This is a genomic window from Phycisphaerae bacterium (assembly GCA_018003015.1).
Classification (GTDB): domain Bacteria; phylum Planctomycetota; class Phycisphaerae; order UBA1845; family PWPN01; genus JAGNEZ01.
In genome coordinates, this window is the sequence record JAGNEZ010000039.1 from 1 (window position 1) to 57,671 (window position 57,671).

48 protein-coding genes (1 of these 48 running past the window's edge) are annotated in these 57,671 nt (G+C 63.4%); 14 read left to right on the forward strand and 34 right to left on the reverse strand.

All coding sequences use genetic code 11. The features are described from left to right. Positions 1–857 precede the first annotated feature (857 nt). From KA354_16265 to KA354_16275, 3 genes are all read right to left on the reverse strand, one after another. Positions 858–1,490 (reverse strand): corrinoid protein, encoded by a 633-nt coding sequence (locus tag KA354_16265; GenBank protein MBP7936197.1) that lies wholly within the window; start codon positions 1,488–1,490, stop codon positions 858–860. A gap of 164 nt (positions 1,491–1,654) precedes the next feature. Then, on the reverse strand, positions 1,655–3,295 hold the full coding sequence (locus KA354_16270; GenBank protein MBP7936198.1) for a GDP-mannose dehydrogenase: 1,641 nt from the start codon (positions 3,293–3,295) through the stop codon (positions 1,655–1,657). 182 nt (positions 3,296–3,477) lie between these two features. Next, positions 3,478–3,753: a hypothetical protein gene (locus tag KA354_16275; protein ID MBP7936199.1), complete on the reverse strand. Its 276-nt coding sequence runs from the start codon at positions 3,751–3,753 to the stop codon at positions 3,478–3,480. Positions 3,754–4,089: 336 nt separating this feature from the next. Between KA354_16275 and KA354_16280 the strand changes: the two genes are divergently transcribed. Then, positions 4,090–5,022, forward strand: a complete 933-nt coding sequence (locus KA354_16280) for an HDOD domain-containing protein (GenBank protein MBP7936200.1) — start codon at positions 4,090–4,092, stop codon at positions 5,020–5,022. Between the two features lie 171 nt (positions 5,023–5,193). Here the strand turns inward: KA354_16280 and KA354_16285 are convergent, their stop codons facing one another. Both KA354_16285 and KA354_16290 read right to left on the reverse strand, forming a co-directional pair. Then, complete coding sequence (locus tag KA354_16285) at positions 5,194–7,644, reverse strand: HEAT repeat domain-containing protein (GenBank protein MBP7936201.1); 2,451 nt, start codon at positions 7,642–7,644, stop codon at positions 5,194–5,196. 136 nt (positions 7,645–7,780) lie between these two features. Continuing rightward, positions 7,781–8,536 (reverse strand): PIG-L family deacetylase, encoded by a 756-nt coding sequence (locus tag KA354_16290; GenBank protein MBP7936202.1) that lies wholly within the window; start codon positions 8,534–8,536, stop codon positions 7,781–7,783. Positions 8,537–8,768: 232 nt separating this feature from the next. On the opposite strand from KA354_16290, the gene KA354_16295 reads away from it, so the two are divergent. The 7 genes from KA354_16295 to KA354_16325 all read left to right on the forward strand — a co-directional run bounded on the left by KA354_16295 (position 8,769) and on the right by KA354_16325 (position 15,570). After that, positions 8,769–9,050, forward strand: coding sequence for a hypothetical protein (locus KA354_16295; protein MBP7936203.1), 282 nt, complete (start codon positions 8,769–8,771; stop codon positions 9,048–9,050). A 34-nt stretch (positions 9,051–9,084) separates the two neighbouring features. Further along, a complete protein-coding gene (locus tag KA354_16300) occupies positions 9,085–9,450 on the forward strand; it encodes a hypothetical protein (GenBank protein MBP7936204.1) in 366 nt (121 codons plus the stop codon). 849 nt (positions 9,451–10,299) lie between these two features. Further along, the gene (locus KA354_16305; protein MBP7936205.1) at positions 10,300–11,211 is read left to right on the forward strand and encodes a GNAT family N-acetyltransferase; all 912 of its coding nucleotides are present in this window, start codon (positions 10,300–10,302) and stop codon (positions 11,209–11,211) included. Positions 11,212–11,623: 412 nt separating this feature from the next. Then, the gene (gene dnaA, locus KA354_16310) at positions 11,624–13,189 is read left to right on the forward strand and encodes a chromosomal replication initiator protein DnaA (protein MBP7936206.1); all 1,566 of its coding nucleotides are present in this window, start codon (positions 11,624–11,626) and stop codon (positions 13,187–13,189) included. Positions 13,190–13,492: 303 nt separating this feature from the next. Then, on the forward strand, positions 13,493–13,663 hold the full coding sequence (locus tag KA354_16315; GenBank protein ID MBP7936207.1) for a hypothetical protein: 171 nt from the start codon (positions 13,493–13,495) through the stop codon (positions 13,661–13,663). A gap of 38 nt (positions 13,664–13,701) precedes the next feature. Next, complete coding sequence (locus tag KA354_16320) at positions 13,702–14,781, forward strand: hypothetical protein (GenBank protein MBP7936208.1); 1,080 nt, start codon at positions 13,702–13,704, stop codon at positions 14,779–14,781. 114 nt (positions 14,782–14,895) lie between these two features. Beyond that, positions 14,896–15,570, forward strand: coding sequence for an HAD family hydrolase (locus tag KA354_16325; GenBank protein MBP7936209.1), 675 nt, complete (start codon positions 14,896–14,898; stop codon positions 15,568–15,570). Positions 15,571–15,632: 62 nt separating this feature from the next. On the opposite strand, the gene KA354_16330 is transcribed toward KA354_16325, so the two are convergent. Then, positions 15,633–16,562 (reverse strand): dihydroorotate dehydrogenase, encoded by a 930-nt coding sequence (locus KA354_16330; protein MBP7936210.1) that lies wholly within the window; start codon positions 16,560–16,562, stop codon positions 15,633–15,635. Between the two features lie 131 nt (positions 16,563–16,693). On the opposite strand from KA354_16330, the gene KA354_16335 reads away from it, so the two are divergent. Continuing rightward, entirely contained in the window at positions 16,694–17,890 is a 1,197-nt protein-coding gene (locus tag KA354_16335; protein ID MBP7936211.1) for an AI-2E family transporter, read from the forward strand. Between the two features lie 406 nt (positions 17,891–18,296). On the opposite strand, the gene KA354_16340 is transcribed toward KA354_16335, so the two are convergent. The 8 genes from KA354_16340 to KA354_16375 all read right to left on the reverse strand — a co-directional run bounded on the left by KA354_16340 (position 18,297) and on the right by KA354_16375 (position 30,062). After that, positions 18,297–19,028: an MgtC/SapB family protein gene (locus KA354_16340; GenBank protein ID MBP7936212.1), complete on the reverse strand. Its 732-nt coding sequence runs from the start codon at positions 19,026–19,028 to the stop codon at positions 18,297–18,299. 12 nt (positions 19,029–19,040) lie between these two features. Continuing rightward, entirely contained in the window at positions 19,041–21,281 is a 2,241-nt protein-coding gene (locus KA354_16345; protein MBP7936213.1) for a hypothetical protein, read from the reverse strand. An 8-nt stretch (positions 21,282–21,289) separates the two neighbouring features. Then, positions 21,290–23,725 carry a VWA domain-containing protein gene (locus tag KA354_16350; protein MBP7936214.1) on the reverse strand — a complete coding sequence of 812 codons (2,436 nt, stop codon included), beginning with the start codon at positions 23,723–23,725 and terminating at the stop codon, positions 21,290–21,292. Next, complete coding sequence (locus KA354_16355; GenBank protein MBP7936215.1) at positions 23,722–26,103, reverse strand: BatA domain-containing protein; 2,382 nt, start codon at positions 26,101–26,103, stop codon at positions 23,722–23,724. Before KA354_16355 ends, KA354_16350 begins: the two co-directional genes overlap by 4 nt. A 112-nt stretch (positions 26,104–26,215) precedes the next feature. Beyond that, positions 26,216–27,136 carry a DUF58 domain-containing protein gene (locus KA354_16360; protein MBP7936216.1) on the reverse strand — a complete coding sequence of 307 codons (921 nt, stop codon included), beginning with the start codon at positions 27,134–27,136 and terminating at the stop codon, positions 26,216–26,218. Next, positions 27,105–28,169: a MoxR family ATPase gene (locus tag KA354_16365; GenBank protein MBP7936217.1), complete on the reverse strand. Its 1,065-nt coding sequence runs from the start codon at positions 28,167–28,169 to the stop codon at positions 27,105–27,107. Before KA354_16365 ends, KA354_16360 begins: the two co-directional genes overlap by 32 nt. A 142-nt stretch (positions 28,170–28,311) precedes the next feature. Next, positions 28,312–29,325, reverse strand: coding sequence for a terpene cyclase/mutase family protein (locus KA354_16370; GenBank protein ID MBP7936218.1), 1,014 nt, complete (start codon positions 29,323–29,325; stop codon positions 28,312–28,314). A gap of 98 nt (positions 29,326–29,423) precedes the next feature. After that, positions 29,424–30,062, reverse strand: coding sequence for a hypothetical protein (locus KA354_16375; protein ID MBP7936219.1), 639 nt, complete (start codon positions 30,060–30,062; stop codon positions 29,424–29,426). Between the two features lie 188 nt (positions 30,063–30,250). Here KA354_16375 and KA354_16380 point away from each other — a divergent pair, with 188 nt between their 5' ends. After that, positions 30,251–32,275 carry a hypothetical protein gene (locus KA354_16380; GenBank protein MBP7936220.1) on the forward strand — a complete coding sequence of 675 codons (2,025 nt, stop codon included), beginning with the start codon at positions 30,251–30,253 and terminating at the stop codon, positions 32,273–32,275. A gap of 137 nt (positions 32,276–32,412) precedes the next feature. Here KA354_16380 and KA354_16385 read toward each other — a convergent pair whose 3' ends face one another. The 16 genes from KA354_16385 to murD form a co-directional block, all read right to left on the reverse strand. Then, on the reverse strand, positions 32,413–33,822 hold the full coding sequence (locus tag KA354_16385) for a flagellin (GenBank protein ID MBP7936221.1): 1,410 nt from the start codon (positions 33,820–33,822) through the stop codon (positions 32,413–32,415). Between the two features lie 482 nt (positions 33,823–34,304). Continuing rightward, positions 34,305–35,735 (reverse strand): flagellin, encoded by a 1,431-nt coding sequence (locus KA354_16390; GenBank protein MBP7936222.1) that lies wholly within the window; start codon positions 35,733–35,735, stop codon positions 34,305–34,307. A 1,051-nt stretch (positions 35,736–36,786) separates the two neighbouring features. Beyond that, positions 36,787–38,229 carry a flagellin gene (locus KA354_16395; GenBank protein MBP7936223.1) on the reverse strand — a complete coding sequence of 481 codons (1,443 nt, stop codon included), beginning with the start codon at positions 38,227–38,229 and terminating at the stop codon, positions 36,787–36,789. A gap of 90 nt (positions 38,230–38,319) precedes the next feature. Then, positions 38,320–38,571, reverse strand: coding sequence for a carbon storage regulator CsrA (gene csrA / locus KA354_16400; GenBank protein ID MBP7936224.1), 252 nt, complete (start codon positions 38,569–38,571; stop codon positions 38,320–38,322). A gap of 234 nt (positions 38,572–38,805) precedes the next feature. After that, on the reverse strand, positions 38,806–39,258 hold the full coding sequence (locus tag KA354_16405) for a flagellar assembly protein FliW (protein MBP7936225.1): 453 nt from the start codon (positions 39,256–39,258) through the stop codon (positions 38,806–38,808). Between the two features lie 308 nt (positions 39,259–39,566). Continuing rightward, on the reverse strand, positions 39,567–41,519 hold the full coding sequence (gene flgL / locus KA354_16410) for a flagellar hook-associated protein FlgL (protein MBP7936226.1): 1,953 nt from the start codon (positions 41,517–41,519) through the stop codon (positions 39,567–39,569). 8 nt (positions 41,520–41,527) lie between these two features. Next, positions 41,528–43,240: a flagellar hook-associated protein FlgK gene (gene flgK / locus KA354_16415; protein MBP7936227.1), complete on the reverse strand. Its 1,713-nt coding sequence runs from the start codon at positions 43,238–43,240 to the stop codon at positions 41,528–41,530. 2 nt (positions 43,241–43,242) lie between these two features. Continuing rightward, the gene (gene flgN / locus KA354_16420; protein ID MBP7936228.1) at positions 43,243–43,764 is read right to left on the reverse strand and encodes a flagellar export chaperone FlgN; all 522 of its coding nucleotides are present in this window, start codon (positions 43,762–43,764) and stop codon (positions 43,243–43,245) included. Continuing rightward, on the reverse strand, positions 43,745–44,056 hold the full coding sequence (locus KA354_16425; protein MBP7936229.1) for a hypothetical protein: 312 nt from the start codon (positions 44,054–44,056) through the stop codon (positions 43,745–43,747). The genes flgN and KA354_16425 overlap by 20 nt, the downstream gene beginning before the upstream one ends. Positions 44,057–44,072: 16 nt before the next feature. Then, complete coding sequence (locus KA354_16430; GenBank protein ID MBP7936230.1) at positions 44,073–45,206, reverse strand: flagellar basal body P-ring protein FlgI; 1,134 nt, start codon at positions 45,204–45,206, stop codon at positions 44,073–44,075. A 37-nt stretch (positions 45,207–45,243) separates the two neighbouring features. Continuing rightward, positions 45,244–46,020 carry a flagellar basal body L-ring protein FlgH gene (locus KA354_16435; protein MBP7936231.1) on the reverse strand — a complete coding sequence of 259 codons (777 nt, stop codon included), beginning with the start codon at positions 46,018–46,020 and terminating at the stop codon, positions 45,244–45,246. Then, the gene (gene flgA / locus KA354_16440; GenBank protein MBP7936232.1) at positions 46,017–47,207 is read right to left on the reverse strand and encodes a flagellar basal body P-ring formation protein FlgA; all 1,191 of its coding nucleotides are present in this window, start codon (positions 47,205–47,207) and stop codon (positions 46,017–46,019) included. Before flgA ends, KA354_16435 begins: the two co-directional genes overlap by 4 nt. Positions 47,208–47,369: 162 nt before the next feature. Then, positions 47,370–48,182 carry a flagellar basal-body rod protein FlgG gene (gene flgG, locus KA354_16445; GenBank protein ID MBP7936233.1) on the reverse strand — a complete coding sequence of 271 codons (813 nt, stop codon included), beginning with the start codon at positions 48,180–48,182 and terminating at the stop codon, positions 47,370–47,372. Positions 48,183–48,203: 21 nt separating this feature from the next. Then, positions 48,204–48,971 carry a flagellar hook-basal body protein gene (locus KA354_16450; protein ID MBP7936234.1) on the reverse strand — a complete coding sequence of 256 codons (768 nt, stop codon included), beginning with the start codon at positions 48,969–48,971 and terminating at the stop codon, positions 48,204–48,206. A gap of 22 nt (positions 48,972–48,993) precedes the next feature. Continuing rightward, positions 48,994–49,197 (reverse strand): hypothetical protein, encoded by a 204-nt coding sequence (locus KA354_16455; protein ID MBP7936235.1) that lies wholly within the window; start codon positions 49,195–49,197, stop codon positions 48,994–48,996. 292 nt (positions 49,198–49,489) lie between these two features. Then, positions 49,490–50,839 carry a UDP-N-acetylmuramoyl-L-alanine--D-glutamate ligase gene (gene murD / locus KA354_16460; protein MBP7936236.1) on the reverse strand — a complete coding sequence of 450 codons (1,350 nt, stop codon included), beginning with the start codon at positions 50,837–50,839 and terminating at the stop codon, positions 49,490–49,492. Between the two features lie 209 nt (positions 50,840–51,048). On the opposite strand from murD, the gene KA354_16465 reads away from it, so the two are divergent. Continuing rightward, positions 51,049–52,167 carry a GntR family transcriptional regulator gene (locus KA354_16465; protein ID MBP7936237.1) on the forward strand — a complete coding sequence of 373 codons (1,119 nt, stop codon included), beginning with the start codon at positions 51,049–51,051 and terminating at the stop codon, positions 52,165–52,167. A gap of 251 nt (positions 52,168–52,418) precedes the next feature. Here KA354_16465 and KA354_16470 read toward each other — a convergent pair whose 3' ends face one another. From KA354_16470 to purE, 4 genes are all read right to left on the reverse strand, one after another. Then, a complete protein-coding gene (locus tag KA354_16470) occupies positions 52,419–52,748 on the reverse strand; it encodes a hypothetical protein (protein MBP7936238.1) in 330 nt (109 codons plus the stop codon). Positions 52,749–52,818: 70 nt separating this feature from the next. After that, on the reverse strand, positions 52,819–53,154 hold the full coding sequence (locus KA354_16475; GenBank protein MBP7936239.1) for a hypothetical protein: 336 nt from the start codon (positions 53,152–53,154) through the stop codon (positions 52,819–52,821). 761 nt (positions 53,155–53,915) lie between these two features. After that, a complete protein-coding gene (mtnA, locus tag KA354_16480; GenBank protein ID MBP7936240.1) occupies positions 53,916–54,986 on the reverse strand; it encodes an S-methyl-5-thioribose-1-phosphate isomerase in 1,071 nt (356 codons plus the stop codon). Then, a complete protein-coding gene (gene purE / locus KA354_16485) occupies positions 54,979–55,488 on the reverse strand; it encodes a 5-(carboxyamino)imidazole ribonucleotide mutase (protein ID MBP7936241.1) in 510 nt (169 codons plus the stop codon). The genes mtnA and purE overlap by 8 nt, the downstream gene beginning before the upstream one ends. A gap of 226 nt (positions 55,489–55,714) precedes the next feature. Between purE and KA354_16490 the strand changes: the two genes are divergently transcribed. The 3 genes from KA354_16490 to KA354_16500 form a co-directional block, all read left to right on the forward strand. After that, positions 55,715–56,200: a hypothetical protein gene (locus tag KA354_16490; GenBank protein MBP7936242.1), complete on the forward strand. Its 486-nt coding sequence runs from the start codon at positions 55,715–55,717 to the stop codon at positions 56,198–56,200. Positions 56,201–56,478: 278 nt separating this feature from the next. After that, positions 56,479–56,916 carry a DUF2203 domain-containing protein gene (locus KA354_16495; protein ID MBP7936243.1) on the forward strand — a complete coding sequence of 146 codons (438 nt, stop codon included), beginning with the start codon at positions 56,479–56,481 and terminating at the stop codon, positions 56,914–56,916. Between the two features lie 264 nt (positions 56,917–57,180). Then, positions 57,181–57,671, forward strand: partial view of a HEAT repeat domain-containing protein gene (locus KA354_16500; GenBank protein ID MBP7936244.1) — the 5' end (the start) only. The gene runs 2,149 nt beyond the window's last position; 491 of the gene's 2,640 nt are visible here — the first part of the coding sequence; it begins with the start codon at positions 57,181–57,183; its stop codon lies beyond the right edge, outside the window.

A 57,671-nucleotide genomic window follows, 5' to 3' on the forward strand; every position in this document is an offset into this window, starting at 1 on the left:
CCGCCGCCGGATTCGCCAGCACCAACCTCCCCATCCCCTGGCTCGCCAACAAACGACTGGCCTTTACGTTCGGTTGAAAAACACCAAAATGTTAGTTGGCAGAAGGTCCGTGGGAATCAAGGCTAGTCCACGTGTCTTGGGTCGAATCCGGCCACTTATCCGCGTCACCGAACACACTCCAGTCACAGCGGATGACCGCCGTCCGCCGGGTTTCGAGCTTCTGCTTCGATCACGGCCGGACTCGTGACCTTGATGCAGCGTCAGGACATGCCGTGGCTTTGCATCCAGCCACGAGCCCACGAATGGGGAGGTATGGCGACCAAGACGCCCGAACGGCAAGTGTGGACGGCAACGTCGTTTGGACTACGCCGACACCGAGCCCCCCTCCCCCCCTCGGCCAGAGGGCTCCGGACGATCCTTCGTGTAGACAACAGGAGCCGGCAGACGGCGTAGGGGATCCGCCCCCGCAGAAAGTCAAGTCGAGCGCGCGGCGGGACGGCCCCTGCCCACCCAATGCCTGCCGTCTGCAATCGCGGAAGCATGCCTTGCTGGCCGATGTCGTGAAGCACTTCTGGAAGAAGCTCGACATCCGCGGTGTTCGGCGAGCGGGTTACGGCTACAGGCAGTTCCCGGAAGGAGATCTTGCAGCTGATCAGCTTCAGGCGCATGCCTCGCTCTGACCGACCGGGCTACAGCCATCTCCAAAGAAAAGCCCCGGGATCAGCTCCCGGGGCTCTGGAATTTGCCTCCGCCCAGGCATTCGAGCGGAAGTGACTCACGGCTGGAGGCGACAAGCCGCCCCCGCTACTCACCCGGCCGCGGCTGCGAACTCGCCGCAACCGGTCACCCATCGCCGGCTAGGCAACGAGCTTCCGTGCGATGGTCACGGCTCCGTTGGCGTTATCGCTGTAGCCGTCGGCGCCGACCTCGTTGGCGTAGTCCTGGGTGACAGGAGCGCCGCCGACGATGACCTTGACCTTGTCCCGCAGTCCGGAGGACTTGAGGGCCTCAATCACGGTCTTGATAAATGGCATCGTCGTTGTCAGCAGGGCGGACAGAGCGATGACGTTGACGCTCTTCTCCTTGACCGCGGCGATGAACTTTTCAGCACTGACGTCGACGCCCAGATCGACCACCTCGAACCCGCCGCCCTCGAGCATGGATGCGACCAGGTTCTTGCCGATGTCGTGCAGATCGCCCTTGACCGTGCCGATCGCCACCCGGCCGACAGGCTTAGCCCCGCTCTTGGCCAACAGCGGGCGGATGATCTCCATGGCGTTCTTCATCGCTCGAGCGATCAGAAGGAGTTCGGGCACGAACAGCTCGTTGGCCTCGAACTTAGCGCCGGCTTCGCTCAGAGCGGGGACCATGTGCTTGTACACCAGGTCGCCGGGGGCGATCCCGCCTTCCAGGGCTTCCTTGGTGACGGCCACCACGGTCTTTGCGTCGCCGGCCAACAGGGCATCGTGCAGTTTCTTCAGATCGCTCATTCCTTAAGTCCTCGTCAACAACTCACCGGTCCCACCAGAGGGGGCGATTATACTCCCCGCGGCGTCGGCTCCGCAATGCCGCATGCGGAGGCTACCGCCCGCACCTCCCGAGGAGCCCGGGCGAACATAACATCATCATTCAAGGCAGGTTACGCATTCACCGGTCACTTGCGAACGCTGTCCTTAATGCGCTTGACATGCCCGCGGCCCAGGCCTTTGACTTCGCAGCCCAGTTCGAAGTAGCGACGGATCTTGGCATCGTCCAGGACGCCAAAGCAGTCCACGATAGCGGCCGGACCACCGACCATCCTGAGCACCTCGTCCGCCGACAACTTGAGGTAGGGATCGTGCCGGACCGCGAAAATGACCGCATCGGCCTCCTTGAGCACTTTGGCCAGATCCTGCTCGATCCGGCTCTCTTTGAGGTGCTCCTGATTGCGGAAGAACCGGGCCCAGCTGTGGCCCGGCGCGGGGTAGTCGTCCTGTGACTCCAGCTCCCACCAATGGGAAACGTAGGGATCGTGAATTCCCATCTCGGCGCCCATCTCGGTCAGCTTGCGGACGATGAGCTCACTGCCGCTGTAGCGGGTATCGCCGACATCTTCTCGGTAGGCCGCACCCAGGAGTACGCAGCGCGAGGCGGCGACGTACTTGCCCATATTGCGCAGGGCGTCGCGGACCAGTTCAGCCACGTGCAGAGCTCGGGTGTCGTTGGTGTTGATGGCCGCCTCGGTGATCTTGAAGATATCGTCCTCGAAACCCATGAGGTGGCGATACGCCCACATGCCCAGGCCACCGTCCTTGGGCAGGCAGTATCCGCCGATTCCCGGACCCGGGAAGATGATGTTGTTGTGCGTCGGGCGGACTTTGATCGCATTGACGACCTTGATGAGGTCCACGCCGTTCCGCTCGGCGAAGAGACTCCACTCGTGCAGGAAAGCCAGCATGGTCGCCCGGAAGCTGTTCTCGACGATCTTGGTGGTTTCGCTCTCGAGCGGCCGGTCCATCACGGTCAGCGGGAACTTATCGACGTTGAGCACTTCGGAGAGGAATTTCACCACCCGCTTCCGGCTCTCCTCGTTGACGCCGCTGCAGACCCGCCAGAAGTCGCGGATGCTGCTCACATAGTTGCGGCCAGGCATGACTCGTTCGAAGCTGTGGGCGAGCAGCGGCTCGCTGGTGAGTCCGCGGCGTTCAAAAGCTTTCTTCAGAATCGGATAGGCGACGTACTCGGTCGTTCCCGGCGCTACCGTGGTCTCGATCAGGACCAGGCATTCCGGCGGGATCATCTCCCCGATCGTCGCGAGGCTCTTTTCCAGGGCGGCCATGTCGGCCGAGCCGGTGCGGAGGTTGCCCAGGTCCTTCTTGAGATAGTCGCACTGGACGTCGACCACCACCACGTCCGCCAGCTTCATCACCTCAGGCGTATAGGTGGCGATCAACGTCTTGTTGTCGTTGACGCACCGGGCGATCATCGGGTCGACTTCGGGGTCTTCCGCCTTGACCGGCGAGCAGCCCCGATTGAGTAACTCGATCTTCCAGTAGCTCCGCGTGCTGGGCCGCTGCATGCCGATGACGAACTTGTTATGCTTGCCCGTCTTCTTGTCGCGGCTGTCGGCCACCACCGCGGCCATAACCGCTCCGACGAAGCCGACACCCACGACCACGACGATCTCTCGGCCCTGAACGCGCTGCTCATCGGTGATCTTCTTGAGTCGGGCGAACTCGGCCGGATACTGGTCGCGGCTCGGCAGGACGAACTTCTCGCCTTCGGGACTGATGCTGAACTGCTCGGGCATTTTCATCTCCTTGAAAGGGTACGATGACGGAGGGACAGCGTATGTCGGAGCAACGGAATATGCAACCCGATGCCCAGACGCCAAGCTTGAGAGACGCGGACAACCTCATGGACGGCGAGTCTTGATTCGATCCCCTGGCTTGCCCGTGGCGATCGCGGCCTGGACCGCCCGTTGTCCGGAGAAGGCGTTCAGAACAAAGACTGCACGGTGTCCGGCGTAATCCTGCCGGCGATCAGCGGGCGTTCGATCACCGCCGCCTGGAGTTCGTTGTTCACCTGCCGAGCCCCGGCCAAGACGGCCTCGTCAAAGGTGGCGAAGGCGTCGCTCTCAACCGGCGGAGCCTCGCACGACGCCCGCCACGTTTTGCCCTCGTGGATCAGCGTGATCGGAACGGGAGTGAGGATGGCCAAGCCATTGCCACGCTGCTCGACTTCGATGGTGAGGTTGACGCGAACCGGGGCCATGTTCGTCTTCCGTACCAGTATCCCGCAAGCATCCTTGCTTGCACGCATGGGATCGGCAAAGCGGAGCATCGTGATGTGCGAAAACGCCCGGGAATCGCGACGGTTGCCATGCCCGGGCGGCTATCGGACCCGGTTGGAGAAAGCGGGTCAAGACCGAGGGAAGGTGCGTCCCGGGGCCTCCCATGACTATCGGACGCGAATCGAGGATTCCTCTGCAGGCGGGGCCATAGCTACAGATCCGGACCCGGCCGACCGATTCAGGAGATGGCTTCGCGGAGTTGGAGGGGCCGGCTTGGTGCCTCTTCCACGAAACCCGCCCGGACCAGGAGTCCACACATGGATCACTCAATACTCGATCTGCTCAAACGGTCGGCCGCCATCCCCTCCATGCCTCAGGTGGCGGCACGATTTCTCGAGATCGTCCAGGACCCCGAGTTTGACTACAACGAAGTGGTCGAAGTACTCTCCACCGACCCGGGCACGGCCAGCGAGCTTCTGCGGCTGGCCAACTCACCCTTGTTTGGCGTCACCCGCAAGATCACCTCGCTGACCCAGGCGCTGACTCTTCTCGGCCTCAAGCGGGTGCGTTCACTGGTCCTCGGTCGCTACATCGTGGACAGCATCGAGCGCAAAAACACCGTCACGATCGAAACCTCGTATTATTGGCGTCGTTCGTTGACCAGCGCAGTCCTGTCCGCCCAGTTCGCCGACCCGCTCGAGCCGCAACTTCGAGAGGAAGCCTTCATCTCCGGTTTACTGGCGGATATCGGCGTCGTGGTGCTCGACGAGGCCCTGCCGGACCAGTACCGCCCCATTGCCGAACGCTACCGCCCCCATGGCAGCGTGGACCTCAGTGAGACGGAACTGCAAGCCATCGGAGTCTCGCACGGCCAGGTCTCGGCCATGATTCTCGAGCACTGGCGGTTGCCGGAGGTCGTCTGCCTAGCCGTCCGTGACCACGCGCTGCCGCCCGAGGCTGACGGGAAAACCGCCAAGAACAAGCTCGCCCCCATCGTGGGGGCCGCCGACCGCATCGGCAAGTACCTGTGCGAGACACCCAACCAGGCGGACCAGGTGATTGAGCACTGCAGGCAGAACATGGTCTCGATTGGGCTGGAACCCCTGGTGCTGGGCAAATTGCTGGCGGAAATCGAGCCGCAGATCGCGGACTTCGCATCGGTGCTGAAAATCGACGTCATCAGTTCCAAGGTCTACGCACTCATCGCCCAGAAGCTGCAGGAAGAACTGAACACGGCCGCGACTGCTTGACGAACACGGCGTGCGAGGCCCGAAGGTGCCGAGGCTCGCCCGCTCGCCCTGGCGAGAACGACGAGGGGCTGGGGAAGACTCCCTTGAAAGGCGGACCCGCGCTCGACAGAGGCTTCCAGGGGATATCCGGGAGGTTCCGGTTGACCGGCTGTCCGCACAGGACAGCGAGCCCTATTTACCGCCGACAAGCAGTTCGGCCACTTGGTCGGGCTTGAGGTTCAACGCCCCCGGGGCCTGGCTCGCAGCGGTGCGAAGCTCGAGATTGGGCTCGCCGAAGGCGACCTGGACCAGCCGCTGCAGCATGTCGGCATCGAGGTAGGAGCCGAACTGGCGGATCGAGTCGGCCAGAGCGGCGAAGGCGGCGCTCCGCAGAGCGGGCGTCTGGTCGCTGGCCAGGGCCACGCCGGCAACGGCCTGCTGGGCCTGCTTGCCGTCGAGCTTGCCGAGCACACCGGCCGCGGCAATCCGCAGCGGCTCGGATGGGTGCTTGAGCGTCTCGATCAGGTCCTGACGGGCGGCGCCGGGATCGAACACCGAACTGCGGTTGATGGTCATATCCCGCAGCGCCGCGGCAGCACTCAGAGCCAGGGCAGTGCTTTCCTCGGCGTTCAATTCCTTGAAGCTGTACAGGGGAGCGATCTGGTCGCGCTTGGCCATCAACTGCTTGGCGAAGCCCGGAGCGGGAACACCCTTTTCGGCCACCATGAGCACCCGCCCGACACGACGATCGACGGCCGCGACCTGATCGAGCACCAGGATGTCGCTCTCCTTGGCGTACATGACGATGGGGACCAAAGCAAAGCGGTCATCCGCGGCCAGAAGCCGGATGGCGTCGGTCACGGCCGGAGACTTCACATCGCTGGCCAGGAAGACGCCGTCCAGGTAGGTCAGCTCCTGGTGGGCCTTGGCGAGCAACGGCCCCAGCCTGTCGCCCTTCAACACGGTCACGTCATCGCCGGCCAGCCCGTCGGCCACGGCCTTCAGCGATGCGGCATCCGGATCGACCACCAAGTAGTACTTGTGACCGGTCAGGTGCAGTGCGGAGGCAAGGATAGCGACCACCTGGTCGACGCCGGGGAACGGCTTCTGGGGCCGGACGCGGGCCAGAGCCGAGGCCGCCCGGATGCGTACCAGCAGGTCGGGGAAGTTCAGGCCCGCGGCCAGGGTCACGCCGGTTTCCGGCGCGCTATCCACCATCACGTTCGGCCCGGCCGTCACGTTCAGGGCCGCAATCGCACCGAGCGCGACATCGCGATCGCGGTCCTTGACGGCCCGCTGCAGCACCAAGCGGCAATACTTGGGACCGGCCATGCGCGCGAAGTAGACGCTGCGCGGATAGTCTTTCGGCCGCGTCTGGTCCACGCTCGCGACGGCTTCCTCGGTCTGCACGTCGAAACCCATGCGGGCCTCACGCCGGAAGTTGGCGGCCAGCCACAAGGCCACCACCTCGGGACAATCCTTCCGCTGTTTCAGCGATGCCTCACAGCACCGCATGGACATGATCAGCGGGAACAGGTTGGCCTGAACCTCGATCGGCGTGACCATGTCGCCGTCAACCACCCAGACGTTCACCGGCTCACGAGCCAACTCGACACCCGAGGGCGCCGTCCCCGGCTTGGGTGCTTCCAGGTCTGGCAGAAGCGAATCCAGCTCGGCGTAGTACTGCTCGGCGAGAGCCTGAAACAGATCTGCCACGCTTCCCTTGAGCTGGTCCTTGTCGTCGATGGTCAGACGATCGATCGCCTCCACCGCCGCCTTGCGAACGGCATCGTTGGCCTTCGCATCGGTGGCGATCCGTTTGAGATAGGGAAGGCTCTGCGGGTATCCGACTTTCCCCAGCGTCTCGACGACGACGCGCTGCATGACCGGATGGTCGATGTCCAGAGAAGCCAGCAGCGGATTAAGCGTCCTCTTGCCCAGCCTGGGCAAGGCACGCTCGATGTAGGGGCGGAGGTCTTTCTGAGCGGGGTCAACGAGTGCGGTCAGCAGCCAGGGCACGGCGTACTCGCCGGAGTCCAGCAGCCGCTCGATGGCGGTCTCCTGCTGATTGGGGGTGCCGGCCAGAAGCTTGAGGTTCTCGTTGATCCGGGCCGGATCTCGCCGCAGAGAACGGTGGGCTTGCCGAATGACATCGAGCACCTTGCGTCCGCTCTCCGCGATCGAGGTGTTCCTGATGATCATCAGGAGGGTGTCGATCGCATTCCTGTTCTGATCGGTAAAGGCGATAATCGTCCGGGCCGCCTCGGGAGTCAGCGGTTCAATCTCCGGACTCTTGAGGAAGGCCTCACCATAACTCGCGGCGATGTCGAACTGCCCGATGAGGGCGAAGTGCAGGTACTGCGACAGGTGCTGCTCATAGGTTTGTTCGCCGGCAGGGGACGTTGCCTTCTCGGCCGAGGCGGCCGCTTCGGGCTGCTCCGCGGGAGCCGTAGCGTTGGTCGTGTCGGCGGGCTCGGCGGGCTCGGGCTTTTCGGCGGGCTGGGCCGTTGTCTCTTCCGCCTCGGGCTTGGCAGGTGAGTCCTGGGCAAACGCCGGCCGATCCGCACTCACCACCAGCACGAGGCCCACCCATGCCAGACAGAGAAGCGCCCTGCAACCGGCCTCAAAGCAGCACCGTCCCATCACAACCTCCGATCAGAGAGCATACCGGGCCTGCGGGCAGACCCGGTCCGCGAAACAACCTCCAGGCTGAATGGGATTATAAGAGAAGCCCCCCTTGGGTCAACCGCCGTGGGCCGGCAAGGGGGGACGCCGGAGGTCAGGTCTGAGGAGGGTCGACGGCCGCCGGGATCTCCCAAGGACTCATGATCGACATCATGTCCTTGACACCCAGGGGACGCGGTAGGGCGTAGAGCTCCCCATAGGCGAAGCCGCACCGGAGCCCCTCCGCCCCGGCCGTACTCAGGACGTAGTGCCTGAGCCGCGCCCACCGCTCCCCGTCGAATTGGGACTGGTAGCACCGGATCGACTCCAGTTTCTGCTCCACGGTCGAGGAAATGTCCACCACAAACTGGGCGGGGAAGAGATGAGCCTCGGCCGACGAGGGAATTGGGCGGTAGACCAGATGGTCGATCCGGAAAGGTTCGGTACCCTCAAACCGGTCGTTCCATTTGGTCAGTTGGGCGTAGAAACGAGCCGCCTCGGCAATCAGCTGAGCTTGGTAATGATCCGGTGAGGCGGCGACGGTCCGGCCAGCGATGCCCACCAGCGCCCGTGGCCGATACTGCCGCAGAACCGTTGCCAGGGCATAGCGAGCCGTCGGAACATCCATCAATTCCCGGTTGGTCAGCGGGAGGACTTCAAGCACCTGGGCCCCGAGGACGTCCGCGGCGTTCCTGGCCTCGACCATCCGCTGCTCGACCGAGCCCCGCGGCGTGGGCTCGCCATTGGTCAGGTGAACCATTCCCACGCGGTAGCCCTGCTTGACCAGCAACGCAATGGTGCCCCCGCAGCCGATCTCCAAATCGTCGGGATGCGGGGCGGCAAACACGATATCCAGGCGTTCTGAACGCATGCTCGATTTCCCGCTTGGCGTACGCAAGTCGCCCTCTGACAGACTTTTGCAGCAGCACTTCCGCGTCCGTCACTATAGGGGCACAAGTCCCGGCCAGCAAGATGGCCCCGATCGGCAGGACCGATAAACCGTCAGCCGCCGGGCTTCATTTTGTCCTGACACTTGGCCGATCAAATAGGAATGGAGTGGGCTGGCGGCTTGGGAATGCTCCCTTTGTCAAGGAGAACCGGTGATGTTGCAGGATACCTCGGTCGCGGTCGGTTCGGCGTACCCTTGCAAGCACAGCCTCGGTCGCGCCTGCGCGGCGCTGCTGACTGCCCTGCTGGCGGTGGCTACGGCTGGCTGCCCCGAGCCAACCGCGAATATCCTCATCGACAGCAATGGCAACGCCATCCGAATGGATCAGATCACCCTGATCACGAGTGATACCACGACGACGACCGCCGAGAAACGACAGGCGCTCCGCGACCTGGGAATCACCGACGAGTTGCTCATCGATCTTCTGCTCAAGTGAGAATCGACGCCGACCGCAGACAAAGGAGACTCGGATGCAAGCCAAACGCGAAATCGGGTTGTGCCTTGTTGCCTCAGTCCTACTGGCAACCATGTTGGGCTGCCCCACGACCTCAACGGAGCTCCCGGTCTCCATCACCGCACCGCTCAAACTAGCCCAAGGTCTGATCGGCGATCTTACCGTCGAGGAATGGCTGTTCCTGGCCGAGGCCGGAAGTAGTATTCCTGGATTACCCCCCTTGCCCCCGTTAACAGAGGCTCAGGCCCAAGCGATCGTCACGTTCCTCGATGACAACGGGATTGTGACGCTGACCGATCTCCAAACCAAGATGACTGCGGGAACACTAGTCATCCCCCAGGACTTGATCTCGGTGTTCCTCGGCACGAACTCGGGCAGCTAGGCTCAAACAGTCGCGGGCCAGTGTCGTAGCCTCGCAACCGGGCGAGCGGCTTGGATCCCATACCGCATGTGACAAACGGGAGACAGTGTCTCCCGTCCACGCCCCAACTACACGTCCTGGTCGGTGAGACACGGGATGCGATCACCCACCCCATTCCCCGCCACCGACCGGCGCGTTGCGGCCGGACCGTGCCTCTGCCGGACCGGGCCACAGGATGATGACGCGGGACTCGTCAGGAACGTTCACCGTGGGTGACTTTGACTCGGGCTTGGGGTATCATCCCCCCCAGTATGGCGAACAGGTCGACGAGTCCACGCTTCCGAAACCTCGTCTTCGTCGCGGGCGTTCTGCTCCTGCCGGCCGCCTGTCAGTTCGATGGGCGCCCGACCGATCCTCCTCAGGCGGAAGACATTCCGATTCTGTGGCAAGCAAGTGGTGTTTACTCGCATCTCACCCAACGGATCCGGGTTGTGGCCAGGGATCCGGCGGTTCTTGCGCAATTGCCGCTGACCGAAGTACCGGTTGACTTCGAGACGCAGATGGTCCTGGTCGCCGGTCTTGGTCCTACTGTAACCAACGAGCTAGGCCTTCGCATCGAGCGTGTCTGGCGCGAAGGATCGACGATTAGGACCCAGGAACGTCGGATCCACCCAGGACCCGAGCTGAAGGCCGGTGTGAACCCTGCCAGCCCCTGGACCGTGATCATCATCCCCAGAAGTGACCTCAATGTCGTAGGTTACACCGACTCGGTGCCGAGGGGAGCGGTCGGCGGCTCCGCAGGTGTCGAACGTTCGCCACTTCCTGTGAGGAGGCGTTCGGGGCGATAGCCCCGCCACTTTAAGCGTCCCCATGGCAATCTCGCGTCCAACAACCACGGCCGAACTCCACGAGGCCTTGGGCATGCTTCTGGAGCGCGAAGGGCTATCGGCTGGTGAGGTGCGCGATCATGTTCAAACGCTGGTCCGCTATACGCGACGACGGGGGCTGTCGCTGAATCAATGCATGGTCGCTCGAGAAGGCGGCCGATTAGTGACCAGTTGCCTGTTCATCGATGCTCCGGGGCGCATGTCGACGGTGTTCCTCCCCAGCCGAGCGCGGTTCCTGAAGCCGCCGGAAACGATAGCGCGGTTGCTCCGCCAGACCACGCCGATGGCTCGCGACCGGGGCGTACGGGTCGTGCAGGGCCTGGTGGCACCCGCAGCGGCGATGGAACGGAGCGTCTTCGAACAAGCGGGCTACACGTTTCTGGCGGAGTTGATCTACCTGGAGAGCGACTTGGCCAAACCCGTCCTTACAGACAAGCATCCGCCAATCCTCGAATGGGAGACCTACGAACCCGGGAAACGCCAGAGATTCGGGCAGATACTCCAGGGAACGTACGTGGAAAGCCAGGACTGTGCGAAGCTGACCGGTGTTCGGCCGATCGATGAGATCCTGGACAGCCACTTTGCGGCCGGGGAGTTTGACCCCAACGACTGGCGGATTGGCGTGCTTGACGGCGAACCTGCCGGGATCCTCCTGCTTGCCTATCTTGCCGAACGCGCTGTGTTCGAAGTGGTGTACATGGGTGTCCTGCCGGTCTATCGGAGTCGCGGGGTCGGTACCGGCCTGCTGACGAAGGCGGTGGAGCTGGGCCGCGAGCGCGGGGTAATGACGTTAACTCTCACTGTGGACGCGGTTAATGCGCCGGCGAGGAAGCTGTACGCCGCCTTCGGCTTCCATGAAACATCGCGCCGCGAAGTCTGGATCCAGGTCTTGTGAAGCGGCTCCTCACACAAGGTTCGTGAGGGACGAGAGATAGGATTCGCGCCGATCGGGCCTGGTCGACAGACAACCCCGCCGGGCCGGAAAGAGCCCACAGCCTCCAGATACAGGTAAGACGACTTAGACAACCCGGAGAACAATAAGGTTGCGCGACAACTCACGAGTTATCCACAGTTTCATGAAAAGCGGGTGGAAAACTATTTTTGGGACGGCGCAACTACTGTGGTTTCAAAACGCTGGGTTTTCCACATCGTCGACACGAAGAATTCCTCAAGTTTTTGTGTTGATTCCATGGGGGCGGGTGATAGGTTAGGCCCCAACGAACTGCAGCGAGTGGACGGGTCATCGCAACGCCATCTGTCTGCTGTGTGAACACCTTTACGCCTCAGGGCGCAGGAAGGAGCAAGCGGTGTTCGTTCCGCGTACGGATTTGGTGTCGTCGATTCAGTCAAGGATTGCCGGACGAATCGGGCCGCAGAAGTACAGAATCTGGTTCAAGAACGGCACGCAACTGACGGCGGCGGGCGGCCATCTGAAGGTCAGCACGCCAAACACGTTTATCTGCAACTGGATCGAACGGCACTATGCTGAGGATATCGGGATCGCTGCCCGCGAGGCGGGAGGCCAGGACTTTGAGGTGTCCTTTGTCGTCGATCCCAAGCTGCAGCAGGATCTCAAGAAGCGGCAGCTAAACTCCCAGGCGGAGTTCATCGCTAAGAACCCCGAGCGAGCGGCCAGGGAGCATCGCCTGCAAGGCTTGCAGGCCCCGTCGCGTTCAAGATCGCTGCGTGGCAGGCTCAGCGACCTGGTTGTCGGCCCGGCGAACGAACTGGCCGTTTCGGTCGTACGCCGGATCGTCGATCGGACTGCCGACTACAGCCCGATTTTCGCCCACGGCGGATGCGGCCTGGGCAAGACACACCTGTTGCAGGCCCTGGCCAATGAGTTGACCGACAAGCACCCTGAGGTCCGGTGGGAGTATCTCACCGGCGACGAGTTCACCAACAACTTCGTGCTCGCCGTGCGCTCCAACAAGGTCGACCTGTTCCGACAGCGATATCGCCACCTGGACGTGCTCATCATCGATGACATCCACTTTCTGGCCAACAAGAAGGCCACCCAGGAGGAGTTTCTCCACACCTTCGATGCCATCGACGGGCAACGCAAGACGGTGGTCCTGGCGTCGGACACGCACCCGAAATTGATTGGCCACTTCAGCGAGCAACTGGTCAATCGGTTTCTGGCCGGAATGGTCGTTCGGCTGGAAGTCCCCGATTTCCAGATGCGCTGCGAGATCCTCCGCCGGCGAGTGGCGATCGTGGCCGCGCATCAAGTGCCGGAGGACGTGATTGCCTACATCGCCAACCACATGAAGGCCAACGTGCGTGAACTCGAAGGGGCGTTGCTGAAGCTGGTGATGTTCCACTCCGTGTCACACCAGCCCATCACGCTGGCGCTGGCCCGCCGGGCCCTGGCCGACCACATGGAACGTACCCAACGATCTCTCAGCCTCGACGAGATCGACCAGACCGTCGCGACGTATTTCGGCCTCACCCTGGCAGATTTGCACACGTCGCGCAAGACTCGGACTATTGCCCTTGCCCGCGGGGTGGCGATGCATCTGGCTCGCAAACACACTGACCTCAGCTTCCCGGAGATCGGACGTTTCATGGGCAACAAGAACCACTCGACGGTCATCCTGGCGAACAGGCGAATCGCCAAAGACCTCGAGGAAGACAAGACCGTCACCCGACAGACGTCGGCCGGTGCGAAAGAAGAGCGGTTACGGGAGATCGTCACCCGGCTCGAAGAGCAGCTCGGCCTGGCTTCCCGGGCCAATCGCGAGCCAAATGAAAGCCCGGCGGCGGGCGCGTCCCCCCTGACCACGTCGGCTTATGGATCCTCCTTGATTTCGACATGTCGCCATGAGCCCTCGCCGAGCGGCTTGGGTGACGCCCGCGTTGCGGTGGGATGAGCGAGGGTGCTGGCACGGATCACCCCATTCTGACCGCGGATGGCGCCTACAGCGTCGAGCCTGCTCCACACCGTCGAGTCAACAGGCCTGGCCCTTGGAACGAAAAGACCCCCCCGAGCCCCGCCCAGCCGATCATACCAAGAAGGGGAGGCCCTTGACACCCAGGGCTTGAAGGACGACCACAGGTGAGGTACGTTTCTGCTCCGGGTGCGGCCGCAGATCCAGGCGGCCAGGGTCTTCGCCGCACGTTACTGTCTGCCGCGGCGCGTGCCGTGGTGACGAGTCATTGAAAAGGAGTTCACGATGAAGCTGTTTTCCCGTATCCAGAGACTGGCGATGATGGCGGCCATGGGTTGCGTGTTCGCCTCCGGCGGCTGCCTGCCGGCGCACGCCTGGGCGGAGCTGGGCAACAACGTCGTCAACCAGGTTGTGGCCGCGTTGGTGGCGTTCGGTTTGGCCCAGGCTGGGCTGTAACCTCCCGACAGGAGGATAACCTCCTGAAAGGAGGACACATGCTGCGCGAACATCACGCACCGAAGGCCGGCGTGGCCTGGCTGGTGGCCCTGGCGGCGTTTCCGGTTGCCTCGTCGTTGGCCGCGGCCGGCCAGACCAAGGCCATCGAGCTCAACCCCGCCCAGCTCGTTTCCGATGAGTTCGCCAAGGACACGAGAGCCGCCCAGCCGGACGAACCGATCGCCACGCGAACCGAGGTCCAGAAGACCGAGGCTGCCGAGGAGGCGATCCCGATCGAGATCGGCATCACCTACTACCTGCTCAGCGATTACGTGTGGCGCGGATTCAATCTGTCCGAGCCGGCCCGCGAAGGACGCGAACGGCTCAACCACCAGGTGTCCGTCGAGATCACCTGGGATACCGGCAGCTTCGGCAAAATCGGTTTCGACACCTTCTTCGAATGGTTCGAGGCCCAGAAAGCCCTCAACCCCTTCGGCGGTGGCCAAAACCTGCAGGAAGCCGACTACACCGTCCGGTGGGGTTACGACCTCGAGCCCGTCAAGACGGAGGTGACCCTCGGGTATTCGTTTTACGCCTATCCGAACCTGGCCAGACTGTTGAGGTCGGACGACCGCGTCGGAAACGACAATGACGATCTCTACATGGAATGGTGGCTGAAGCTGGTCCACAATGACGCCTGGATGTGGAAATGGCTGCTGTCCCAGAACGAGGAGCCCGTGCTGACGCCCTCATTCTTCTTAGCCCAGGACGTAGGGGTCGGCTGTGGTGGTGTCTGGTTGGAGTTCGGCATCAGCCACGAGTTCGCCATTCCGGGCATCGACAACCTGACCATCACACCGGGCTACACGCTGGGGGTGGATGGCGGCGTGGTCAAGCGGTACTTGTGGAAGGACAACGCCAACACGTTGCGGCTGGCCTGTCAGCAGTTCGCATTGGACGTGACCTACGACCTCACTGCGGTGCTCAATCTCCCCAAATGGGCAGGGACCCTGAGCGTTTCCGGTCTGCTGTACTTCGCCGACGCCCTGGGGACCGCGGAGCGGTCCGACAGCGTTCACGGCGATATTCAGGACGAGTTCTACGGCGGCATGTCGGTGAACTGGGGCTGGGGCGGCTGATACGGTTTCGGCGATCGCAGGAGAGTGCTGGCCCAAGAGGCGCTCGTTCTGGCAGGAACGGCGCCTCTTTGTGTGCGCTCGGGTATAATACCCCCCTTGACGGCCGGAGAGACGATGACTGGACTTCAAGGTATCTTTCTGGATTTCTACGGGACGCTGGCGTCCGGCGACCGCCAGGCCGTCGAGTCGGTCTGCCAATCGGTGATTGACGATCACGGCCTGGCGATTCGTGCCCCGGAACTCGCGAGCACATGGGGTGACCACTACTTCCGAGCCATTGAGCGCATCGACAGGGGCCCGTTCCGATTGCTGGTCACGATCGAGCGCGACACGCTGATCGACACGCTCGAGCCTTTGGTCGGGCGGATCGACGTCGCTCGCTACATCGACCAGTTCAACGCCTACCTGACGCGTCCCTCGCTGTTCGCGGAGACGCAGGAAGTCCTCTGCTCGTTGCGTCTACCGGTGTGCATCGTGAGCAACATTGACGATCATGAGTTGCGGGCCGCCCTGAACCACCATCAGTTGCCGGTGGCTCATGTTGTGACGTCGGAATCGGCCCGCAGCTACAAGCCCGAGCCGCGCATCTTCCAGCATGCACTCGGATTGACCGGCTGGTCCGCCGATCGCGTCTTGCACGTCGGTGATTCGCTGCACAGCGATGTAGCCGGAGCCCACCGGGCCGGCATTCAGGCGGCCTGGGTCAACCGGGGCGATCGGATCAAAGACATCGGCACGGAGAAACCGGATTTCGCCTGGTACGATCTGCGGCCGCTGCTGCTGATGTGAGCAGGACTCGGTTCTCGGTTTGCGGCGCTCTCCGCCGTGCGAGGCGAATCGAGCGGCCCGCCTCAGAGCCGGAGTCCGCCGACCAGGTCGGTCACTGACGTCAGGCAGTGTTGTCGGAGATAGGCCTCGAGACCGTCCAGGACCTTCAGCGGTGTGGTCGGGTCGATGAACAGGGCGGTGCCGATTCCCACCGCGCTCGCGCCGGCCAGAAGAAACTCCACCGCATCCCGCCAACTGGCGATGCCGCCCATGCCAATGATGGGGATGCCGGCCGGACCAGCGACCTGGCGGTAGACGCGGTGGACGAGGTTCAACGCAAGCGGCTTGATGGCCGGTCCGCTCAGGCCTCCGGTCACGTTGGCAAGAATCGGCCGGCGTGTCTCGATATGGATGGCCATGCCGACGTAAGTGTTGATCATCGATAGACAATCGGCCCCGGCGTCAATCGCGGCGGCGGCGGTACGGGTGATGTCGGTCACGTTGGGAGAGAGCTTGACGATGAGTAACGACCGCTTGACCGAGCTTCGGACGGCCAGCACCAGATCGCGCAGGGCCTCCGGGCAGGTGCCGAAGGTCAGGCCGTCGGCCACGTTGGGGCAACTGACGTTCAGTTCCAGACCGGCGATCTCCGGACGAGCGTCCAACGCCTGGGCGACGGCGACATACTCATCGACGGTGTGGCCGGCCACATTGACCAGGACGGGGACGCCCAGCCGGACCAGGACGGGGAGTTTGTCGGCCAGGAAGCGGTCCAGGCCGACGTTGGCCAGGCCGATCGCGTTCAGCATGCCGGAAGCGGTCTCGACGACGCGCGGGGGGGGGGTCCCTCGCCGGGGGGCCAGCGTCACACTCTTGGTGGTGAATGCCCCGAGTCGGCTCAGGTCCATGAATGGCGCGTACTCGTCGCCGTAGCCGCAAGTGCCGGACAGGGTGACGACCGGGTTACGCAGGGTCAGTGAGCCGAGATGAGTGGTGAGATCAACGGCCGTCATCGGTTTCTCCGAAGACATGGCCCCAAGGATCGGGAAAGGGCGGTTGGCTGTCAAGACAAGTCCGGGGGCGCTGACGAACGGCGTCTGTCCGGGTATAGTCTGCCTTTGCAGTATCTTGGGAGACCGCAACGGTGGAGCTGGACCTTCAGCGTTTCTACAACATCAACCGCAGGATCGTGATGTGGATCGTCTTCTTCGCGATGCTGCTGCTGCTCCGTGATTTCTTTGCCCTGGTCTTCATGGCCTTCATCTTCGGTTTCGTGATGCGCAAGGTGGCCAAGTTCCTGGTGAACACGACCCGCCTTCCCTACTGGGCGGCCGTCGTCTTCCCCTACTTGGGAACCGTAGCCCTGCTTGTCTTGCTCCTGCTCACGGCCATCCCCCGGCTTGTGGACGAAGGAGCCCAGTTCTCTCGGCGTGTTCCAAGGTTGTTCGAGACGTTGGCGGATGAGGTCAAGAAGGCCGCGCCCCGCTACGGCATGGAGCAGGCCTTGATCAAGTACGTGGGCGCCGATCGGACCCAGGGGACGTCCTCCGATTCTGGAGAGCACGAAACCGGCGATTCCGCCTCCTCTCCGTCCACGATCGACAAGGTGGACAAGCGGGTCCTGGCAGACAAGCTCCAGAACCTGCTGGTCAGCCTCATCCCCAGCGCCACGCGAGCCCAGGGTACTGCCTCGCCGGGCGACATGCTGAGGCAGTTCGTGACAGGTGTCTGGACCGGCACGTTGAGCTTCCTGCTGGCGATCCTGCTGTCATTCCTGATCGTGCTGGACTTTGACCGCATCGGGCACGAACTGCGCAACTGGCGGGAGACGCCAGTAGGACGATTCTTCCACGAGGCCACGGCCAGCGTCGTTGAGTTCTCCGGGGTCGTGGGCACGGCCTTTCAATGCCAAATGCTCGTGGCCCTGTTCAATGCGACCGTGACCTGCCTGGGTCTTTTCGCGCTTCAGATCCAGCCCTTGCTCCTGCTGACCACGATCGTCTTTCTGTTCGGGCTGATCCCCGTCCTGGGGGTTTTTATCTCTTCGGTGCCGATCATCCTGATCGCCTTCAACAATGAGGGCATTTCATGGGCGCTACTTGCCCTGGGGATGATCGTCATCGTGCACTTGCTCGAAGCCTATGTTTTCAACCCGCGGATCTACGCCGCGCGGTTCCATCTCAACCCGGTCATCGTGATCATCATTCTGCTCGTAGCCGAGAAGCTGTTCGGCGTGTGGGGCATGCTGCTGGGTATCCCGGTCACGCACTATGTACTGAACGTCGCCCAGATGCCCTCGACACCCCGCAAGCGGCGCGGTGAACGAGCGGAAACAGGGTAGACGGAATCCCGTCAAAAGAACAAGGGCGTCCCGATTGTTCGGAACGCCCTTGCATGGCTTTGAGTCACCAACGGTCGGGTTACTTCTTGGCTTTCTTCTTCGCGACTTTCTTCTTCGCGACTTTCTTCTTCGCGACCTTCTTCTTGGCGACTTTCTTCTTCGCGGCTTTCTTCTTAGCCATGACACGTTCTCCTACAAAACGAAACCTACCATCCCGCGTGACGCAAACGGGATTCACGTGCAAATTAACGAGCGATCAGCGCCGAGTCAACAACTTTTTTCCCCTACGGGCAACTTTTTTGACTTCAGCGTCGCGTTCATCCTCATTCGTGAGCGTGCGTATGACCACCAAGGGCACATTCACGACACTTGGATTCTCAAAGATCGGCATTTCATCCGTCGATCTTTACACGACATGGCGGTCGGCACCTTTCATCTCGCCGGTCGCGAACGCATGATGGACCGCTTCGACGCCAGGCACATCAGCCAGTTCGGCGAGCAGCAGGCGATGTGTGTGGTGACGATCGCAGCATTGGATGCGTATCGCTTCGAGTCCGTTCTCCTTCTCGATCAGCCATGCGCGATCGGGAACACCAAACTCATCGAGGATGCGTAGCAGACGAAGCCGTGTCTTGCCATCCGCGGGGTCATAGACCACGCGGCAGTGCTGATAGTGGCATGCTCCGAGCAGAAAACGCTCCAAGACGGTCACTCCGCGGAGCATGGCGACCACGATCAACGTCAGAAACAGGCCACCGACGGCATAACCCGTGCCGATGAGTACGCCGATGGCCGACACGGTCCAGATGGTCGCCCCGGTGGTCAATCCGACGACGGTTCCATGCTCCCGAATGATGGCTCCGGCTCCGAGGAAGCCGATTCCAGTCACGATCTGGGCGGCGATTCGCCCCCTGTCGGCCGCTGAACCGGAAGCCATGAGGATTGACGCGAGGGTGAAGATCGTGCTGCCCACACAGATCAGGGAGACCGTGCGCAACCCGGCGGGCTTGTTCTTCGATTCACGTTCGAAGCCGACGATCACCCCGCACACAATGGCAACCAGGATAAGGACCGTGTCGTCCCAGGGCGGGGTAAGCACCCGATGGAGGTCGAACAGGTAGGGTCTGATCGCGTTCATAGGGCCTCTCAATCATCTTTCGGGTGACGGACGAGCCGGCTGACTCTGGGCGGGCCCACCGGACACCGCCTGCTCGATACGCTTGTCCGTTTCCTCGCTGACCTGACGCTGCATCTTCTGAACGTCGCGGAGCAAGGTCACTGCCTCCTGGAAGCCCTCCCACTTGACCATGCTGGCGAGGATGTTCTTCATTTCGGTCAGCACCGCCTGCAACGCAAGGCGGGCGGCCTGCTGAGAATCCTCCGTCCACGTCCTGGCCATTGTCTCCAGGCGGTCGGCAGCGAGGGGCATCTTCTCGCGATGGAGAACCTCCATGGGGGCCACGATACGCCGCCCGAGCCGTTCTTCGACCTCCGGTGTCGCCAGCTGGTTGATCCGCCATTCGGAGAGCACCTGTTCAAACTGGCCTCGCAGCGCGTTCGCCCTGGCCCCGTAATCGCGCTGCCGACGAGCCATCTGCAGCCAGACCTGGGCTTTGGCCGCATCGCGATCCCGACGGTCATCCACCGAGACGGCACCCAGCCATTCGTTGAGCAATTCTTCCTCGGTGCGAACCAGCCGCTCGAAGTCCTGGCGGTACTCCTGCTCGCGGCGACTGAGTTCGGCCAACACCTCTTCAGGACTGACCAAGCGGAGGGTCACCGAGGGCGATTGGCCGACATGAGGACCGGTGATATCGTCGGCATCGTGAGCCTCCGCGTGCAGAACCACGCGGTCGCCTTCCTTGAAACCATGTGCGGTTGGAGACCAGATCAGGTCGGCCTGGAATCGTCGCGGTCCGGGCTCAAAGCCAGGAATCGACTGGGGCGGGAGGGAGCCGACCTGCTCCGCGGCTCCGCAGACCAGTGACACCGCGGCCAGGCCGTAGTCGTCGGAGAAATCGGTGTCGATCGGCAACCTGGCGGCTGGGGTCACCATCTCCCCGACGCCCTTGATCTGCATTTTCACTCTGGGCGACCGATCGGCGACCAGTCTGACCGAGATCTGCACGGGGCGAACGCGCTCGCTCTCGTTGCTCAATCCATCGCCATCCACGAGCCGGAAATGGTAGACGGCGCTCTCCGTGGGCCGTTCGACCGCGATGAAGGCATCGGCCGCCGCTCGCTGGGCCGGCCTGACCTCAACGGATTGGCCTGCACCCGTGTCGCGCATGAGCATGGCCTCACGCACCGGCCGGTTGGCTCTGATCCGCACTTGGACGACGCTGCCCTTCAGCACCTCGGCGACGGTCTGACCCGCCCGCAGATCGTACGCCTCCATTCGGGTGTACGCGGGGGGGGTGACGTTCAGGTTCACGTCCACGACCTGAGGGCGATCCACGACCTCGATGGTGAACCACTCGGTCTGAGCGTCGCCGCCATGAACCTGGCAGCGGAGCGTCTCGGCAAGCCGCTCGAAGGTGTGGAGGAACTGATCGCCCGGTGACTCCGGCGTGTCCGCTCGAAGGGCATCGGCCGGTCCGCTGGCGGGGACACCGCCGCGTGAGGCAGGCATCTGTTCCCGACCGATCTGGCCACTGGTGCTTTCATAGCGAATGAACACCTGCATCGGCGGTTCGAACCCGGGATCGACGGTCGCCGTGATGGTAGCATCCTCACCGCGCGGCACACGCAAAACGCCGTCGGTGAGGCCCTGGATCGTCAGCCTGTTCCTTTGCGGCCACTCCACATCGCGTAGCAAGACATTCCGCTGAAACCACATCGCCATGGTTGGGCGGGCAGCCAGACACAGACCGGCCAACACCACAAGGCAGCCCAGGCCCAGGCTCAGGTTGCGCTGAGCGCGGGCATGAGCCAAACCCCGGTGGTAGCTCAGTTGGGCAGTGGCCTCTTCGGCCTGCCGGATCACCGCCTGGATCATGGCGGACGAACGTTTGACGTCTGTCCGCGGTGGGGATGCGGGGTCCGTGAACTCGACGGCGGTGATCAATCGACTTTGAAGCTGGGGATACCATTGCTCCAGCAGCAGGGCCAGACCGGTGAGGGGGATCGGGACCCGCATCGGATGGATCACGAGCCGCGACACGATGAGAATCAGCACTGCCGACAGGCTGGCCAGCTGGACCGTACGCATGTCCCGGCCCAGATGGAACGTCCGGTCCATGAGCAGGGTGAGGAGAACCGCGCCAAGCAGAACCACACCCAGCCACATGAACCCGTCGATCACCAGATACAGGCGCAGCCGTCGCCCCAGACCGCGCAGGTGGCTGAGAACACCCCGATCGAAATCTGTGGGTCTACTTTCGCCGGGCATAGGATCGTTCAAAGCAGGCAAACGCGTTTGCGCACCAACCACTCCACGCTGAGCAGCACCACGAGTGCCGCCAACGTCCACCAGCGATCCCACAGCCTCATGGGTTCGCCGCTGAGAACCATACTCACGGTCCTATTCGGGATGAGGTCGGCCAGCCGGCCAGCCTCGTCCACGTCAAAATACTCACCGCCGGCTGACTGCGACGCCAGGGTCCGCAGGGCTTCGCGATCGAGCGAGGTCTGGCGGAACTCGATGTCAGCCTGTCCGACACGCACCTCACCGCGCACCGAGGCTTCTCCAGCGTCCGTGCCGCCCGGCAGATCGACCTGAAGGCCGTGGATGCCGGGCCGGAGGGGCACGAACCGCCCGCGATACCAACCGGGACGATTCGGCTGAGGGGCCAGATTCGCGGTCCGGTCAGGCTCGCCTTCGTGCCGGATGGTCATGACCACCTCGGGTCGATCGAGCGGCAGATGATGCTCGTCAAGCAGGCGGGCTTCCAGGGTCACCGCCTCGCCCACCGCGTAGGCGTCGCGGTCGGTCTGGATCATACCGCGCTTCTGGCCGCTGAGCAGTTTACCCTCAACCAGGTGGCGAAGAAGATGGACCCAGAACTTGTTGAAGTACTGCTCGCCGGACCGCCGCCATCGCCAGGTGCTATCGAACGCCATGAAGCCGACTCGGCCGGAGCCGACGAACTGAGTAGCGAGAAGGACATGCCCGCCCTCGTGGCCGCGCATCCGGGGATTGGAGTGCTGGAGGAGCACGGTAGCCACCGGCTTGGCCCGCCGCACCGGGTAGTGCCAATACACGCCTCCGAGACGCGACCACGTCTGGAGATTCTCACTCGGCTGATCGGACATCGCCAGGACCGGGTGATTGGCGACCGCGGCCGGTACGCCGGGTGGCCAGGCAGTGACCTGGTAGGTACCCATCTCGTTGAACAACAGGTCCGCCTCCCCCGCATCGATCGAGACCGGCAGGAGGTCGATCAACGGCTTGAGCGACGCCTGGTGCATGAGCCGAGGAGTATTCGCCCGGCCGGCAACGTAGAGCAAGCCGCTCCCGTTGTTGGCCACGATGGCCTCGACGGCCGCGATCCACTCCGCCGTGAGGTCTTCCGGATCCGGGTCCATCATGATGATGCAGTCGTACGGGGCGAGCTTCTCGGCCATCGCCGGCAGCTCGGTGATGATCGTCTTGCCGTCGCGAATAGCCGTCTCATCGGCGGACTGTAGCCAGCAGCTCACGTCGAAGGTGGCATCACGCACCAGGAGGTTGGTCACGTAGCGATACTCGTAGCTTGGGCCGCCCGCGATGAGCAGGACGCGCATCTTGTTGTCCAGGGCCCTCACGGTGACTTCGCGTGTGTTGTCCACAACCAGCGTCTCGCCATCGACCGGGACCACACGAACCATGAAGCGGACTTGGGCCGCCTGGCTGAGCATCTGCTCGAAAACCACCGGCTCGACCTGTCCTGTGGCGTTCACGGTGGCCGTCCGGGTGGCGACTGGCTCGGTCGAGCCGGTACCGTCTCCGCCGCGCAGCAGACTGACATTCACCGTCTGCTCGGCGACACCCTGGGCGGTCAGTCGCGCGGTGACAGAGAAGGGGTCCTTCACGAACACGTTCGGCGGAGCATCCAGGGACACGACGGCCACATTCCGCGGCTCAGCGGGGTCACCCACGCCCACGGCATGGATCGGGATCCGGCGAGACCTGGCGTACCGGCCGATGGTGTCCGGCGGCTCGCCATGATTGAAGCGACCGTCAGAACACACGACGATTGCGGCGACGGGAGCTCCCGCCTGGGCTTCGACCGCTCCGCGCACCCCGCGACCCAAGTCGGTCATGGACATGTCCGCAGTCAGCGAGGAACCCTCCGCGGCGATTCGCTCGAGACAGTCGCCGAATCGATACACCTGCAAAGGGTTATGGGCGGCCAAGCGGGCAAGAAGACCTTTCGCATGGTCACCCAGGATGCACTCGAGAATGTCCATGCGGCTCACCATCCCTTTTCTCGCCCCACGGGGTGCAGTCGCGGGCGGTGTCTGGGCCGGCGGCGAGGCAGCCGCAAGCAGGGTGTTCAGTCGCTGGGCATCTTCCGGTTCGGGATAGCGGTCGATGAGACTCATGCTGGCCGAGCCATCCACAAGCACGAGGGTATGTGCATCGATCCGGCGGTGGATGTAGACGGCAACGACTGGCTCGAGCCAGATGAAAGCCAGGGTCGCCATGACCGAGCATCGCAGGGCGGTCAGAACGGCGCGAGCTCGGAATGATGCCCCGGCCCGCTGCTCGCGACGATAGAGCCAGATCACTGCCAGCAGCAGGCCGACCAGCAGCGGCACGAACAACACCGCGAACCAGCCGTGCGGCAGGCCGGCCAACTCGATGCGATGCTCGATTGTCTCTGCGGCGAGCGGAGGCAGGGAAGCTGTCATCGCGTTCCTCCCCGCCAAAGGGCACTCAGATTCCGACCCGCACCGAAGTACCAGGCCAGGAACTGCTCACTCATCAGGACGACCACGAGCAGCAGGAGCAGGCCGGGCCACAACTCGCGGCGAGCCTGCTCCTCCTGAAGCCGAGCCAGGTCGGCGGCCGAAATGTACTCCGCGGGCACGCCGGCAGCGAAAGCCATCAGTGAGGTGCGATCCGTGCACCGCAAATCACCCTCGCGGGGATCGACGTTGACCGCGATCGGCTCGACGGCGGTCTGGCCGGTGGTACTGGTAAGTTCAAACCTGTAGAGACCCGGCTGCTCCGTGTTGGGCCACAGGATGCCGGGGATACCGGTTTGCGGATCCGGCTGCATTTCCAGATGGATGGACGGCTCGGCGGGGAACAGGGGCGTCTGGACGATCATGCCGGGCTGAAACCGGTCGGGCTCGAATGGTCTTCGGATCGGCTCGCCCACCGAATGCTCCCTGATCCCGGCAGGGCGGCGGGCGAGATACTGGACGGTTTCCATGGCCAGGACGACGAAGACGGGGCGGTCGGCCAAATCGTTCCATTCCTTGTCGGCGGTGGACGTGCAGAGCATGACCCGCCCGTTCCCGAACGACCTTTCCATCAGCAGCGGATGCCTGTCGGCGTCCGCCAAGCGGATTAGCACGCGGGCAGGACCGGGCAACAGGTCAGACCCGGGCATGGTGGCCGGTCTGTCCGCGGCCATTGTGTCCGCGGTTGGCTGCGACGAGGTCGCGGGCTCGCAGGCGACAAACTGGAACACCTGTGCCCCGACAAACAGGTCGACGTTCCGGCGAGCGAGGGGACGCACGACCGAATGGCTGGCGTCAAGTTCACCGACGGGCACGCCGGGCTGGTCGGCCACCGTGGTCACCCACTCGCCCAGCTTCGCGGGCAGCAGGCCGCTTCCGTCGTGATACAGCACCCGGTTATACGAGTCACCGTCGACCTGATCGCCAAGGAAGATCGCCAGACCACCGCCTGCGGCGACGTAGGACTTCAGTCGTTCGGCCGTGTCCTCGTTCAGCCGGTTCACGTTGGCCAGGATCACCAGATGGAAAAGGGCGAGATCGGTCGCGTCCAGCTCGTCGGCGTCGACGGTAGTCAGTTCGTTGCCGCTAAACTGGGGGCCCTCGGGGCGAAGCGCAACGCCCAGGAGGAAGACTTCGTCCGCGTAAGGATCGGCGGACGACTCGCCGTTGACCACGAGGATGCGCAAGGCCCGTGCGACCGGCTCGGCATGCCAGCGAGTGTTGTCCGCCGGAAGAGGATCCGAGGGCAACTCAACGGTCAGCGTGTCGGCGCCCTCGGAGGGGAAAGTGACGTCGAGGACAACGTCGGCCGATTGGGCCGGCTCGATTGCAGGAACAGCCGTCGGCGGCTGGGCAGCATCGCCGACATACACTTGCAGGGAAGTGGCCTCCGAACGGGCCGGGCCGTAGTTCGTCACCTTGGCCGCATAGCGGGCCTCGATTCCGGCCACCGGCTGAGCTTGTTGAGGCTCGATGGCCGTTACCGCCAGATTGGCGTGAACGGCCGTCCTGACAGCGACAAGAACGAAGCGCAGACCGCACTTTTCCTGAGGCCAGTCGGCAAATACCGCGAGGGGCCCGCGACGCGCCCCCGTCGCGACCGGGGCGGCCTCGTCGCCCGTAGCCCAGTCGATCCGCTGGAAATCACTGACCATGTACACCACGGCGGCAAGGTTCGACCGGCGCGTTTCAAGCAGTCGCCGGAGGGCACTCATGGAGGCCGGGACGTTGCCACCGTGGAAAGAAGCCCGGAGCGCGTCCAGTTCCTCACCAAATGCTCGCATGTCCATCCCCGCAAGGCTGGCTTCGCTCCGCACCGGCTTGTCGGGTCTGGACATCAAGACCAGGGTGAACGGATCGGAGGGCGAAATCTCCCTGAACGTGCGAACGAGGTTGGCGATCGCCGCCTTCCCGCGAGCGAAAACGGTAGCCCCCTCGCCCCCGGACCCAGCAGCAGCCGACGAGCCTTCGAGCAGCCGCATGCTGTAGGTGTCATCCAGCAGAACGATCCGCTCGGTGCGCGTGGACGTACCAAGCGCAGCGGTCAGGGCGGCGGGACGGATGAACCAGCGGGCAAGCATGAGTCCCACCAGGAGCATCGCCAGACAACGCAAGGCGAGCAGGATCAGCTCCTCGAACCGGACTCGGCGCCGATTCTTGCGCTGAGCCTCAACCACAAAGTCCATGGCTGCCCAGCGCACCCGTCGGAATCGCCGTCGGTTGAGCAGGTGGATCAGGATGGGCAGACCGACCGCGACCGCGCCCGCGGTGAAGAACGCGGGAGTCACCAAGGCGCCAAGCATGTAGCCGTACGCGGTCACGATTGAACCACGCCCCAGTGAAGATGGACGGCAGGCTGTGCCCGAGACGCAGCCAGGCGTCTCCCGTCAGCAACCGCCCACGCTTCCGAATTCCTTTGCCGGCCCTCCTCCATCACCACCTTCGTGTCCCTCTTCTCATCCGCGCCGCCAGGAACGCCGCCAGCCCCGCATCCAGCGGGTCGCGGGTGGACAGCAGACAGTAGTCGACGCGGTTGTCCACGCAGGCGGAGCGAATCCGGCTGATGAACCGCTGGACGATCTCCAAGTAGCTCTCCCGCAAGGCCTGGGGATCGGCCAGGACCCGCCGGTCCGGCTGCTCGAGGCCGTCGAACAGGGTGTTTTCCCGAAACGGAAAGGCCAGCTCGTCGTGATCAAGCACGTGCAGCACGATCACGTCATGCCCGGAATGCCGCAGACGCTGCAAGCCGGCCGTCAAGGCATCGATGTCGGCCAGCATATCGCTGATCAGAACCACCAGGCCGCGCTGGCGGAGTTGGCCCGCCAGATCGGCGAGCAGGATCTTGAGGTCGGTGGTGTCATCCGGCTGGTTGGCCTCGATCAGCTCGATCATGGAAAGCAGTTGGGCGGTGCGGCTGGTGGGCGGAATCTGGCGGCGGATGGCATGATCGAACAGCATCAGGCCGCATGCGTCCTGCTGATGCATGAGCAGGTACATGATCGCGGCCGCCAGGGTGGCCGCATAGTCGTACTTGTTGCGCCAGCCGGCCCGCTCGTTCTCCGGATAGGCCATGGATCGCGAGCAGTCCAGCAGTACTTGGGTGCGGAGATTGGTTTCCTCCTCGTATTGCTTGATGTAAAGCCGATCGCCGCGGCCGTAGAGCCGCCAGTCGATGTGCCGGATATCGTCGCCGGGAACATACTCGCGGTGGGCGGCGAACTCAACGCTGAACCCGTGGTACGGGCTCTTGTGCAAGCCGGAGATGAAGCCCTCGACAATCACGCGAGCCCGGAGTTCGAGCCGCGAGATCTTGGCGAGAACCTCAGGATCCAAGTACTTTCTGTATTCTGCCATCCTGGGTCAACGCCGACTGATGGGGAGGGATCTGGGACAGCAACTCATCGATAATGCGATCCGTGGAGTAACCTTCGGCCTCGGCCGAGAACGTGGTGACGATCCGATGCCGCAGCACCGGATGGACGACCGCCCGGATGTCCTCGACCGAAACGTGGTATTGCCCGTGGAGGACGGCCCGGGCCTTGGCCGCCGACACCAGGAACTGTACCGCTCGCGGGCCGGCCCCCCACTTGATCATGCGAGCAGTGATCTCCGGGGCGCCGGGCTCGCCCGGCCGGGTGCGGCGCACGATGTCCAGGGCATGGGCGACCACATGCCGGGCGGCCGGCACGCGCCGGGCGACGTCTTGAAGCTCGAGCACCTGCTCGGCGTCCAGCACCGCAGGGATCGAGTCGCGGGCGCCGGTGATGTCGGTCGCGGTCACCTCGGCGATTCGCAACTCCTCGTCGTAGGTTGGATACCCGACGAACACCTTGAACATGAACCGGTCCTGCTGGGCCTCGGGCAGCGGGTAAGTGCCCTCCTGCTCGATTGGGTTCTGGGTCGCGAGCACGAAGAACGGCGGGGTAAGGACGTGGCGGCTGCCGCCGACCGTGACCTGGCGTTCCTGCATCGCCTCGAGCAGCGCCGCCTGGGTCTTGGGCGGCGTCCGGTTGATCTCGTCGGCCAGCACCACGTTGGCGAACACCGGCCCGCGGAGAAACTTGAACGCGCGGCTGCCGGTGGCCTTGTCCTCCTGGATCACCTCCGTGCCAGTGATGTCGGAAGGCATCAGGTCCGGCGTGAACTGGATCCGGGAGAAGGTCAGGTTCAATGACCTCGCCAGCGTCGAGATCATCAGTGTCTTGGCCAGACCGGGCACGCCCTCGAGAATGCAGTGCCCGCCGGCGAAGAGCGCAATCAGCAGCTCCTCCAGCACGCGATCCTGCCCCACGATCACCTTGCCGAGCTCGGCCAGAATGCGATCGTAGGCCGCCCGAAGCCGATGCACGGCGACTAAGTCGGCGTCCGCAGGCGCGTCGCTCGTCATCTTGGTTGGCTCATTCATTCAGTGGTTCCTTCTCCGCGGAGCTGCCAGCGCTCCGCTTTCAGCTACTCCGTTGTCCCGCTACCGAAGGGGAACCAGGCGAGGCTTCCCATTCAGCACGATCAGCCCACCGCTCTGTTCCTTTCTACCGCTGCAGGATCGGCAGATACCCGTAAGGCATCTGCAGGATGATCAGGGCGATCGACGTCCCGTACACCTTGCCGACGTAGTCACCATCCCAGGATCCATCAGGCCCTTGAGCGGCAAGCAGCCAGTCGCGCATCGAGGGAAAGTACCACTGCCAGTCGGCCTCGCCGCTCAGCCACATGACCTGGGCCATGTACAGATGAGCGTAGTAGTAATGACCCCAGCTGCCGCCGCGCTGTCCGCCACGGCCGATACTCTGCTTGACGAAGGCCAGGGATTTCTTGGCCATGGCGTTCTCGTACTGCCCGGCGTTGTACCAGCAGGCGACCGCGGCGGCGGTGATCGGCGGTCGGGCTCCGCCCAGACGATCCGCCCGATAGGTGATGCCGCCGTCGGGCAGCCAGGATTTCTCGAGATAGCCCAGAGCCTTGTCGATGGTCGTCTTGGGCACGGAAAGCCCGGCATTGCGGACCGATCGCAGACCCTGCAGCTGGGTGATCGTCACCGAACCCTCGTCGGAGCGCGAGTCGGGCGTGTAGAGCCAGCCGCCAAGCGTACTCTGGCTTCGCGAGGTGAGGGTCACGGCGTTCCGCAAGACCTGGCTGATCCGGTCTCGTGTCTCCGTGCTTGCCTCCATACCGTAGACCTGCCCGAGGAAGAGCATACTGAAGCCGTGGCCGTACATCGAACGGCTCTCCTCCTCAACGCGGGAAATAAGCCCATCTTGGTCCTGACAGCGAAGCAGGAACTTGGTGGCCGAGTTGACCTGGACCGCATACTTGCCCTCGATCGGCGTGTTGCCGTTGGCCAGAAGGGCCAACGCGGCCAGGGCGGTCATGGCTACGGGGAACTGACCCATCGATCCCTGATCGCGCCACGAGCCTTCGCGACTCTGGGTCCGGGCGAGGTACTCCAGGCCTCGGTCAATGGCCTTCTGGGTGTCGGGCGTCACCAAGGGAGGTAGAGGCGGGGGCAACGCGGCGCGCGCGATCGGTGTCAGAACCACGACCACGGCCGCGAGCGTCCGCAGGGCGGGCGTTCGGTGGAAACAGCGGCAAGACGCCGGTGCCCCACTTTCCGCACGGCACCGCCCCGGAGGCAATGCCGGTTTCATTCCTCACCTCGCAGTTTGCGCCTGCCGCTCCCTCCAGCCTGCAGGGGCAAGCCGGACCGCAGATCGATCAGCCGGTCTCGAACGAAGAGCGCCGGCCGTTCCATGAACTGCCGCCAGGAATCCTCGCTGAAAAACGCCTCGCGCGGGGGCAGATCGTTGTCCTCCAGATAGAATGCCAGAGCCTCGTCGAGGCACTGCCCGGCCTGGATCTGCAGCTGCCGGACCACCGCCCGCTCACGAACCTTGGTCGCCTGACGCGCGATCTCGCGGGCCTTCTCACGGAGCACCCCAAATAGTGTAAGCCAACCGGCCACATCGATCACGCGCGAGGCTTCGTCTGTTGGATTCACCGGGGGCACCGCCGGCTGACTGCCCGGCTTCTCCCAGGCGGCAAAATCGCTCGGCCGTATCGATTCCGGATCGACGCGACGGGTATCTAATTGGAAGAGCCCGGCCCGGCCGCAAGCCCGGCACGCGAAGACGGCGGATACCATGCCACGCTCCGGGTCCTGGCTGACACGGGTCCAGTCGATCGCCAAGGTACCCCCATCGCACCCGGGGCAGCGGTTCAGCAACAGATAGAGGTACGCCTCAGCGAAACTGTGCAAAATCAACTCACAACGATCCGCATCCATGCTCCGTGATCGTACCTCCGAGGATGACGGCCGGGAAGGGGGCGAAGCCGCCCGCGGAAGCCATCCGGGCGTGCCGGCGGCCGTGAGAACAAAATGGCACCCTCCGGCCGGTGTCTCTTCCCAACCTCGTCGAGCCATCCTAACATACTGGGCCTTCTTCGTTTTTACGCCGGGGAGAAGCGAAAGCGATGAACATACCGGGGCCGGCAGAGCCCAGTGTCTTCCGAATGAACTTCAAGCGTCCCGGACCGCGGGCCTGGGTGCGGGTCGGAGCGGCCGCCACCGAGGCCGTGGTGCGGGTGAATGGCCTCGAGGTCGGGCGGCACCTGGGGGCCTGGACACCGTTCGAGTTCGAGATCACCGCCCCACTGCGCGAACAGAACTTACTGGAGATTCACTGCCAAGACCGCGATCACCTGACCAACGGCTTTCTGCCGTGGCTGCAGGTACGCTGGAGCGGGGCGAGAGATGTCGAAATCCGCACCGAACCGACGTCCCAGCGGCCCGCGGCCCGGTCACGCGCCCGAGCGGATGGCACCACACTGGTGGTTGACGGCACGCCATTCAACGTCCGGGGAATACTGCATTGGGGTTACTACCCGGAGCTCCGGCAACCCAATCCCTCCGAAGAGCAGATCCGCCGGGAAATCGCGGACGTCAAATCCCTGGGATTCAACCTGATCAAGTTCTGTTTGTGGATCCCGCCGGAGCGTTACTACCAGCTCTGTGAAGAGCTGGGGATGTGGATGTGGCAGGAGTACCCCGTCTGGGCCCAGCCGCTCGAGGACCGGTCGGTGGTTCGCGAATACGAGGAGTACTTCCGGCACGACCGCCCCTATTCGCGAATCATCCTGCGGTCGTTGACCTGCGAAAACGACCACGTGGACCCAGTGTTGGGTCGGGAGTTGGTGGATCTGGCCCACAAGATGATCCCCGGCTGCCTGATTGTGGACAACAGCGGCTGGCTGTGTTCGGAGCGACACGGCGATTTCCAGGACGAGCACGTCTACCTGAACAACATGCAGATGCAGTTCTACGGGCGGCGGATCAAGGACAAGCTCACCAAGCCGTTCGTCGTGGGCGAAGGCTTCCAGGCTCAGACGGCATGCGCGGGCCCGCACGAGCTTGGCGTGGAAGTGCGCCGGCAGCAGATCGAGTTGCTGCTTCGCGACCTTCCAAACGCCGGATACGTCATCACCGCCATGCGTGAGCCGCCGCCTTGCCACAATGCGCTGTATGACCGCGATGGGCGACTCAAGTGCACACCGGAGCAGTGGGCCTGGCAAACCGGCCCGCCGGGAACACCGCGACCGATGCCCCCGCCCGGGAAGGTCGTCGTCGAACACGGAGTGGACCGGGGCGGGGGACAAGAGAACACTGCGAGCTCGAGCCGACTCAACCGCCTTCAGCCGGACCAGGTTCCGGTTCAGCGGAGAGGAGTCGACCAAGATCCCGTGACTCCGCCGGCTATCATCGGCCCGCGGAAGGGTGAATGGAAATGCCCGGACCACACCTGGCATTCGACGCACGTGGCGGTGCTCGACCCGGCCCTGCCCGCCAGGCTCATCCGGGAAGAAGCCCACTTTGATCTGCTGTCTGGACGCGTTCTGAGCCACTGCGAGGGCACCCGGGTGCTGGTGGAAGTCCAGGAGACGTGGTGGGGCAAGCCACGCCGCTTTCCAGTCGTGATCGAGTTCATGAGCCAGGGCCAGCGGATGGTCGTATCGGCGTTTCGGCATGATACGCCGGCCGGCCGCGAGCTGGGGAGGGTGCTTCAGGACCGAGACGACGATGCCCCGGAGATCGGCCCGCTTGTGGGCACCTCGATCGTGCTCGAGGACTGGGAGATGTCGCTGGACGAGCGGGAGTGGCATCGGGTCAAGTGCGATACGCCGTTGGTCAACCGCGGCCGGAACATCTTCGAGGGCTGGGCGACCTTTCGTACCTGCGTGGACTATCCCGGCGGCAAACGGATGCTGCACTGCGACTCGGTAGGCGACTACTACGAGGTCTTCATCGACGGCCAGCGGATCGGCGAGGCCGGGCCGCGACATGGAACCTGGGACGGCACGCGCGACATTCCCCGTGATTTCGAGGTGAGTATGCCGGCCGGGCGGTGTGAGGTGGTGTTTCGAGTCCGCGACTGGCGCGGCGCCGGGGGAATGATCGGGCCGGTGTTCTTTGCCACGGATCTGGCCGAGCGGATCCTGTAGAACCCGGACCTCTCGGCATCACGGTTCGCCTAAAATAAACCCGGCCTCGCCCCGAGAGCGAGACCGGGTTCGGGAGAACCCCTCGATCCATTCACAACCATCCGTGGCTTCGAGCCTTGCCGTCCGTGGCCAGGGGTTTACTGCAAGAGCGACAGGGCGGTCTGCGGGATCTGGTTGGCGATCCCGAGGATCGAGGTCGTGCTCTGGACCAGCACCTGGGCCCGAGTCATGGCCGCAACCTCGACCGCGATGTCGGCATCCCGAATGGCGGACTCCGCCGCCGTCACGTTCTCCAAAGCGACATTCTGGCTGTTGATATTGGTTTCGATCTGGTTCTTCTGCAGACCGCCGAGCCGACCGCGAATAATCGCCACCTGGTTAATGGCTTCGGAGACGATCTTCTCGGCCTGCATCATGTGATTGCCGGTCAGGGAGCTGCTGCTGCCATCCTTGATGGTGTAGAGGAAGCCGACGTTGGCGTTGCCGAGGTTGCTGCTGCCCATGTTGGGAATCCCGATCGAGACCTGGCCGTTGGGATTGACCTCCGGCCCAATCTGGAACGTGGCTCCGCCGCCGGTGATGGCAAAGGAGGTGGTTCCGAGGTTGGTGCCGCGGTCAGCGGTGAGCAGGAGGTTCAGGTCGAGGCCGTTGGCCCGGATGGACGCATCCAGTCCGCTCACGGAGGCGGCCTGTCCGTTGATGAGCACACCCGCATCGCGTCCCTCGTCGACCGCGGTCGATCCGGTCGAGACGATGAAGGTGCCATCGATCGGTTTGACGGAGACGAAGGCATCGGAGCCGTAGTCCTGGCTGTTCAGATAGAGGTGGCCGGCACTGGCGATGGCCGAAACGCCGGTCGTATAGGTGGACTTGTTGATGGCCGACGCGATGTTGGCGATGGTCGAACCGCTGGTCAGCGAGATGACCTCCATGCCGTTGACGCCCTTCACCTCGATGGTGACATTCTCGGCGATGGCTGCACCAGAGAAGACCACCTGGGCCGTCTGGGCGGACTGGTTCACCTCGACGGTGACCGTCTGGAAGGAACCCTGCGGCACCCGGGCGCCGAAGACGGTCACCGTGGTGATGGCCGACGCGGCGATGCCCGACACCGAGTACTCGTAGTGGCCGTTGATCAGCTTCTGGCCACCAAACTGGGTGGTATTGGCAATCCGGTCGATGGACTCGATGATCGAATCCACCTGCAGCTGATCGGCTTTGAGCTCGTCGGGGCTGATGGCCCCGGTGTTGGCCGCGTGGTTGGTGAGAGCGCGGACATCCAGCAACAGCGATGATATCTCGTTGAGGGCGCCCTCGGCGGTTGAGATGACGTTCAGAGCCCGCTGAGAGTTGTCCACCGCCTGGGTGATTCCGCGGATTTCGTTCCGCAGGGTCTCCGAGGCAATGAGACCGGCGGGGTCGTCGCGACCGCGATTGATCCTCAAGCCCGTACTCAACCGTTCGAGGCGGGTGGTGAGGTCGTTCTGGTTCGCGGCCAGTTTGTGAACCGCCTGGATCGAGGGGATGTTCGTGTTGATACGACTCATGGTATCCTCCCTGACAGTCGGGCAAGTATCCGTTCTTGCACCGGAGGGAACACAGCCGTGTGTCCCATTGATCGGATTCAGGACCCGATCCACACCCGACCCGCCAGCAGCGGATTCCACCGCACTTCTTGCGGGATGCCCCGGCGGTCATGACCCTTCGGTCCACACCACCCGGGCCAAGGCACTCAGGCTGATGCTCCCAATCAGCCCCCGCCACTCCCTGGCGGGCTGCGGCCGGCAACGCCCACGAACGCCGCCGACGGCCTTGACTCGTCCTTGCCCCCCCTACCCCGTCCCTTCCACCGTTCCCGTCGCGGGTTTGGCGGCGGGTCCGATTATGCCATTCGGGATGTCGACTACTTGCCCGGATGGCCTTTAGTTATTAATTCCTGCTCCCAACGACCCACCTTCCCGAACCCTGCTGACAGGCCGCCGGTTATCCGTTTCTTCGGCAGCCAACCCGCGTGACTCCACCTAAATTCTTACTGAAGCAGCGTCAAAACGTTCTGCGGAGCCTGGTTAGCCATCTGCAAAACCGAGGTGGACGACTGGACCAGGATCTGGGCCCGGGTCAGCCGGCTCGTCTCGGTGGCGAAATCGGCATCGCGAATCGCGCTTTCGGCAGAGGTCGTGTTCTCGAGAGCGATCGCCAAGGCATTGAGCGTCGACCCGAGCGTGTTCTTCTGGAACGCCCCGAGCCGTCCGCGGAGGGCCGAAATCTGCTGGTTGGCCGCACGAATCACACGCTGAGCGGTCTCGAAATTGCCGGAGGTCAACTGGTTGGTCTGGCCGCTGCCCAGCGACGAGAGATAGCCGATGTCGCCGCGTCCAAGACCACCGGAGTAGACGCTCTGGATGCCCAGACTGGCCATCGAATTGATACCCAGCCGCGGGGAGATGCTGAAGTCCGCGCCGCCGCCCGTAATATAGAAGGTCTTGGTCGCCGCGGTCTGCGTGGCGAAACCCCCGGCCAGGACCATGTCCATACTCAGGGCCGTGGTGCGGAGCGACGCATCCAGCCCCTGGGTAATCGCATCCACGCCATTCACGCGCACCCCAACATCCACGCCGTGGTCCATGTTGCCGCTGTCGCCACCGGTCACCGTGTAGGTCCCGTAGACAGCTTCCACCGAAATGAAGATGTCAGAGCCGTACCCCGTGCTGCTGAACACCACGTTGGAGCCGCTCAGAATGGCCGAAAGGCCGGTCAGGGACGTGGACTGATTGATCGCAGCGATCACCGCGGACCCCGCGGTCCCGCTCGCCAGACTGATCTGCTCCGAACCCAGCGTACCGGTGATCTGAAGCGTGACCCCGCCGGCGCCAATCGCCGAACCGGCATGCACCAGTCGCGCCGTCTGAGCCGACTGGGTGACTTCCAGAACGACGTTGCGATAACCGCCGTTGGGCAGGCGAGCCGAGTTGATCTGGAGGCTGGTGATCGCGGAAGCTGTCGCCCCGGTGGAGATGCCGGAAGTCGTGTAATCCAGACTTCCGTCCAGCAGTTTCTTGCCCTGGAACTCGGTCGAGCCGGCGATGCGGTTGATGGTATCCAGAATGGAGTCGATCTGGAGTTGGTTGGCCGCGATTTCCTGGGTGCTCAAGCCGGCCTCGTTGGCGCTGTGGTCAACAAGGCTCTCCAACTCGATGAGCAGCGAACTGACCTCCTGGAGGGCCCCTTCCCCGACGGAGATGATGTTATCGGCCCTTCGGGCGTTGTCCATCGCGGCGCTGATCGCGGTCATCTCGGAACGTAGCGTCTCGGAAGCAATCAGACCGGCGGGGTCATCTTTGCCCGAATTGATGCGCAGACCGGTGCTCAGTCGCTCCAGGGCCTGGTTCATCGCCTGGTTGTTGCGTCCCAAGATCCGTGCAGACACGATCGAAGGAACATTGGTATTGATACGACTCATGTTCGCGTGCCTCCATACTACCGCGGTCCCGCCGTCCCCTGGAATCGACCCCCTGGGCAAAAGCGAAACCGTAGTCAACTCACGACCATCGGCATGCGGCCGGGGCGGCTCAAGTCAACCGCCGCAACCGCGGGCTCGCTCGGTATTCGGTTGTCCCGCGATCGGGCGTCGCGTGGCCGCCACCCAGGAAGCCCGATCACACACCCGATCGCTTTCGATCCCCCGGAGTCTCCCGTCGCAGCCCGCGAATGGACATCTTCGATTCCCGCGGACCCGCCAGGAAACTCCAGCGGCGTTCGTGGGATCGTCATGCGAATATCGGTGCTTTAGCTTTCTTGGGACGGTCCGAATGAAGGCCGCCACAGGCCGCGACAGGTTCCCGGACATTGACTCGGTCTCACCCAACCGAAGGCCGGGCTCTCGCGCGGCACCAACCGGTATTACCGGACAAGCCGAGCCAAGGACCGATCATCTCAAGGCACAAAAAAAAAGCGAGCATCCGAGAAAAAAGTGGCCAGAACAACGAGAGAAAATGATTAGCGGGCAGCATCAAACCGCCCAAGAGGGGAGTTCACGCGGGTCGCATTCAAACGCAAACAGGGGGCTGCAGCCGCGGCCCCGAACCATCCGCCAGCTCTGCCGCTTACCTCCATTTTAACCCCAAAAACCAGCTCGGCAACCGGTCTTCCCGATTCCACCAGGCAGCACACCCACGGGTATATTGAGGGTGAAATGGCCTTCGACCCCTCGAAGATGAGCAAGGAAACCGCCGTCGAGGCCGTCGCCTGTTTGGGAATCAGGCTTCTCAAGCAGCGTTACCCCAACCCGCTTCCAATCCTGGCTCGCTTCGGATGAGCCCCTTTCGGCGGGACCGACGAAGAGCGGGGAACGGCCATCTGCACGACAGCCGTTCCCCGTTGGCCCGCAGACCCATGGCGCCGTGTGGCAGATGCGCCTCAGGGACTCCCGGGGCAAGCCCGTAGGCTCGCGAGACGCCCGCCCGCCGGTAACTCATGTCCCGATTCGGCGAGCGGCTATTGCGGCCCATCACCTACTGCTGCAGCAGAGAGAGGACACTCTGCGGCGTCGTGTTGGCGATGGACAACACGCTGGTGCCGGCGTTGACCAGGATTTGAGACCGGGTCAACCGCGAAGTCTCCGCCGCGAAGTCGGTATCGCGGATGGTCGACTCGCTCGAACTCAGGTTCTCCATGGTGATGGAGAGCGAACTGATGTTGGTCTGCAGCGTGTTGCGTTCGAAAGCACCGAGCCGTCCGCGGAGCACGGCCACCTGGCGAATCGCCTGGTTGAGAATGAGGGAGGCCTGATGGGCGTTGCTGGTGCTCCGAGAGACCTCGAATTCACCACCCTGCTGGATCTGGCTGAGGAAGCCGACATTGGCGTCGCCGAGCATGGCCGCTGCGATCGACTGGATGCCAATGTTCACCTGCTGGTTCGGGCTCACGTCAGGTCCCAGTTGGAACAGCGCTCCCCCGCCGGTGATGGCGAAGCTGGTGGATCCCAGACCCATGGTTTCGTTGAGGGTGATCTGCATGTCCAGGGTCCGGGTATTCAGGAAAAGGTCCAGGCCCCGGCCGGTAACGGTCGCGCCGTTGATCATGCCAACGGCATCGCGGCCCTCGTCGCGCTGCACCAAGGAGCCGGCGGAGTCGGTGACGATAAAGGGGCCCCCCGTCAAGAGTGGCTTGATCTCAACGAACTGGTCGTTGCCGTAGCCAACGCTACGGAAGGCGATGCCGCTGGCGGGGTTGGCCGAGTTGATGTAGATGGCCTCGACCCCGGTGGCCTGACTGTCGAGATTGACGGCCTTGAGCATCTGGTCGACGCCCTGGCCGGCCTGGAACTCGATCGTGGTGGTGCCTTTGTTCCCAGCGATCACCAGGGAGGTGTCGTTGAGAGTCGCACTGCCGCGGAACTGGAGTTCGGCCTTCTGAGCGGAGGTGGTCACGGCCACATCGACCGGAATGTAGGCATAGGAGCCGAACTGCACGCCGTTAATGCTCACCGAAGCCAGCGCGCTGGTATGCACGCCGCTGGTGACGTAATCAAGCGATCCGTTCAGCAATTTCCGCCCGGCAAAACTGGTCGTGTTGGCGATGCGGGTGATCGATTCGATAGCCGAGTCGATCTGCAACTGGTTGGCGGACTTCTCGTCGTCGGACATCGCCGCGTCGTTGGCGATCTCCACGATCAGTCCCTGAATGTCGATGAGCAGAGACGCCACCTCGTTGAGCGCCCCTTCACTCGTCGCAATGATGTTGATCGCCCGTTGGGAGTTGCTGATCGCTTTCTCCGTTCCGGCGATCTCGGCTCGCAAGCTCTCCGAGTTGATCAGACCGGCGGGATCGTCTGCACCGCGGTTGATTCTCAAACCGCTGGACAACCGCTCGAGCGAGACCTGAAGATCCCGCTGTGTCGAACGCAAAGTGCGCTGGGCGACGATGGCCGGTACGTTAGTGTTGATTCTAGCCATTTGCAATCCTCCTTGATTGAATCTTGGCTACGAAACCCGTCATCTTGACGGGCGTTCCCGGGGCGTTCTGGCCCCCGGGCTGGCCGGCGCCTAACCCTTCTTGGCGGCTCCCGCCGTGTCCTTATGAGCTCCTGCCACAGCGGCGATGTCTTCCGGTTTGACCGATGCCGCCGCACGATTCTCCCGCTTGATCGCCTCGTATACTTCCTTGCGATGAACGGGTACTTCATTGGGAGCGTTGATACCCAGTCGAACCTTGTCGCCGCGAATATCCACAACCGTGATCTCGATATCGTCGCCGATCATGATTGTCTGATCGCGTTGTCTGGATAGCACCAACATCCTCGGCTCCTTCCTTGGCCATGCCGATGCTTCATGGATCTATGCCCGGACCGCACACCGAGGCGAACGTTGACTCGGCAAAACAACTCGTGGCAACGATCAGCGAACGTTCACCACTCGCCTCGCGGTCAGGCAACCGATGACGACGCGGCACGCCGGCCTCTACGGTATATGATACCACGCCCGCCTCCGGCGGGCCGGGGCATTAGCCCGTTTAGGCCGTAAGTGCCGCATCTAGGCGGTCTTACTGACGGCTCCCTGGCGCGAGGTCAATTGCATCAGGGGATGACGCGTGGAGTATCTGCGATCGGATAGGACCAGTTGCCTGGCCGTCCGGGTCTCCACGTTCACCACCAGAGGCCCCTGGAGGTTACCAGTCAGGATGTTGTCAACCTTGTTCACAATGATGAACACCTGGGCGGCCGACGGATCCGAAAGCCCGATCTGGCTGAGTTCGTCGAGCTTGACGGGCACGACGTAATCAGGCACGAACAGGCGCGGGTCGCAGACCACGAACGCCAAATCCGGCCGATCCACCGCCTGCAGCCAGTAGAAGCCACTCTCCTCGGCGGTCTGGATCAGAGCGTAGGCCTGCTGATCCGGAAACCCGAGGACACCCTTGGGGAACTGGATCAGCCGGCGCTCGTCGACCTCCAACGGTCCAAAGCGCGACGTCTGAATAATCATCGCGACACTCCTCGTAGACCCTTCCATGGCCGATTGACTGGTCCCGTGCACCCCGGCTCCGCCGGCCGGCGTCATCCTTAACGTCCGGACCACCGGCGATCCCGGTCACCTCCATCCGCGCGGGACCCGCCTGCGTCATCCCGATCGCAACCCGGCACACCCCGCGCCGGGCAATCCTTCCTCGCCACCGCCGGGTCAAGCGCGGCCGCAAGGACCCTCTTCGCCCGCCCACCGCGCTTCGCGGCGGGCATCTCTCCTGCTCACTCTCCGCCCGTCTTCCCCCGGTCTGTTCTGAACCGCCGCAACGACTATTCGAGATAGTCGAGCAGCGAAAGCTGCATCAACTGCGCGCCGGTCATCAGGTTGGCCTGCAGAGTCGTCTGGGCCAGCTGAAACTGGGTGACCGCCTCGGTGTAGTCGAGATCCTTCGCCTGGCTGAGCAGCGACTGGGTGGCGACCACCGCGTCCTCGGTGTACTGCTGCCGGATGTCCATCGCCTGGGCTCGGGCCCCGACCTCCCCCTGGATCCGGCTGGCTTGCTCGATGAAGGACTCAAGCTTGGCCGAAGCCGCGCTGATCCTCACCGTATCATCGTGCATCAACCCCTCGTACAGCATGTGCAGGGCCGTGAAAACGCTGTCTGGAACGATGCCGTTGGTATCATCGCTGACGATCTCGGTTCCGCTGGTGGACTTCAGGATGCCGAGGTGGTCACCGGCGGCGGAGAGGTTCTCCTTCGAGATCACCAGATCCTGGGCTCCACCCGTGCTGTCCGCGATCCGAATGCCGTTGCCGTTGACGGCCAGGGAAGCGGTCACCGCCACGCCGGCCGCCGCCGCCGCAGCGTTGATCTTGTCGAGCACATCCTGGACGGTGCGGGCCCCGGTCAGACTCACCTCGAAGGTGACATCGTTCTTGGCCCGAATGCTGAAATCGGCCCGGCCCTCGCGAACAGTCACCCCCGCGCCCTGGTTCATGTCGGAGAGCAGCGTGCCGGCGTAGTAGGATCGAATACCGAGAGTGGTCGCGGTCGTCCCGCCGGCCTCACCGATCTTCAGCTCCGAACCGGAGACCAGATTGACCACCTCGATCGCGGTCCCGGCGGCGTTGATCTGAGCGGTCACGTCCAGGCCCGAGGAGTTGATCAGGTTGAGCACATCCTGGACCGTCGTCGCTCCGGACAGGTCGACGTCCGCCTCGCGCCCGCTGCTGTTGATGTGGATCGATTCGAGAGCGGCGCCCGCGCCGCCGAAGAGGGATGTGATCTCGGTCATCGTGGTCACGCGGCATCTTAGATCACTGCCGGTCATCGTGGCGGCGCCGCTCCCGAGGATGCCGAGACTCCGGGCGGTGGTCCCGCTTCCGGATTCGGCTACCGTGACCTCTCCCGCGGTAGCCACGATCTCGAGCCCGTCGCCCGCCGCACTGAGGGCGGCATGGAACTGGCCGCCAGGGCCAACGGTCAGGCCGGCATCGGCAGCCGCCGCGTTGATCGACTCGAGCACATCGCCGATCGTATCGGCGGTGGTGAGGTCAACCTGAAACGAGGTCGCCGGGGCGGTCACCGAGATACGAATGACGCCGCCCTGGATGCCGGTGCGGGTGGCGCCATCACAATCGACAAGCCGGGTACCTTCCGTCAGGGCGGGATCGAGATCGAGGTAACCCCCAACCTTGGAGGACAGAGCTCCGAAGAGGTCCGCACCGTTGAGGTTGATCGCGGGATCCTGGCCGGCATCGACGGTGGTCCGCACCGAAGCCGTGTCGCCGCGGTACTCGGCCACCCCGTGATCCTGGGTGAAAGGCGTTGAACGAGTCTGCTGACCACCGAAGAGGTACATGCCGTTATACTGGCGGTTGCCGACAGTGGCAAGTTGATCGATGATCCCGAGGATGAGTTGGGCTTCAGAGACCCGTTCCTCGTGGCTGACCGACCCGTTGTTGACCATGGTCAAGCCGATGTTGTGGGCGTCGATGAGCAGCGAGCTGACCTCGCCAACGGCGGTATCGGTCGCGGAAAGGAAGCTGCTGGCATGCTGAATGTTGGTCAGCAACTGGTTCTGACGTTCCAGGACTTCACTGAGCTGGGTGGCCCTGGCCGCGCCGACCGGATCCTCGCTCGGCGCGTTGAGCTTGCGGCCGCTGGCGATGCGGTTCTGTTCGAGGAACAGGTTCAGCGTGTTCGCCCGCAACGACTCGAGCAAAGAGTACGATCGCAGGTTATTGCTGACCCGGTTGATGCTGATCGCCGTCACGGCCATGATCGCACCTAGCTCACAATCGCCAGAGTTTCCTGAATCATCTGGTCCACGACCGTCGTGTACCTCGCCGCGGCCTGAAAAGCCCGCTCGAACCTCAGCATCGAGATCGCCTCTTCATCAAGGCTCACGCCGCTGATCGACTCGCGCTGGGCGGTGAGCGATGAGACAATCGTGTTCGCCGACTTCACCCCGGCCTGGGCGGCGTTGCTACGGGTGGCGACGTCGGAGGCGATCGCATTGAAGAACTCGGTCATGCTCTGGCCGCGCAAGCCACTGAGCGACTTGCTCGCCAGCTCCGCGATGGAGGCGGCGTTACCGCCGTCGCCGACGGCGTGGCGGGTGGCCGCCGCCAGCAGCGACGAATCGTCTGCCAGGTCCGCATTGACCGCGAGATCCTCGGAGTTGGAGCCGGTGAAGAACACGTTCACGCCGAGGGCGGCCAGGACATTGGACGTGTCCTCTCCAAACGTGACCTCGTAACCGCTGTCGGCGATGATGCGGAGCCGGCCGTCGGCGGTGGCCTCGGCCCGGACGTTCGCGGCCGCGTCGATCTTCCCGGCCAGGGTGCGCAGAGAATCGTCCGCTCCGATCCCGTCAAGATCGACCTCGATGGTCATCGCGACCCGGGTCACCGGATCGGTATTGGTGTCGGTCACGTAGAGTATGAAAGTTCCATTCTGTGGTACCAGATCCAGGTTGGCCTCGGCACTGTTGAGCGCGGCGTCGAGGTCGGATACGTCGAAGGCCCCGGTCAGGTCGGTGTACCCCCGGATTCCCTGGCCGGAGGCATGCACCTTGTTGACCTCATGGATCAAAGCCTGGGACAGACTGTTCAGGGCCTGGACATGCCCGAGTACATCACCGTCCCGGGCTTCGACCAGGCCCGCCATCTCGCCGCCAATCAGGGAGACCTCGCGCATGTTGTCCGCGAACCGAACCACGACTCGCGGCTCGTTGTCGGTGGTCTCCAGGGTGGTGGTCATGCCGCGACTGATCCCGCCGGAGATGAATAACTCATTGCCGATGTAGACGTTGACGGAACCGTCCGGCTGATCGCGAACCTGAATCTGGACGATCTCGCTCATCTGGCGAAGCAGGTCGTCACGCTGGTCGCGGAGCACACCCGAGCTGCCTTTGCTCGAGCTTTCGAGAGCCGTGATCCGGATATTCAGATCCGCAACCTGCCTGGACAGCAGATCGACCCCCTCCGCGTCGTTCTGCAACTGGGTATTCAGTTCGTCACGCATGCCAAGTACGTCCACCCGCTGCCGCTGAATCTCGCGGATCAGCGAGTCCGCCGCGGTGATGACCATCCCTCGGGCGGCCGTGTCGTGCGGCGTGTTCTGCAGCGTGCTGAACGAGTTGAAGAAGTTCTGGAGCAGGCTCGACAGATCGGAATCGCTGAGCTCGTTCATCACCGACTCGATCCGGCTCAAGGTCGCCTCCTCGGCGAGCGCTCCGGCTTGATCGCCGGTGGCAATCCGCAGACGACTCTCCAGCGACGCATCCACGTTGCGACGAAGAGCGGTCAGGGCGACGCCGCCTCCGGCCATGAAGCCCTCGGGCAGGTTCGCACCCACCAGGCCGGACAGCTCGGGCGTCTGACGCGTGTAGTTGGCGCTGCCGGCGTTCGACACATTGTTGCCGACCACTTGCAGGGCGCTCTGGTACGCCAGAAGCGCGCTTCGGCCAATCTGTAGTGCGCCTGTCACGAGACCCATGGCTACCCTACCGCCTCAAAAACGTGGGCCACATTCGACCGCTGCTTCTGACCCGTGCGACCGTACACATCGTTGCCCGGACCGCCGCTGGTCATCGACGCCAGCACCGCTCCCAGGTGTTTGAGCATCTCCTGACTGACCAGGGTCGTCACCACCCGGACCTTCTCCATGTCCTGGAGAACAACCTTGAGCCCCTCGGCGGCACTGAGCAACTGACTGCGCCGCGGCTCGGAAAGCCGGTCGGCCAGCTCGGACAACCGGATCCGGGCACCCGACGACTCGACCAAGCCGAGCCCTTCGACCATCTTCTGGGTAATCTGGCGGCGCAGGCCGTCACGTTCCCGCAATCGGGATGCCAGGGTCGCTTCCTGGGCGGTGATGGCGGAGATCCGCTCAGTCTCGGCGGCTCGGATCGCCTCGAGCTTCTCGCTCATCATCGTGGCCAACTCGCCGTACATGGCCGTCAGGTCGTGCAGCAGCCGGGCGAGGTCGCGCGCCAGAATGTCAACGCTGGGCCGTGTCACGGTTGATCTCTTTCGCATACCGTTTACAGATCACATCGCTGAGATCGGTCTTCAGCGAACTCGACGCCCGCTTGGCCAACGCCATGTCAAGCTGGGCCCCGAACATGTCCTCGCCTCGACCGCCATGCCCGATCCTGCCCTTGAAGGGGTTGTCGCGGGCCATCTTCATCATCGGGCCGAAGAACGTCGCACCCACCAATTCGTCCGCCACCTGCCGGAGCATCCGCTGCCGGAGTCCCGGCGTGGCCGTCGCCACGGCGGCCGAAGTCATGTGTGTGGGGTCCATACGCATCGGTTCTCTCCTGCTCTCACTTGTCCACGATCACGGTCGCGTGCAGTCGGCCGGTCTCATGCAGCTTCTGGATGATCGTGATCCGGTCCTGCGGAGGCACGCGAAGCAGATTCAGAGCATCGACCAGGTCCTGCAAACTGGCCCCGCCCTTGTTCTTGGGATCCAGGGCCACGAAGTTCTGTTCAACCACCTGCGACTGGCCTGGCACGGGCTTGGCCTTCGGCACCGTCGTGGTGATGGTCAGGCCCTTGTGGCTGATCACCGTGGGTGATATCTCCACGTCGCCGCTGATGATCACTGTCCCCGTCGCTTGGTTGATGTTCACCCGGGCCTCAGTGGCTGGCATGACCAGTGGGCAGTTCTCGAGGTCGTACAGGAATCGGGCGGGATTGTCGCGATCGACCGGCGGTATCCGAACCACCACCGTCCGCGGGTCGACGGCCAGGGCGACATCATCGGGTCCGTCCTCCGAACCCACTTTCGAGGCACTGTTGATGGCAAAGGCAATCGCGTGAGCGACACCCCACTCATCGTGGCCCTGGGCGATAACCAGCGTGGCGTAGGTCTCATCCGGCTGGATGCCCGGCTTCGAGCGGATCGCCGGCGGCAACTCGCGGCCGAGGGCGACATAGTGATGAATCCAGTCCTGCTCGAGCGTCGCTCCCTGGCTGATGTGCGCCACGGTGAGCATCTCGGGGGCATTCACCTGAAGCGGTCCGCTGGCCAGGGCCATCACGCCGCGGGTGTCGTCCGGATTCGGGCCGAGCAACGGCGTGATCATGAGCCGCCCACCTTTGAGGCTCTTGGCCGGTCCCAGGCTGCTCACGACCACGTCGATTCGATCGCCTTCCCGAGCACCGTTCTCCGGCAGAGTGGCCTCGACCTGAACGATGGCGACATTCTTGGCATCCTTGAGGTCGTCCAGGGAGACAACCGGGTTGGCGAACTTCTTCTGCAACTCGGCCAGGGCCCGAATGGTGGGCGCGTACTTGCCGCCATCACCCGTGCCCTGCAGACCGATGACCAGCCCCAGACCCATCACCTTGTTGGAGCGCGCACCCTGGAGATGGGTGATGTCCCCGACTCTGGGGTTCGCCGCCGCAGCGCTCGCGACAGCCAGCACGGCCAGCACGGCCGGTGGCCACGGCATCCAAGATGTCCTGCCAGAACAACGCATCCACGGCTCCTTAGAACGGGCGCACCCAATCCAGAATCTTGGGAATCCAGCCTCGCCGCGTCGAATCGCTCACCGCCCCCTCGGTCTTCTCGATCAGCTCCATCTCCGCAATCTGGGTGCTGAAGACCGAATTGTCCGCGGTCACGTCCTCGCTCCGGCACACACCGGTCAGCGTGATGTCGAATCCCTCTTCTCCGTGGAGTTCCCTGATCCTGGCCTCGAGGACCAGGTTGCCGTTGGGCTTGATGTCCACGATCGTGGCCTGGATCTTGGTTGTGAACTTGTCCTCGCGCTCGCTGGAGGCGTCACTCTTGAGCTGGTTGTCGTAGGTGAAATCGAAACCGGGCTTGCCGTTGCTGAGCTTGTCCTGCCCGAGCTTGGTGCCCGGATAAAAGCGGAACCAGTCGTTCAGCTTGCCCTTGATATCCCACTGCTTCTTGGCGTCGAGCTTGCCGTCGGCTTCGTACTTCTTCTGCTGGCGGACGACAATCGTGACCAGATCGTGCACCTTGAACTTGCGGGCCGGTGTCGTAGGAACGGCGATCAGGCTCACCCGCTCAACGGCCGTCGTCACCGCCCGGGAAGGTTCGCGCGGCGGAGCCGACACGAAGCCGACCAGCGGCCCTTGGGCGGAAGCGGAAGCCGGATCCCGATCGGCACGAGGAGCGTTGCTTTCGATTGGGCGGATGGGCGGCGTCTGCCAGAGCGAGGAACTCTGAGCTACGGCGGCGTCCAACGACACGAACATCGTCGCGATAAGGATCAGGAAGATGGCAGGACGATTCAAGGCCGTTCCTCCTTACCCAGGGCGACCGCGTCGGAAGGAGCCGTCTCGAAACCGGACACCTCCGCGGTGCGCGGACCGGTGACGACGGCAGCGAACTTGAGCCGCGAAGCCTCGTTCTGAAGCATGACCGTCTCCCCGTAGCCTCCCGCCGTCATCGCCTTGGCCACACCCTTGATCTGCACGCCACCACGGTTCACCAGAACGGTCACCAGGTCGTTACGGTTGACCAGGGGCAGGGGCTCGATGTCTCGGGGAGATAGTCGCTCGCCGCGCGTGATGAACCTCTTGACCCGCTGCCCGACGAACGGGGCGGTGTCATCCACGCCCATGTCGGCCACCTGCTCGACGGTCTGCTCGACCAACGCGATATCGCCGAGCGCAATGGTCTCACCACGATTGAGCGGGCGGCTGGATACGACCATGGACTTGCGAAGGGCGACCTGAGCGATCACCGGGACCACCTGCTTGATGGCCTTGCCTTCACGAATCGTCACTTCCAGAGTCACCATGCCCAGAAGACGGTCGGTGCGATCGGTGATCTCGAAGCGGTACGTCGGCTGGGACAGCGGCAGCAAGCGGGCAACCGCCGGACTGAACTGGATCACCGGCGTGCCACCCAGCTTGCCAAACCGGTTCGTCAGGTGAGTTCTCAGGTGGGCTTCGAGCGTATTCATGGACGGGGCCGGTCGAGTGGCCGGGACCGAGGCCGCCGAACCGCCCGTGGTGTCGGCCGGCTTCGTGGCGACGGTGTCCTCGCCTTGGACCCGGCTGACCACACACTGGCTGGGACCACGGAAGATCCACTGGGAGAGATTGGCACCCCGCTCGGACAGGGCGGCCTGAACCTGGGCGAGATCGATGGCCACCGCCTGCCCCCCCGCGGGTGATGAGGCGACGATCCAACGCCCGGCCAGACTGGCGGCCTCACCCTGAAGCTCGGAGATGTCGGCGAGGGTGATCTGCGCTCCGTCAACGACCGCCTTGGGATAGAGGCAAACGACGCTGGCACGATCATCGGCCAGCGCGAGCGAAGGAAACAGGCAAGAGACCACCAGGCACCAGCCGAGACCACGACGGAACGCCGCTCCGTCGGGCTGGGCATGGTGTATTCCACGATCGCAGGTCATCCTGACCCGGACGGGCGGCTTCTTGCCGCCCGAAGACCACCACCCCCTGATCTCATTCATCCTGTCGGCTGCATCCTGCATCGACGACCTCCGCGTCGCTCCAATTCCTACGCGACCCGCACGACTCCTCGTGTCTGCTGCACCCTCAATCCCTGTCTCGACTCGTTTCCGTACGTTCGTTTCCCCCACCCCTCAGATCGACTGCCGGCGACCGTCGCCGTTCTACTGACGCAAGTTGGTCACCACCCGCAGAGCCTCGTCGGCACTCTTGATCGATTGCGAGTTCAGCTCGAAACCCCGCTGAGTGAAGATCAGGTCCACCAGCTCGCGGACCGGTTCGACATTGCTGCCCTCCAGCGACCCTTGCCGCAGATTGCCCATGCCATCCTGCATGGGATTCGCGGTAACCGGCGTGCCCGACGCGTCCGTCTCGACGAACAGGTTCTTGCCGATCGACAGCAGGCCCTCCGGATTCACGAACCGGGCGAGTTCGATCTGGCCCACCTGAGTCAACTGGCTGTTGCCCTGCTGGCGAACGGAAACCATGCCGTTGTTGGCAATCGTGATGCTGTCCTCTGCGGCACTCTCGGGAATGTTGATCGCCGGTTCGAGGATTGAGCCCTCGCTGTTGGACAACACCAGGTCCCCATTGGCATTGCGGACCAAGTTGCCGTCGCGGGTGTAGGCGATGATCTCCTGCCCGTTGTACAACGTCCGCACCTGCAAGAAGCCCTCGCCCTCGATGGCCACGTCCAGCTTGCGCGTCGTGGGGTCGACTGGACCGGTATCGAACATCAATTGCGTTCCGGAGACATCGACGCCGAGTCCGACCTCGATCCCATGAGGGATGGGGCGATCATTGAAATCGCGGATGCCCGGCTCCCGCCGGATCTGGTACATCACATCCTCAAAATTGGTCCGTGACCGCTTGAAACCGGTTGTGTTGATGTTCGCCAGGTTGTTGGCCACGACGTTGAGCTTTGTGTCGAGGGCCTTCATCCCTGTGGCAGCGGCATGCATTGCGGCAATCGCCATCTGTTACCTCACCCGGCTGATTCAACTGATCCGGCCGATGTCATTCACCGCCCGGCTTAATGTCTGGTCCGCCAAACCCACCATGGTCGCATTGAGCTGATACGCCCGGGTCACTTCGATCATGGAAACCATGGACTGGATGGGATCCACGGTCGACTTTTCCAATGTCCCCGCCATCAACGATGCCCTGATGTCACGCGGCGTCGCCCCCAGCGATTCGAACAGGTTGCCGCCAGTCTTCCGCAGTAACGACTTGTCGTCGAAGTCGACCACCCCGATCCTCCCATAGGAGGTCTTCGCTCTTCCCGCTCGAACTTCACCGCCGCCGTCGATCATCACGTCGCTGGCAGCGGCCGCCGGAACGGTGATCGGCTGTCCGGTCGCGTCCAGTACCGCGTGGCCACCCGCTGCGGTGACCAGCTCACCAGCCTGGTTGAGCAGGAAACGGCCGTCCCGGGTGTAACGCTCGCCGTCGGCCAGCTGCACCCGGAAGAAGCCGTCGCGACGGATGGCCACATCCAGCGGCCGCCCGGTATGCTCCGGGGCACCGTCCTCGAACGAGGTCATCGTGGGCCCAACCAGAGAGCCGCCGGTCATCCCTGACAGCGACGGCTGGCTGGCAGCGGGATCGCCCGCCCCCTCCCGCGACTCCGCCCGCCGCTCCCGCATCACGGTCAGATCGTGCTTGAATCCAACCGTGTCCGCGTTGGCCAGGTTGTTGGCCAGAACCTCCATTCGGTACTGGTTGGCCTGCAGCCCCGCGGCGGATAGATAGATCCCGTACACCATGACAGACGCTGACCTCGCTACCCTACTCGTGGCTCAGTGGTTTGCGCGACTCCGGGATCCGGGCGTCGTCACCGACCACATCCGACTTGTCGAGCCTCGACCCGAACACGCCGACATGCACGGCACTCGCCATGGCCGCCGCCCGGGCAATTCGCCTGCCCAGGGTTGGCAGATCTACCGATCCCGTGGGGCACTCCATTGCCCCGCTAAAGGAAGCCACGTCCATTGAGCCACTCCCGGCCGCCCGCCCGGTGCATCCTTACACCCGGAACGGCGGCACAATGGTCCGACGGCTGGCCATCGCAAACCGCGTGCCAGAGGCGCGCGGCACAAGAATTGCTAGCCCCCCAAGAGGCCCCGGGAATCCCGCAACTCACGCCCTCATTGGAAGTTACAACGAATGATAATCTGGGCAATCTTAGCCCGCGACACCATCAGGCACTCTGGGCGGTAGGCGCAAGTCTTGCCCATGAACGGCAACTTCTGCAGACCCCGAATGGCTCGGTCGTCCAGACGATTCAGGACGACAAGGCGTGAACCAGGCGCCGGAACTCCTCACCCCGCTGTTCATAGTTGGCAAACAGATCGTAGCTGGTACAGGCTGGAGACAAGACCACCACGTCGCCGGGAACGCTCAGATCGCGAGCCGCCTGGACCGCAGCCTCCAGGGTCGGGGCCTCCACCACCGCGGTCTTGCCCGCCACCGCGTTGACACACGCCCGCACGCCCTCATGGAGCGAGTGACCCATCTCCCCGTAACACACCACGCCCTTGGCGTGGGCGGCCAGGTGAGCATGCATCTCGTCAAACGGCATGCCTTTGTCGCGCCCGCCGATCAACACGATGACCGGACGATCGAACGAGTCCACGGCAAGGCATGTAGAGGCAGGAGTAGTTGATTTAGAGTCATTGTAATAGCCCACCCCGCGAGATTTCCCCACGTATTCAAGGCGATGGGGCAGGCCGGCAAAACCGGAAAGCCCTCGGCGGATGAGCGGCTCCTCAACGCCCAGAGAACGGCAGACGGCCACTGCCAGAGCGGCGTTGTCCTCATTGTGCCGGCCCGGCAGCCGCAGACTGCTCGCTAGGGACGAATCGAAACGCACGCTTCGCAACCGCTCCGCCGCGCCGGCCTCGGCAACCCAGCGAGCCACGCGTTCGTCGGCCTCGTGCACGAAAACCAATCCGTCGGGGCCCTGAAAACGCACCAGGTTGAGCTTGGCCGCCGCGTACGCCTCCAGCGTGCCGTGGCGGTCCAAGTGGTTCGGCTCGATGTTGGTGATCACCGCCAACGGGGGACTCCAACGCAGGCTCTCGAGATCCTCTAACTGAAAACTCGACAATTCCAGTACCACGACGTCCTCGGCGGTCATGACCGGCAGATCGGCCAGCAGCGAACGGCCAATGTTGCCGCCAACCCAGATCCGAGGTCCGCGACCGGCAGCATAGGCCGTCTCCAGCACCGCCCCGATCATCGCAGTCGTGGTGCTCTTGCCGGCCGAACCGGTCACCCCAACCATCCGGCGCGCCGGGCAGCGCTCAATGAACAGGTTCATCTCGCTGGTCACTGGAATCCCGCGCCCGCGAGCCTCCCGAATGTAATCGGACCGGTCCTTGGGAACCGCCGGACTGACCACCAGAAGACGGCAGTCGTCCAGATCGCTCACCGCATGCTCGCCAATACGCAGCGTGACCGACAAATCCGCAATCTGGCGCAGGCCATCGGCCAGCTTATCGGGCTTGGCAGTGTCGGTAACCGTCACCAGGGCCCCTTGCGCGACGAGCCACCGGGTCACCGCTATGCCCCCACCGAAATGCCCTAGCCCCATGACCACCACCCGCTGGCCCGTCAGACCGCCCGCTGTCATCGAAACCGTCCTCCTTGTCCGCGCGACCGCCACACCCGACCGCCCTATGATCGGGGCTTGTCGCTTTTTTTTCCAGACCATGATGAAACGCGCACCAGCGTGGGGCGTCTACCTATTGAGAATGAAATGACGCGATTATATAATCAGAGCATACAACGTTGCATGGACAACGTTTTACGGTACACCCGCGCCGGTGGAGATGTACGCCGTTGAGTGAACGCCCCACAGTCAGTCTGGCAAAGGTCGACCTGGATTCACCGGTTCCTCGCTACGTCCAGGCCAAGACAATCTTGGCGGAGGCCATCAATCGGGGTGATTTCCCCCCCGGTTCCAAGCTGCCAAATACTGGGGAAATCAGCGTCCAGGTCAATGTCAGCCTGATTACCGCCCACAAGGCTATTCAGTGCTTAGCCCAGGAAGGATGGGTTCGCAGGGAACGCGGACGAGGCACCTTCGTTCGAGACGACTTCCGGCTTTCCGTCGCGGTCAAGCCCCAGTTCCGTGTCGGGCTGGTCCTCCATCCCAGCAACTCCCTGGGTGACTTCTACCACGGCACCCTGATCACCGCCATCCGGGAGGCCGCCGAACGCATCGAGCCGGTCGGCGAGCTGGTCATTCAACGCTGCCAGAGCGTCCGCGACCTCCCCGCCCAGGACGCCGACGGCCTGCTCTGCTTCCACCCCGACCGCGAACAGTTGCGCGAGTTGGCTCAGATCGCCGACCGCAAGGCGATCCTCGTTCTGGGAGCCTCGATCGAAGGGGCGCCGCTGAACTGCGTCGATTCCCAAAACGCCGAGGGCACGCGAGCTGCCGTCCGGCATTTGGCTGAACTCGGCCACCGGCGCATCGCGATCGTCAACGGCCCGCTGGACTCAACCAACTGCCTCCACCGATTCGAGGGCTACCTCACCGCGCTTCAGGAGGCCGGCATCCCGCCCCAAGAGGACTGCATCTTCAATGCCGAACTGGCCAAAGCCGCAGGAGCAGCCATGGGACGGCTGGCGGACGCCCTGAGAAGTCGTCGGCGTCCGACGGCAATTATCGCCGCCGGATACTACCTGGCACTCGAGGTCCTGGCTCTTCTTCGCCAACTTCGGATCCGGGTCCCCGAGGAGATCTCGCTGGTCGGTTTCGATGACACCCCATCGGCGCCGCTTCTCGATCCGCCGCTGACAACGATCCGACAGCCCCTGGAGGAAATGGGAATGCAGGCCTACGCTCGACTGGCCCGCATGATCAATGGCGAAAACGGCCGCCCACGTGTCGAACTGCTGCCTACCACGCTGGTCAAGCGCCTCTCCACCGGCCCGGCCACCCGACAGGTCTGACCGAACACTCGCCTGCTCAGCTCATCCGCACCGCAACACCGATTGACAGACAAGATGGCAGGGGGCGGCCAGGCACGACGCCCGCGTCAGCCTCCGCTCGCGAGAGAAAATCGGTGAGCATGGAGGGGCCACCCAACCTCCCGCCCGGAACCAGCGTCGTCAGCCAACCCTTGTATGCGGGCAGGGATCCCCCCCCCAGAAAGAGTCAACCACGCTCAGCCCCAAGCAATCGCGCCCCTGGGCCGGTGACATCAGTTCAGATTCGTGTTGGTGTTGATGTTCGTGTTTGTGTTTGTGTTCGTGTTGCTCGTGCCACCCCCGTTGAGCGGGAAGGGACCACCACACAGACCCGGGATCGTGCATGAGGGATCCTTGGAGTAGTCGGGCCAAGTCGTGGTCAGAAGGTCATACTCAAACGGGTCGCAGTTCAGGATCGTCCCGCAGGGATTGATGTAATGGGCCAGCTTGCCAGTGCTGTTGACGGCCATCTCAAAACAGCCCGTACCCATCATCAAACCGGTCAACGTGGTGGCGAGAACCATGGACAACACCAATCGCCACTTGCACCATCTGGTCGTCATAGCACTTCTCCTGGCCCCAAAAGACCGGGCGGGCCCGATCTCCGATACGCAAAAGACAACCGCGTCCGACTCAGCCCCCTGCGCCGGTGGAACCTGTCGTGGTCGTTGTTCCCGTCGTAGTCGTCGTGGTCGTCGTCGTGGCAATCGTCGAGCAATCGACGAGCAGATCGTCTAAGGTTGTGCTGGGATCACCACAAGGCTGAACTAGGCCGCCGAAGAAACCACTGCGGCAGTCGAGGAGGTAGCAGAAATCAACAGAAGTGGAGATGCCGTTGGTCCAGAACCGGCTGCAGCTGCTGATTGCGCCGTTCTGCGTGGTGAAGCCGCCCGTCACCTGGAACAAACTCGTGCCGCCCAGCACCATCGCCAGCCAAGTCCAGTATCGCTTGGATCTACGCCGCATCATCGCTTGACCTCCACGCCGATCCTCAGGCCCAGCTCCGGTACCGCCGCCCTTGTGCGCACACTCCGCCACCCACGGCGTCCCGAAGTCGTGACCAGTATAGAGCCCACCACGAGTCTACGCAACCCGCCAAGTGACCGAAATCGCCCTTGCTCACCAGCTTCGGCAGATGACCAGGAAACCACCCCCGACCCTCAAGCCCCAAACGAAAGAGCAGCTCTCCATTTCGGAAAGCTGCTCCCCAATCCTGACACATCTGAGCCGGCCAATCCGCCGCCGGTCCTCAGGACGGCCCGCTTCTCACCCCAAAACAAACCTCTGGAGAACGAAATCCGCGATGCAGGCGCCCAAACCCAACGCAATCACCGTAGATCCCGCCAGAAACAACCCCCACTTCACGAGAATCTTCTTGGACATCGTCAGACCTCCTCAAAGATGGCTTGCGAGCACACACAACGCTCGCCAAGCGACACATTGGTGTCTCCCGGCAACCGCTGCGCCCCCTTCCCCACACACCCATCGCTCCGGTCAACGATTACCCGGCCGGCAGCCGAAACGCGCTGCCCGCCTCCACGAACCTGGTGGCCGCAAACCTCCTACAGAAGCACGCCGGCTCGCCCCGCGCCTGGAACCCCGCCGGCCAATCGGTCCGCAACTCCGCTACGAACCACCCAGTTCACAAGTGGAACATCGAGCCTTCAGGTCGAGCCGCGCCGACCCAACGCAAAGGCTCCTTCACTCGGATCGATATCTTAACGCCATTCTCACCGCTGGCAAGTCCGATCTCTAAACAAACCCGCAATGCCATCAGCCGAAACCGGGCTTACCAGCCCCCGCTCGGTGATGATTCCGGTAATAAGGCCCGCCGGGGTCACATCAAACGCGGGGTTGTAACACTTTACCCCGTCCGGTACGGTAGTTACCCCAAAGCCCTTGGCGATCTCCTCCCGCGCCCGTTCCTCGATCGGGATGGCCTTCCCATCTGGGATCGAACGATCGAACGTCGAGCGGGGCGCAGCCACGTAAAACGGTATGCCGTGGGCATTTGCGATCACGGCGACCCCGTAGGTGCCAATCTTGTTGGCGGTGTCTCCGTTGGCCGCTATCCGATCAGCACCTACCACCACCAGGTCCACCTTCCGATCACGCATCACGTGGGCGACCATGTTGTCGCAGATCACGGTCACATCCAGGCCGGCCCGAGCCAATTCCCAAGCCGTTAGCCGGGCCCCTTGGAGGAGCGGCCGAGTCTCATCTGCGTAGACGGAAAACCGTCTTCGACGATCGTGGGCGGCATACAGTACGGCCAGGGCCGTGCCGTATTCGGCCGTGGCCAGCCCACCCGCATTGCAGTGGGTTAGGACCGTCGAGCCCTCCACAATCAGATGCTGGCCAGCCTCGCCGATGGCCCGACAAATGGACGCGTCTTCGTCCCGTATGGCCCGCGCTTCGGCCAGCAGGGCGCCCTTGAGCTGCTCCAAGCCGGCATTTCGAAGGCCTTCGGCTCGTCGTTTCATGCGGTTCAAGGCCCAGAAGAGATTGACCGCCGTCGGCCTGCTGCCAGCCAGGTAGTCGCAGGACTTCGCCAGGTTTTCAAAGAACTCATCCCGGTTCCGGGCATTCCGAACACCGAGTACAACGCCCATTGCGGCGGCGACTCCAATGGCCGGGGCGCCGCGAACCCGGAGACTCCGGATCGCCTCCCAGAGGGTCTCGACATCCCGGCAGGTCAGGATCTTCAGCTCACCGGGCAGAAGCGTCTGATCGATCATCTCGACCGCGCCGTCGAGCTCCCCCGCCCAGGCGATGGTTCGGCAAGACCGGGGATCAGCCACGAGCGATGCGCTCCTGTAATGATCTATTCTTGTTATCGACCGTTTCCGATTGGGCAGTCTTGGACTTGCGCAGGGCCTGCTTCAGGCCATCATCCGCCACAGACAGAATCTGTAGCGCGAGCATGGCAGCGTTCTTAGCCCCGGCTGAGCCGATCGCCACGGTGGCGACGGGCACACCGGGCGGCATCTGCACGATGCTGAGGAGACTGTCAACGCCCTGAAGAGGACCGCAGGCCAGGGGCACGCCAATCACCGGGCAAATCGTATAGGCGGCCACGGCCCCGGGCAGAGCGGCGGCCATGCCGGCGGCCGCAATGAAGACCTCCACGCCCCGCGCCTCGGCCTCGGTCACGTACGCTCGGAGCTGCTCTGGCGTGCGATGCGCAGAGAGAATCTGAGCTTCAGCGTACACGCCCCACGCGGTCAACTCCTGGTAGCACGTTTCCAGGATCGGCCAGTCGGAGTCACTACCCATGATAATGGCAACCTGGGCTCGTTTCATGAGAGGTATTGTACGCGGTCGACTCGAGGTGTGAAGCCCCCGGGTTGTGGGCAAGACGGGTGAGCGTTAACATCCGGACACTATGGCGATCCAGTTCTCTTGTCCGTCCTGTCGGCAACCCATCGAGGTTGATGATACCTGGGGCGGGCAGTCTGTAGGCTGCCCCTATTGCCGCCACGTCGTCACCGCACCGCAATCGACCGAATGGCCCGGTGCCCAGATCCCGATGGCCAACCCCGCGCAGAGCGCTGTCCTGCCGCCTCCTCCGCCGCCGGGAATGCCCCCGCCGCCACCCTCACTGGCCTCATCGGCTCCTGTCAGCACCGGTAACGCGGTCTGGTCACTGGGGCTCGCGGTGTGCGGTGCCGGGCTCTCCATCCTCGGCTGGATCATCTGCTTCGGGCAGATCGCGTCCCAGGTCATGGCCAAGCTGGGTCCCAATGCCACGCAGCAGCAGTTTCAGCAGACCTACATGGACATGCTGGCCAGCGGCAAGCTGAGCTTGGTGTCGCCCGCAGGTACGGTCATCTTCCTCGCGGGCACCGTCTGTGGCATCTGTGCGATCTGGCTTGCGGTCCGGGCGCTCCTTCGCCAAGAGCGCGGCCGCGGCATGGCCATCGCCAGCTGCGTGATCGCCGCGTGCTTCACCTTCTGCCAGGTCATGTCCATGCTCGCAGGTGCTGTGACCGTCCAAGCCGGCACGTTCCGCTGAGAAGACAGCACCTGGACAGCTGCGCGCGGCGAATCCAGTACACGCTAACCTCATGAAGAACATTAGGTTGAGACTGGCAACCGCCAGGAGAGTTCGCCCCGGTGGCCTCGGCGGTGGTTTGCATTGACTTGCCCATGGGCATTTGGTAGGTTCACAGATAGCGAGAGCAGCGTGGGCCAACACAGCATGCGGACGGGGACCTGGGCGCGGGTCGATCCCGCGTCTGTGTGGTCCGGCTTCAGCGGATTGTGCCCGTCGCGAAGAAAGGGGTCTACCTGATGGACGCCTTCGAGGCCATTTCAGCACCGGAACCTTCATCCTTTGCTGGCAAAAAGTTCTTCTCGCTATCAGAAGCCAACCGGTCGCTGATCCTGGTCAAGCGAGTCGTTCGCGACGTGGTTGAGCATTACCGCCGGCTTCGCGAGTTGCACGAGAGCTATCAATCCCTCGATCAGATCGGCGACGTCTCCGCGGCGGACAGGACTCGCCAGCAGTACGTCGTAACGACCGAACACCTGGCGGCCCTCCGCGAGGAGTTGGAGGACATCGGCTGCGAGCTCCGGGATTTCGAGATCGGCCTGGTGGACTTCCCGGCCCTCCGCGACCAACGCGAAATCTACCTCTGCTGGAGGCTGGGCGAAGACCAGGTTCAGTACTGGCACGAGGTCAGCGGCGGCTTCAGCGAACGGCATCCTGCCGACGCACAGACCTGCTGACCCGCCTCTCCGGATCATCGACTCACCCGGCAGACAGCATGCGATGGCCGCCCGGCGAACAGGCAGGTCAAGCCCGGTCGTGTTCCTTCTCGCCAGACCTCAGCCCATCCTATCCGATCTCCCCCGTGCACCCCGGCTCCGGAAACCCAGAGCATCGGCTGCCGACGGCATGTGTCCGGCTTGACGGGCAGGTATGACCTAGCCGATAACAGCAATGGCGCGTGCCATCCGGAGGGATGCGGACAGCGGTCCGAAGGAGACTCCATGCGACTGTGGCAATGGCTGATCGGAACGATGCTGGCAATGGCGGGCCAGGCCGCCGCAGAGCCGCTGACCACCGGAGAATGGCTCGTCGACCTGGAGCGCGATTATCGACTCTCTTCGCCAACGAGCGGATCGGACATCGACGAGGAAATGTGCCTGCTCTTCGTGCAGGCAGCCGGCCGCCTGCAGACGGCTCCACCCGAAGCGTGGCGGTCCCAGGCCCGGCTCCTTGAGCTCCTGGGCCAGCCGGCAGCCGCTTGCCAGGCGCTGAATCGGTACCTGCCGCTCGCCCAGGACGACGTGCGGGCGCGACTCTGGCAACTCGGCTTGAGCTCAGAACTGCTCCAGACCGCAGAAGAGCGTCGAGCCTTCTACGTCGAACAACTCAAGAAGCCCGGACTCCCTGCGCCCGTCTCCAGCGAGCTCCACCGTCTGCTCGCGGAATACCACTGGAACCGAAATGAGAAAGGGCCTGCGGCCGAGCAGGCTCA

Excerpts from the sequence above, each read along its gene's own strand:
- KA354_16360 (MBP7936216.1), bottom strand. The coding sequence starts at position 27,136 with ATGGCAGAATACAGAAAGTACTTGGATCCTGAGGTTCTCGCCAAGATC.
- KA354_16265 (MBP7936197.1), bottom strand. The coding sequence starts at position 1,490 with ATGAGCGATCTGAAGAAACTGCACGATGCCCTGTTGGCCGGCGACGCA.
- KA354_16345 (MBP7936213.1), bottom strand. The coding sequence starts at position 21,281 with ATGCCCGGCGAAAGTAGACCCACAGATTTCGATCGGGGTGTTCTCAGC.
- KA354_16295 (MBP7936203.1), top strand. The coding sequence starts at position 8,769 with ATGTTGCAGGATACCTCGGTCGCGGTCGGTTCGGCGTACCCTTGCAAG.
- KA354_16385 (MBP7936221.1), bottom strand. The coding sequence starts at position 33,822 with ATGAGTCGTATCAACACGAACATCCCCTCGATCCAGGCGGTTCACAAA.
- KA354_16330 (MBP7936210.1), bottom strand. The coding sequence starts at position 16,562 with ATGACGGCCGTTGATCTCACCACTCATCTCGGCTCACTGACCCTGCGT.
- KA354_16365 (MBP7936217.1), bottom strand. The coding sequence starts at position 28,169 with ATGACGAGCGACGCGCCTGCGGACGCCGACTTAGTCGCCGTGCATCGG.
- flgK (MBP7936227.1), bottom strand. The coding sequence starts at position 43,240 with ATGGGTCTCGTGACAGGCGCACTACAGATTGGCCGAAGCGCGCTTCTG.
- KA354_16270 (MBP7936198.1), bottom strand. The coding sequence starts at position 3,295 with ATGAAAATGCCCGAGCAGTTCAGCATCAGTCCCGAAGGCGAGAAGTTC.
- KA354_16375 (MBP7936219.1), bottom strand. The coding sequence starts at position 30,062 with ATGGATGCGGATCGTTGTGAGTTGATTTTGCACAGTTTCGCTGAGGCG.
- KA354_16315 (MBP7936207.1), top strand. The coding sequence starts at position 13,493 with ATGAAGCTGTTTTCCCGTATCCAGAGACTGGCGATGATGGCGGCCATG.
- KA354_16280 (MBP7936200.1), top strand. The coding sequence starts at position 4,090 with ATGGATCACTCAATACTCGATCTGCTCAAACGGTCGGCCGCCATCCCC.
- KA354_16390 (MBP7936222.1), bottom strand. The coding sequence starts at position 35,735 with ATGAGTCGTATCAATACCAATGTTCCTTCGATCGTGTCTGCACGGATC.
- KA354_16340 (MBP7936212.1), bottom strand. The coding sequence starts at position 19,028 with ATGAACGCGATCAGACCCTACCTGTTCGACCTCCATCGGGTGCTTACC.
- KA354_16320 (MBP7936208.1), top strand. The coding sequence starts at position 13,702 with ATGCTGCGCGAACATCACGCACCGAAGGCCGGCGTGGCCTGGCTGGTG.
- KA354_16275 (MBP7936199.1), bottom strand. The coding sequence starts at position 3,753 with ATGGCCCCGGTTCGCGTCAACCTCACCATCGAAGTCGAGCAGCGTGGC.
- KA354_16395 (MBP7936223.1), bottom strand. The coding sequence starts at position 38,229 with ATGGCTAGAATCAACACTAACGTACCGGCCATCGTCGCCCAGCGCACT.
- KA354_16405 (MBP7936225.1), bottom strand. The coding sequence starts at position 39,258 with ATGATTATTCAGACGTCGCGCTTTGGACCGTTGGAGGTCGACGAGCGC.
- csrA (MBP7936224.1), bottom strand. The coding sequence starts at position 38,571 with ATGTTGGTGCTATCCAGACAACGCGATCAGACAATCATGATCGGCGAC.
- KA354_16285 (MBP7936201.1), bottom strand. The coding sequence starts at position 7,644 with ATGGGACGGTGCTGCTTTGAGGCCGGTTGCAGGGCGCTTCTCTGTCTG.
- KA354_16305 (MBP7936205.1), top strand. The coding sequence starts at position 10,300 with ATGGCAATCTCGCGTCCAACAACCACGGCCGAACTCCACGAGGCCTTG.
- flgA (MBP7936232.1), bottom strand. The coding sequence starts at position 47,207 with ATGAATGAGATCAGGGGGTGGTGGTCTTCGGGCGGCAAGAAGCCGCCC.
- KA354_16475 (MBP7936239.1), bottom strand. The coding sequence starts at position 53,154 with ATGATGCGGCGTAGATCCAAGCGATACTGGACTTGGCTGGCGATGGTG.
- KA354_16380 (MBP7936220.1), top strand. The coding sequence starts at position 30,251 with ATGAACATACCGGGGCCGGCAGAGCCCAGTGTCTTCCGAATGAACTTC.
- KA354_16325 (MBP7936209.1), top strand. The coding sequence starts at position 14,896 with ATGACTGGACTTCAAGGTATCTTTCTGGATTTCTACGGGACGCTGGCG.
- KA354_16430 (MBP7936230.1), bottom strand. The coding sequence starts at position 45,206 with ATGCCGTGGCCACCGGCCGTGCTGGCCGTGCTGGCTGTCGCGAGCGCT.
- KA354_16490 (MBP7936242.1), top strand. The coding sequence starts at position 55,715 with ATGGCCAACCCCGCGCAGAGCGCTGTCCTGCCGCCTCCTCCGCCGCCG.
- KA354_16455 (MBP7936235.1), bottom strand. The coding sequence starts at position 49,197 with ATGGACGTGGCTTCCTTTAGCGGGGCAATGGAGTGCCCCACGGGATCG.
- flgG (MBP7936233.1), bottom strand. The coding sequence starts at position 48,182 with ATGGCGATTGCCGCAATGCATGCCGCTGCCACAGGGATGAAGGCCCTC.
- KA354_16495 (MBP7936243.1), top strand. The coding sequence starts at position 56,479 with ATGGACGCCTTCGAGGCCATTTCAGCACCGGAACCTTCATCCTTTGCT.
- flgL (MBP7936226.1), bottom strand. The coding sequence starts at position 41,519 with ATGGCCGTGACGGCGATCAGCATCAACCGGGTCAGCAATAACCTGCGA.
- purE (MBP7936241.1), bottom strand. The coding sequence starts at position 55,488 with ATGAAACGAGCCCAGGTTGCCATTATCATGGGTAGTGACTCCGACTGG.
- KA354_16300 (MBP7936204.1), top strand. The coding sequence starts at position 9,085 with ATGCAAGCCAAACGCGAAATCGGGTTGTGCCTTGTTGCCTCAGTCCTA.
- KA354_16350 (MBP7936214.1), bottom strand. The coding sequence starts at position 23,725 with ATGACAGCTTCCCTGCCTCCGCTCGCCGCAGAGACAATCGAGCATCGC.
- KA354_16470 (MBP7936238.1), bottom strand. The coding sequence starts at position 52,748 with ATGACGACCAGATGGTGCAAGTGGCGATTGGTGTTGTCCATGGTTCTC.
- murD (MBP7936236.1), bottom strand. The coding sequence starts at position 50,839 with ATGACAGCGGGCGGTCTGACGGGCCAGCGGGTGGTGGTCATGGGGCTA.
- KA354_16290 (MBP7936202.1), bottom strand. The coding sequence starts at position 8,536 with ATGCGTTCAGAACGCCTGGATATCGTGTTTGCCGCCCCGCATCCCGAC.
- KA354_16450 (MBP7936234.1), bottom strand. The coding sequence starts at position 48,971 with ATGGTGTACGGGATCTATCTATCCGCCGCGGGGCTGCAGGCCAACCAG.
- KA354_16425 (MBP7936229.1), bottom strand. The coding sequence starts at position 44,056 with ATGCGTATGGACCCCACACACATGACTTCGGCCGCCGTGGCGACGGCC.